The organism is Corallococcus sp. AB032C, assembly GCF_003668935.1.
GTDB lineage: Bacteria > Myxococcota > Myxococcia > Myxococcales > Myxococcaceae > Corallococcus > Corallococcus exiguus.
The window spans coordinates 112,325-154,878 of the sequence record NZ_RAWP01000009.1 but is presented as its reverse complement, the minus strand read 5'-3'; the positions used below and the strand labels follow the sequence as shown (position 1 = coordinate 154,878).

The window sequence follows — 42,554 nt, the reverse complement described above, 5'->3', positions numbered from 1 at the left end:
CTGCTCTGCGTCGATGGCCACCTTGCGTTTCATGGTGGCTGCCTCTTTGCGCGGATACCAGCGCCTTCGCACGCAGCCGCCGAGCGAGCGTATGCTGATCAACTCGCTAGATGAGGGGATCCTTCAGGGTCCGGTCCCCAGGCCGTCGAGAGCCAGGGGGTGAGGCTGCCGATGGTCTTCAGAGGGAAGGACTCCACGGCCGAGCCCCGGAGGACCCGCAGGTACTGGGCGGCGCTGCTCGTCGACGTGGGCTGGTGGGTAATGAAATGCAGCGCGCCGGTCGAGTCAAAGAGGGCGTCGCTCGTGAGGACCTGATTGGTGACGGTGAACGGCACGGTGGACCAGGTGTTGGCCGCCGTCCGGGTCGAGATCCGCACGTTTCCCGACGCGTTGGTACCGAAGACGATGACCGGCTGTTGCGCCTGCGCCGGGTTGAGCGCGATGGTCATGCGGCCCATGGGCGTGGAGTCGACGTCCTCACGGCTCCAGGCGCCATTGACTCGCGTGGCGTAGGCCATCCGCAGCGACGCGCTCGTGATGATGCCGGCTCCCTTGGAATAGGCGACGTGCGGCGTGCCGGTCGCCGGGTCGACGACGAGCACGCCCTTCAGGATGAACTCGCCACCGTTGTTGAAACCGGGTCCGTCAATCTGTTCCGTCTGCCAGGCCGTGCCGTCCCAGCGGCCGTACCACAGGCTGTTGTGGGTCTCGTTCGTGTAGACGACGTGGCCATTGCCCATGCTGTCGAACGCGATGTCGCAGTTGCCCCCCGTGACGTCCGGGCCCGGGTCGATGGCGCTGCTGGTGGCGAGCGGCGCGGCCACCACGCTGAAGTGGAATGCGGCCTCCGCCGTCTTTCCGGACTCCGTTTCGACGGAGACGGACAGGGACGCCGTCCCCGCCGCGGGCAGCGTCCAGGTGACCCGCTCCTGGGAGGGCTCAATCACTCCCGCGTCGGTGCTCCAGCGCACGGACTTGATGGCTTCGCCCGAGGCGACGACCCGGAAGCGCTCCGCCGTGCTTTCGACGTAGGGGCCCGCGCCTTCCTCTCGTTCAATCAATAGCGCCACGTCTCCAGCGCCTCGGGATTGGATGACCTCCACGGGGCGGGGCTCACGGCCGCAACCGGCGAGCAACGTCAGACCACCCAACACCAGAATCCTGGGGACCCACATCTTCCGCATCGACATTCGAGTTCCTCTCAGATGAACGTGGCGAGCCCTGTTCGCCACTCCCGGGGAGTCCGCTCAAACGGATGCGATTTTCTAAAGTTCTATCAGGACCATTTTTCCAAGAAGTCCGTGTCATTCCGGCGCGGGCATGCGCACCCCCATGAGCTTCCGGTCCACCAACACGGAATGCAGCGCATGGATGCGTCCGCTGGAGTCCAAGTCCACGCGAAGCACCATGTGCAGGGCCAGCATCGGATCCGCCCCTGGATGGAAAACCGCCACCACGGCGGGCAGGCCGTTGAACATCCGCGCCTCCCACGCCACGGGTGGCCCCCGCATCTCCATCAGCCGGCGCATGAAGAGGACGACTCGCTGGGGGCTCACGATGGGCACCAGGGCCGCGCGCACCTTCCCGCCACCATCCGACAGTGCGCGCACATCCGAGGCCAGCAGCGCCTCCGCGGCGGCCACGTCTCCCGTCACCAGCGCGCCCAGGAAGGCCTCCAGAGAGGCCCGCGTGCGAGCTTGCACGTCACGCGTGGGCACACAACGTGACTGGTCATACTCGGCCATCGCCGCTCGCGCGCGGTGGTGCACGACCTTCACGTTGACTTCGCTCATGCGCAGCGCCTCGGCCACTTCCAGCACCGAGTAATCAAAGACGTCGCACAGCAGCAGTACCGCCCGCTGCTTGGGCGACAGGACTTCCAGCGCCAGGAGGAAGGCGAAGGAGACGCTCTCCAACAGCTCGTACCGCCCCTCCGTCGAACCGCCGCCGGGAAGACTCGCCTCCACCGAGGGGAGGACCTCCTCATCGCCTGTCTCCACCGGCGAGGGCAGCCAGGGACCGACGTAGCCCTCGCGGCGGCGACGGCGCAGGTGGTCTCGCGCCAGGTTCACCGCCACGCGGGTCAACCAGGGACGCAGCATGTCCAGGCGCTCGGGGGGCGTCGCGAGCGCGCGCGCATAGACGTCCTGCACCAGGTCGTCCGCGTCCGCCGCCACGCCGGTCATCCGGTAGCAGAGCCCCCAGAGGAAGCGCTCGTGCTCACGCGCCGCCTGCCCCAGTGCACCTCGCGCCTGTGAATCCATCCCGTTCAAGTCCTCACGTTCCAACAATCCAAGAGCATCACCGGAGCGCCGCGATGCCTCGTACCCCAAGCCCCCGAATCTCCACGCCGAGCCCCTCCGGGCCTGGACCGGGCCAAACCTGTCCGACTGTCGGACACGTTTCCGCAGCCTGGGGCCAGCGCCCGGAGCCCCGCCGTGGTCCCCCAACCTGTCCGACTGTCGGACACGTTTCCGCAGCCTGGGGCCAAAGCCCGGGAGCCCGGCCAAGGTCGCCCAACTTGTCCGACTGTCGGACAAGTTTCTGCTCGGCGCCGCCGGGGAGGGGCTCCTGCCCTGTACGCCCATCCGCCTCAAGTTCCCGCCGCGCGGCGCTGGGACGTCGCGGTGCGTCGCACCAGGGCTTGCTCCACGGCCTCGGCGCTTGCCAGGGATGCGTCCGCGAGCATGCCCTCCGCGCCCACCCAGTCGCCCACGCGGAACAGGCCGCCCACGTGCGGCACCTCCACCGAGGGACGCCCGGTCAGCCCGCCGTTCACGGCCCGGGGCAGCCCGGCGCTGACGGTGAGCGAGGGCCGGTAGCGCCGCGCCACCACCTTCGCGCGCCATCCCGGCTGGAGCGCGTCCATCACGGCCTCCAGCGCCGCCTCGCTCGCCTCCGTGTCCGCGCCGCCCAGGTACTTCGCCACGTGCACCATCGCGCCCCCTTCCGGGGCCAGCTTCGCGGAGGCCGAATGCACCGACGCGTACCAGGGCCCATCCAGTCCCAGCGCGAACAACGCATCCGGCCTCGGCAGGGACGACAGTCCCAGTTCCAGCGTCGCAGCCTGGATGGGCACCGCCTCCCGCGCCTCCCGCGCGAGCACCGCGTCCCCCGGCATCAGCGCCGCCACGTCCGCGGGACTCCCCGCCATCACCACCGCATCCGCGCGGTGCACCTTGCCGTCCGCGAGCCGCACGCCTTCGACCCGCTGGCCCCCTTCCTGAAGGACAACGGCCTCGACTCGCGCGGACAGCTCCAGCCGGACGCCTGCCTCGCGCCCCAGCCGCTCCACCGCGTCCACCAGGGTGCTCCAGCCTCCGTCCACGTACAGCACGTTCGCGGCGGTCGCGCACTGGAGCTGCTTCAGCCCCGCCTCCGCGCTGAGCGCTTCGAAGTCCGCGCAGTACGAAGACACGCGGATCAGCGCCCCGACGAGCGCCCGGCTGTCCTTTCGCGTCAGGCGCGTCTCCAACCACTCGCGCATCGACATGGACCCCAGCGGCTGCGTGTCGATGCGGGCCAGCCCCGCCAGCAGCTTCGCCACCTCCAGCTTCGAGGCGAGCGACAACACGTCCGTCGTCATCAGCGTCACGGCGCCCCGAGGCAGCGTGTGCAGCCGGCCGCCGACCAGCGCATGGGAGCCCGTCTGATTCGGAATGCCTCCCGTGGGCTTCACACCCAGGCGCTCCAACACCCGAAACGCCGCGCCCGCCCGGTACAGGGCATGCGGCCCCAGGTTGAAGCGGAAGCCCTCCACCTCCGTCGTCCTCGCCCGCCCTCCCAGGTGCTTGGAGCGCTCGTACACCGTCACCTCACAGCCGCCTCGCGCGAGCAGCGCCGCCGCAGTGAGCCCGCCCAGTCCCCCGCCCACCACGGCCACCTTCGTCGCCTGCATGTCCGTCCTCCGTCCCGGCGCCCGGCGCATTCCGGGCATCCAACGACCACCACGAACGAGGACGAAAAAAGGTTACAGCGCTGGCCGCGGAGCCGCGCCGCGAGGTGACTTCCCCCTCAACTCTTCGCGGAGGCTGGGTGACGGCGCACCAGCACATACGCCGCCGGCAGTCCCACCAACACCGTCAACGTGGACAGGGACAGGCCCCCCAGCACGGTGATGGCCAGCGGCCGCTGCAGCTCGCCGCCCTCCCCCAGTCCGAGCGCGAGCGGGACGAGCCCCAGCAGCGTCGCCAGCGTCGTCATGAGGATGGGACGCAGGCGCACGGCGGTGGCGTGGCTCACGGCCTCGGCCGCGGCCATTCCTTCGGCGCGTCCCTCCTCCGCCCGGTCGAGCAGGAGGATGCCGTTCTTCACGACGAGCCCGACGAGCAGGATGCAGCCCATCAACGAGGAGACGTTGAGCGGCGTGCCGGTGAGCCGCAGACAGGCGACGCCCGCCGCGAGCGCCACGGGGACCGAGCCCAGGATGAGCAGCGGGAGCACGACCCCGCGGAAGTGGAAGGTCAGCACCAGGAAGACCCCCAGCGTGGCCAACACCAGCACGAGCACGAGGGCCTTGAAGGACTCGCGCTGACTCTCGCGCTGACCGCCCAGCCGCACCTCCACCCCCGCTGGCTTCTCCAGCGTGGCGAGCCGCGCCTCCACCTCCGCGGTGACGCTGCCCAGGTCCCGCCCCTCCAGCCGCCCCGTCACCGCCACCAGCGGACGCAGGTTGTCCGAAAGCAGCTCCGCGGGCTGGCACTCCTGGCGCACGCGCGCCACCTGCGTCAGCGGAACCATCTGCCCCGAGGCAGTCCGCAGGCGCAGGTGCTGGAGCACCTGGGGCTCCGTGCGGTCGGCGTCACGCAGCCGCACTCGCACATCCACCTGCCGGCCCTCGCGGGGGATCGTCCCAACGACATCGCCCAACAGCGCGGTCCGGACCTGCGCCGATACATCCCGCGTCGTGAAACCCAGACGGCCCGCCTGGACCAGGTCCACATCCAGGTGGGTCTCCGGAATGCACCCGGTGACGCCGTCGAACAGGTCCGCCAGGCCCGGGATGTCCCGCAACCGCTCGGCGACGCGGGGCGCGAAGTCCCGCAGCACCTGGACGTCCTGTCCCAGCAGCTTGACCTCGACGGGATCCGGCGCGCCTTCCAGGTCGGAGAGCACGTCCTGCAGCAGCTCCACGAACTCCAGCCGGACGCCGGGGAGCGCGGCTTCCGCCCGCGTGCGCGTCGCCTCGATGATGTCCTGGCCCTTGCGCGTCCGCCTCGGGGAGAGCGACACGGTCAGGTCGCCCCGCGAAGACTCGGTGGCCGCCAGCGGCCCCAGCTCCGCGCCCAGGCGCCGGCTGGTGCCCGTGACCTCGGGGATGTCCGCGACCACCGCCTCCAGCGCGCGCCCCAGCCGGTCCGCCTCCGCGACCGAGGTGCCCGTCGGCGTGAAGTAGTCCACGACGAACGCGCCCTCATCCAGCTCCGGCAGGAACCCCGTCTCCACGCCCCGGTCCAACACCGCCAACAGCACGGTCAGGAGCGCCACGCCGGCCACCAGCACTCCCGGCCGCGCACGCCACTGCGTGAGCATGAATGCCGGGATGACAGGCTCGGGCGCGTGATGCCCGCCGGGCGCGCCGAGCAGCCACCCGCACAGCAGCGGCGTCAGCGTGACGGCCAGCACGAGGGAGAACAACACGGCGGTGCACAGCGTGAACGCCAGGGCGGAGAAGAACTGGCCGGACACGCCGGGCAGCAGCGACAGCGGCGCGAAGACCACGACCGTGGTGAGCGTGGAGTTGGTGACGGGCCAGGCGATCTCCCGGAGCGCGTCCGCGGTCGCCGCCCACCGCTCCGTCCCCGCCGCCACCCGGCGGTACACCGCCTCCACCACGACCACGGCGTCGTCCACCACCAACCCGATGGCCACCGCCAGCCCGCCCAGCGACATCAGGTTGAGCGTCCCGCCCGCGAGCCAGAGCACGCCAAAGGTCATCGCCAGGGTGGCCGGGAGCACCACCGCCGCGGCCGTCATCGCCCGCCAGGAACGCAGGAAGAGGCCCACGACCGCGAGCGTGAGCAACCCGCCGAGGATGACCTCGTCCCGCACGTGGGCCACGGACCGGGCGATGAGCCCGGCCTGATCATAGGAGAGCTCGACGTCGATGCCCGGCGGCAGTCCCGCCCGCACCCGGTCGAGCTCCGCCTGGATGTCCCGCGCCAGGGTGACAGCGTCCGCCCCGGGTCGCCGGCCCACGTTGACGAGCACCGCGGGCCGGCCGTTCGCGTACGTCAGGGAGAGCCGGTCCGCGTGCCCCTCCTGGATCCGCGCGACGTCGCCCAGCCGCACGGGCGCCTCGGGCGTCCCGCCCACGACGAGCGCCGCCAGTTGGTCCGGCGAGTCCACCGGCCCCCGCACCACCACCAGCGCCTGCTGGTAGTGCACGTCCACCCGGCCCGCCGGTTCGAGCACGAGCGCGCTGCCCACCTGGGTGGCGAGCGTGGGCAGGTCCAGCTTCGCCTGCTCCAGCCGCTGTGCGTCCACGGTGATGGCGAGCTCGCGCACGTCGCCGCCGACCACGTCCACGCGCCCCACTCCCGCGAGTCCCGCCAGGCCGGGACGCAGCGTCCGCAGGGCGAACTCGCGCAGCAGGGCGGGGTCCGCCGTCCCGGTGACGGCGAGGGTCTGGATGGGAAAGGAAGACGGGGTGAGCCGCTCGGCGGAGAGCGTCGCGTCCGCGGGCAGTGCGTTCTGAACCTCCGCGAGCCGCGCATTGACGAGCCCCAGGGCCTGCTCCATGTCCGTGTTCGAGTCGAACCAGAGGGATATCTCCGCGGCCGCGCGGATGGTCCGGGAGCGCACCTGCCGCACGCCGATGACGGTGGACAGCGCCTCCTCCACCGGGCCGGTCACGGACAACCGCAGGGTCTGCGCGCTGGCGCCATTCAGCGTCGCGGCGACGATGATTCGCGGGAAGGTCACCTCCGGGTAGAGCCCACCGGGCAGGCGGGTCGCGCCGAGCACTCCCGCCAGCGTCAGCGCCGCCAGCAACACCACCACCCCGGGCGCGTTGCGCCGCAGCAGCATCAGCCACGTCACCGCAGGACCTCCACCCCGGCGTCATCCGGCAGGGAGTAGCCCCCTTCCACGACGACGGGCTCGCCCACCGCGAGCGGCCCCTGGACGATGGCCCCGCCCTCGTCCTCGGAGACGACGTGGACCGGCACCCGGTGGACCCGCCCGTCCCCGAGCCGCGCGACCGCGACGCCCCCATCCTCCTGGGGCAGGAGCGCCGATGCCGGCACGGCCAGCGCGCTGCCCAGCGACGCCACGACGATGTGGGCTCGCGCGGTCGCGCCCAGGCGCAGCTCCCCGCGCGGGTTGGCGAAGCGCAGGCGGATCAGCACGTTGCCGCTCTGCGAATCCACGGAAGGGGACACCGCGGCGACCTCGCCCTCGCGGGCATCGTCCAGCCCGTCGACGGTGAGGGTCGCGCGTTGACCGGGGTGGACCGCCGCGGCCTCCTGCTGGGTGACGAACGCACGCAGCTCCAGCGGATCCGTCGCCGAGACCTGGACCACGGGGGGACCAGCGCCCTCCACCAGCTCCCCCTGCCGCACCCCGATGGCCGTCACGACTCCGTCGAAGGGGGCCTGCAACGAGGTGCGCCCCATGCCCCGCCGCGCCAACTCCAGGACGCTCCGGGCCCGGGCCTCGGCGGCGCGGGCGGCGGCCTCCGCGCTCCGGTCCTGCTCCGCGTCCTGACGGGCCGCGACCCCGTGCTCGGCCAGGACGTCCGTGCGCGCACGCTTCTCCTTCGCGACCTCGAGCGCGGAGGTGGCTTCGCGCAGTGAGGCCTCCGCCTGCTGGAGTTCCGCGGTGGCGTTGACCGTGTCCACCTGGGCCAGGACTTCGCCCGCTCGCACCCGGTCCCCTTCCGACACGCGCAGCAGCGACAGTCGCCCGGGCACCAGCGGTGAGAGCCGGACCTCGCGCCCGGGCGGCGCCGACAGCAGGCCCGCGACGCGCAGCCCGCGCACGGCCTGTGCCGGAGCCACCATGGCGACACGGACGCGCGGCAGGGGCGGCGCGCCTTCCTCGGGCGGCGTCCGCTGGCACCCCACGCTTGAGGCGAAGAGACAGGCGAGCAGCGCGAATCTAGGGCTCATCGAGGGGCATCCCGGCGGCGAGTTCGAGGTCCGCGAAGGCGGACTGGGCGGCGAAGGCGGCTTCGATGGCCTGCGTCCGCATGTCCGTGGCCGTCTGGAGCGCGGCGTTGAGCGCCACCCGGGGACTGCGGCCCACGCGATAGGACTCCAGGGCCATGCCCTCCGTCTTCACCACGGCAGGGAGGATCTCCTCCGAGTAGCGCGCGAGCCCCGCCAGCGCGGCGGACAGGCGCGCATGGCTGGAGACGAGCTCCGTCCACCGGGAACGCCGCTCCTCGTTCTGGCGGGCGCGCGCGAGCTCCAGCGAGGCCTCGGCGCGGACCGTCTCTCCGCGTCCCAGGCCGGGGAGGGAGAGGTCCAGGTCGAGCGCGCCGCGAAGAAACACACTGCGGCCCGCGGGGCCATCCGCCTCCACGGAGACCCCCACCGTGGGCGTGGGCCACCGCTCCCGTCGTGACGCCCGCAGGGTGGCCTCGGCCGCCGCCACGTCGGCCTGCCGTGCCTCCGCGGTGGGGGATTGCGCGCTTCGGGCCAGCACAGCCTCCAGGGGAGGCAGGCCGGGCGGGGGGGTGTCCACCAGGTCCAACACCGCGGCTGGTGGCCGGCCCAGCAGCAGCGCCAGCGCCGCAGTGGAGGCGGCGAGCTCACCCTGGCGGGTCAGCCATTGGACTTCGGCGGAGCCTCGCGCGATGCGGGCCTGAAGCAGGTCCAGCTCCGGGGCCGCGCCGGTGTCGAAGAGCAGCACCGCGGCGGCCTCCGACTCGCGTGCGAGCGACAGTGCGCGCGCGGAGGTCTCCAGGAGCTGGTGGGCGCGCACCCATGAGAAGTAGGCACGCCGCGCATCCGCCCGGACCAGGGCCTCGCTCGCGCGGCGCTCGTCGGCGGCGCCACGGGCCGTCAACTCCGCGGCGAGCACCCGGGCCGCCCGGGCGCCCGGGGCCGGAAGCTTCTGGGCCAATCCCACGGTCCACCGGGGATCATTTCCCCCTCCCCCCAGTGTCAGGGTCAGCGGGGAGAAGGTCCGGGCGACCTCTTCGTCCCCGAGCGCCACGGCTTCCTGTGCCCGGGCCTGTGCGAGCGCCGGAGCCTGACTCCTGGCTTCGAGGAGCACCTGGCGCAGCGTGAGCGGCTCCCCCAGCGCGATGCCGCCACACAGCAGCAGCAGCAGCGTGACGACCCTGGAAGACCCTGCACTCCCGTGCCACATCGAAGGACAGTCCTCCCGACAGCACCGTCACCGCTATCACCCACCGGGGCCGCGCGGTGAGAGGAAGGCGGAGTGATGTCCAGAAGCCGGTGGCCGTGTCTACCCAGCGGCGTTTCCGCCCCGGCACGACGCATATAGCGATGTCCGGCCCTCGCCACCCGTGCGTGAGAGAAACCTCATCCTCGCCCCAGGCGGACTTCATGAGCCCGGCTGGGACGGCGCACGGTGACGTTCAGGCGCCGCGGTCGACCGGCAGCCCGGAGCGCGCGAAGGAGAACACCAGCGACGTCTCGATGCGGCTCACCTCCGGACGGCTGGTGAAGGACTGGAGGGTGAGCACGCGCAGGTGTTCGGTGTCCCGACACACGACGTGCACCAGGAAGTCCGTCGTGCCGCCCAGGCAATAGACGGCCACCGTCTCCGGCAGCGAGCGCAGGTGGTCGCCAATGCTGCCGAAGGCCTCGCCCACGTGGAGCCGGAGCTGCACGGCGATGAGCGCCTGGAGCCCCAGCCCCAGCGAGCGCGGATCCAGGTCCGCGCGATAGGAGCGGATGACCCCGTCCGTCTCCAGCCGCTTCACCCGCGCGAGGCACGACGACGGGGCCAGCCCCACCTTCGCGGCCAATTCCTTGTTGGACAGCCGTGCATTGTTCTGGAGCGCCTCCAGAATCTCGCGATCAATTCGGTCGAGTGCGGCCATCCGAGGCTCCTGGGCGAATTCCATTCGATGGATGCCCCTCAATCCTGGCTCGTATTCTGCCCGCATGCCACGACACAGAATCGCAGCATGCCTCGTCCTCCTGGCGGGCACGGCCTTCGCGGCCCCCGCTTCGTCGCCGGATGTCCTGCTCGCGCCCTGGTCCGGGCCCCATGGAGGCGTCCCGCCGTTCGACCGCGCGCGAGTGGAGGACTTCGCTCCAGCGCTCGAAGCCGCCATGGCGCAGGCGCGGAGCGAGGTCGCCGCCATCGCGGACTCGAAGGAGCCCCCCACCTTCGAGAACACCGTCGCCGCGTTCCAGGACTCAGGCCGGACGTTCAATCGCGTCTGAAGGTGCGCAAGCAGGCGTATGACTTCGACGACAGCGAGGTGAAGCCATACCTCCAGCTGGAGACCCTGCGCGAGGGCATGTTCTGGGTTGCGGGCCAGCTCTTCGGCTACACCTTCACGCCCGCGCCGGACGTGCCCGTCTTCCACCCGGACGTGCGCGTCTTCGCCGTAAAGGACCGGGAGAGCGGCCGGGAGCGGGGGCTCCTCTACTTCGACCCCTACGCGCGGGAGGGCAAATACAACGGAGGGCAGACGGAGACGTACCGCGTCCAGGAGCGCTTCCGTGGCGAGGTGCCGGCCCTGGTGGCCATCAGCATGCCCTTCGTGAAGCCGGGGGCGGGAAGCCCCGCGCTGCTCGGCTGGCGTGACGCCCAGACGCTGTTCCACGAGTTCGGCCACGCACTGCACACGCTGAGCGGCGACGTGACGTACCCGTCGCTCGGTGGAGGCCGCGTGGTGAGCGACTACGCGGAGTTCCCCTCCAAGCTGTTCGAGCACTGGCTCGCCACGCCGGAGGTGCTGAGCCGCTTCGCGGTGCACCACACGACGGGACAGCCCATGCCCCAGGCGCTCGTGGCCCGCATCCAGAAGGCGGCGACGTTCAACCAGGGCTTCTACACCGTGGACTTCCTCACCTCCGCGCTGGTGGAGATGAAGATGCACCTGGCGGGCGCGAAGCGAGTCGACCCCGACGCCTTCGAGCGCGACGTGCTCCGCCAGATGGGCGCGCCCGTGGAGGTCGGAATGCGCTTCCGCATGCCCCTTTTCGGACACGTCTTCGCCAGCAACGCCTACGCGGCGGGCTACTACCGCTATCTCTGGGCGGACATGCTGGCTTCGGACGCCTTCGAGGCCTTCCAGGAAGCCGGAGGTGCCTATGACGCGAAGGTGGCCGCACGGCTGCGCGAGCACGTGCTTTCAGTGGGCAACACCGTCGACCCGTTCGAGGGCTACCGGAAGTTTCGGGGAAAGGACGCGAGCCTCGACGCGCTGATGCGCGAGCGCGGCTTCGCGCCCATACACTGAGGGCCATGATTGATCACACCGGCATTGGCGTCGCGGACGTTGCCCGCTCGGCGGCCTTCTACGACGCGGCGTTGGGGGCGCTCGGCCTGCGCCGCGCCATCCAGCTTCCCCAGGACACGGGGGCGGATGGCATTGGCTATGGCCGGGACTACCCCATCTTCTGGGTCGACCGCTTCCATCCGCACGGCGTAAAGCAACACACGGCCTTCGCCGCCACGAGCCGCGCCCAGGTCGACGCCTTCCACGCGGCCGCGGTGGCGGCGGGCGGAGCCGACAACGGGCCGCCCGGACTTCGCGGCGTCGAGACGGGCTATCCCGCCGGTTACTACGCCGCCTTCGTGCTGGACCCGGATGGCAACAACATCGAAGCCGTCTTCCGGGAGCCCTCCCGGTAGCGCCGCACCCAGCGCCCGTGACGGCGGCCTCACTGCACGGCGCGCGCGAACTGCCCCGGGGTGAGGCCGACGATGCGCTTGAAGTGCCGGTTGAGCAGACTCTGGTCATAGAGCCCGACCTGGAGCGCGACCTCCGCGGGCGCCAGTCCCTGTGACAGCAACCGCTGAGCTCGCGAGACGCGCAGGTGGGTGAGGTATGCGTGCGGAGGCATGCCCAGCTCCTCGCGGAAGGCGCGGCACAGGTGGAACCGATTCCAGCCCACCTGACGGGCCAGCGACTCCAGGGTGATGCCCTCCGAAATGGCTTCGTGCAGGGCCTCCACCACGCGCCGGATGGGCCAGCGGTAGCGCCGATCCACTGCGCCTGAATGCTCCAGACATCCGACCAGCGAGGAGAGGGCTTCGGCCAGGGCCGTCTGGAGCGCGAGCGCGCTGGAGCGTCCCTCCAGGCCCGCATCCAGCACGGCGTGGAGGCCCACGAAGTCGGCCGCCGCGGGCCGCGATGTTTCGAGTTGGAGCTCGCGAAGCCGGGCGGAGGCCGGCGCGCCCAGCGCCTCTCGGGCCTCGGCGACGAGGGACTCGTCGAAGGCGATGACCTGGAACCGGGCCGGTCCATCGCGGCGCAGGTCGCGGTGCACCTCGCCCATCTGCTTGAGGTCGACCGTTCGGGGCGAGGTGGAATGGACCTTGCCCCGCCCCCACCACTCCGAGTGCCCCCGCTGCGTCAGCATCACGGAGAAACGTTCCTTCACGGAGCGAAGCAGCCGCCCGTCGGTCCGGTAGCGCACCAGTCGCAAGCCCGGCAGCTCCGGGAACAGGAAGGTCTGGATGGACAGGGGGCCATCCACGACGGAGTGAGGGAGCGCGGGCACGGTTGGATCCTAATGATGAGCCTCCCTCCTGGCTTGGACGTTGTTGACCTGCACGCCATGCCAACAACGTCCAAGTCCGGCGTGCCCCGGCATGGCTACGTCTTGCATCGCAGGCCCGGCCCTCCCCTCACCTGGCCGGGCAGGAAGGCGTCATGTCAGGCATCCAGGACAAGGTCATTGCCATCACCGGAGCCAGCAGCGGCATTGGCGAAGCAGCGGCGGTGCTGCTCGCTGGACGCGGGGCGAAGGTCGTCCTCGGCGCACGCCGGCTGGAGCGGCTGGAACCCGTGGTGGAGCGCATCACGAAGGCGGGAGGAGAAGCCCTCTCCGCACACACCGACGTGAGACGGCGCGAGGACCTCGCCGGGCTCGTCCGCATGGCCTGTGAGCGGTTTGGCAGGCTGGACGTGCTCATCAACAACGCGGGCAGTCTGGCGACCTCTCCGCTGGACGACCTGCGCGTCGACGACTGGGAGGAGCTGGTCGACACCAACATCAAGGGGGTGCTGTACGGCATCGCCGCGGCGCTGCCGGTCTTCCGCGAGCAGGGCTTCGGACACTTCATCAACACGGCGTCGACGTCTGCGCACCGGATCGTGCCCGGCCAGGCGGTCTACGCCGGGACGAAGTTCGCCGTGCGAGCCATCTCCGAAGGCCTGCGCCAGGAAGCGGGCCCCAAGCTGCGGGTGACGGTCATCTCGCCAGGGATGACCCGGACGAACTTCCTCGAGCACGTGAAGAATCCGGAGCTCCGGGCCCGGTTCGAGGAGGTCCGGGACAGGCTCGCGATTTCGCCGGATGCGATTGCCCGGGCCATGGCCTTCGCCATCGAGCAGCCCGCCGACGTGGACGTGGGCGAGGTGATTGTCCGTCCCACGGCGCAGGACTGAGCTCCAGCTCCTGCAATCGGGTGCGCATTCACCCGTAGGGCAAGCGCCCTCCTGCCCCGACACCGCGAGCCCTCCGCATGCGCCCGTCCCTCCTGAGACTGTCACTCCTCCTGGCCACTCTCTCCCAGGGAGTGGCCCTGGCCCAGGGCGCGGACCCCGCGAAGGCGTTGGTCGGCACCTGGGGCGGAGAGCGCACCTATGGACCCGAGGTCCGGGGCGAGCTCACCCTCTTCCGCGACCCGGGCGGCTGGCGTGCATCCATTGGAGGCTTCACCGCCACCGGCGTCCTGGACAAGCAGTCCCTGACGTTCACGCTCCCTGGGGGCCAGGGTGACTTCCGCGGGTCGCTTTCACCCGATGGGAAACGCATCACCGGGCATTGGATTCAACCGCGCATCCTCGTGGGCGGCGTCCGCTACGCCACGCCCATGGAGCTGCGCCTCCTCCAGAAGGACGTGTGGCGCGGCAGCGTCGCGCCCCTGGAGGATCGCTTCACGCTCTACTTCGTCATCCAGGAGATGCCGGACGGCGCCATCCACGCCTTCATCCGCAACCCGGAGAAGAACCTCGGACGACAGGGCACCTTCCGCGTCTCCCTGAAGGACGGCGCCGTCTCTCTCGTGGAGACCCGGCCCGGCGGGATGCGCTTCACCGGCACGTATGACACCGACGCCGGGAAGCTGTCGTTGAACGTCCTCTTCCTGGGCACGCTCGACCTCACTCGCCTCGAACGCGACCAGGCCGTGGGCCTCCAGCCCCGCACGCCCGCCGAACCCGTCTACACCTACCGCAAGCCCATCGCCGACGGCGACGGCTGGACGACGGCATCCCTCGCGGACGTCGGCATGGATGAAGCGCCCATCCGCGCGCTGATGCAGGGCATCCTCGACACGACACCGGGCCCCACGTCCACGCCGCTCATCGAAGGACTGCTCATCGCGCGCCACGGGAAGCTCGTCGTCGAGGAGTACTTCCACGGCCAGGACTCTGAGCGGCCGCACGACCTGCGCTCCGCCTCGAAGACCTTCGCGCCCCTGCTGGTGGGCGCCGCCATCGACCAGGGCGCGAAGCTGCGGCCGGAGTCACCTGTGTACCCGCTGCTCCCCGGCGGCACCGCGCTGGCCGCGCAGGACCCGCGCAAGGCGCGCATCACGGTGGAACACCTGATGACCATGACGTCGGGGCTCGCGTGCGACGACAACGACGACAGCTCCCCTGGCAACGAGAACACCGTCCAGGACCAACCCTCCGGTTGGTACGCGTACACGCTGAACCTGCCCATGGCCCGCGAGCCCGGCGAAGACACCTCCGTGTATTGCTCCGCGGGCATCCACCTGCTGGGCGCCGTCCTGCACGAGGCCACGGGCACCTGGCTGCCGGAACTCTTCGAGCGCACCGTCGCAACCCCGCTCCAGATGCGACGCCACCACATCAACCTCTCACCCGACGGCGACGCATACCTGGGCGGCGGGCTCTACCTGCGCCCCCGAGACGCGCTGAAACTCGGACAGCTGTATCTGTCCGGCGGCGTCTGGAACGGACGGCGGGTCATCAGCCGGCGCTGGGTGGAGCGCTCCACGGCCCGCCACGCGGAGATGAGCCCCGGCAGGACCTACGGCTACGCGTGGTGGCGGCACAAGCTCAAGGTCGGCGACCGCGTCTACGCGGAGTACGAAGCGGGTGGCAACGGCGGGCAGTACGTCATGGTCATCCCCGAGCTGGACCTGGCCGTGGCCTTCACCGGCGCCAACTACGGCCAGTTCGCGCTGTGGAAGCGGGTCCGCGAGGAATTGCTGCCCCGATACATCCTCGCGGCCACGAGCCGGAAAAACTAGCGGTGCTGGGCGAGGAGCCAATCCCAGAACGCGTAGTTGTCATACTGCTGCGTCCAGCAGTCGTGCACGCCGCCGGGCAGCACGGTGAGACGCGCGATGTCGCTCCCGGTGGCCACCACGCCAGTCTGCAACGTCCACACGGGGCTGCTGGCGCCAGGGAACAGGTACGTCTCCTTCTGGGTCGGTGAGGTCACCTGGACCGACTGAAACATGCCGTAGTTCTTCGTCACGCTCATCAGCCAGGAGGTTTCCGCCGACAGCGAGCTGCCGTCCGCGAACGAGTGCACCGCCCACACCGGCACGTTCTTCAGCTGGGTGAGGGTGGGCCCCGGCGCGCCGATGTTGGTGGCCATGGGCGCCAGCGCGGCCAGACGGCTCCCGTACGTATACGCGTACTGCCAGGCACCGTAGCCACCGAAGCTGATACCCGTCAGGTAGATGCGCGTCGTGTCCACGCGGTAGTTCGCCACGATGAAGCTGATGAACGCGTCGATCGCCGCCGGCTGCCAGTTCGTCGGCGCTCGCGGCGTGAAGACCATCACCTGGTTCTGTCCGAAGTACGCCTTGCCCTGGGCCGTGGTGTGGATCTTCTTCAGCGCCCCATGGCGCGTCACGATGCCCAGCAGGTCCGCCTCCGTCGGAGACGTGCCGAACTCACCGTTCCCGTTCAGGTGGATGATGACCGGATAGGACGTGGTGGACGTCAGGTAGCCCGGCGGCAGGTATTCACCGTAGCCATAACCCGCACCCGTGCTCGCGGGCAGCCGGGCCACGACCTGGTCCTCCGTGGTGATGGTCAGCCCCGCTTCATGCGTTCCCCATGTGTCCGCCTCCCCCGGCTCGAAACTCCCTCCGCAGGCGACAGCTCCCAACGCGACAACCAGCGCAATCCATTGCATTCGCACGATGTCCTCCGGGTCTGGGTTTGACGCACGGACAGTCTGCGATTGAAGACGAAAACTGGAAAGCCTAAATTACGAGAATAGTCATATTTCACTGCGAATGCGCACCGCCGCCGCAGGATTCCGATTGAATGGCAATACACATGGACTCCGCGGAGATACACCTCGCCACGTCCGCCCACGGTTCGCGCCACGCGTGAAGCGCGGTCAGCGCCGGGCTTCTTCGAGCACCCAGGCCTTGAACGCCGCCACGTCCCGCCGGCCCGTCAGGGGACGCGGATGCACGAGCCAGTAGCTGAAGTCGTTGGGGAGGACCGCCTTGAAGGGTTGGACCAGCCGGCCCGCCTCCAGGTCATCCGCCGCGAGCATCAATCGCCCCAGCGCCACGCCATCTCCGAGCCGGGCCGCCTGGAGCGCCAATCCGGCGTCGTTGAACACCGGGCCCCGGTCCGCGTCCACGCCTGACACCCCTGCGGCATCCAACCAGCGCCTCCAGCCATCCTTGGGCGAGTCGTGGAGCAACCGGACCTTGCCCAGGTCCCCAGGCGCGCGGAGGCGCTTCGCCAGCGCCGGGGTGCACACGGGCGCGAGCCTTTCGGACGCGAGCTGCTCCGCCTTGAGCCCCGTCCACCGGCCCAGCCCGGAGCGGATGCCCACGTCGAAGCGGTCGTCGAGGAAGTCCCAGAGCGCCTCGGAGCTGTTCACGTGCAGCTCGATGTCCGGATGCTGCTTCCGGAAGCGCTCCAGGCGCGGCAACAACCAACACGCCGCGACGGAGGGCAGCACCGTGAGCCGCAGCGGTCCCTGCTCGCGCGCGTACAGCCGCGTGGTCGCCTCGGACATGCGCTCGAACACGGGCGTCAGCTCGCGCAGGTACTCGGCGCCCCTCACCGTCAGCGTCAGCGCATGGCCCCGGCGCTCGAACAGGGAGACACCGAGCCAGTCCTCCAGCTGCCGCACCTGATGGCTGATGGCGGCCTGGGTGACGCGCAGCTCCGTGGCGGCGCGGGTGAAGCTCAGGTGCCGCGCTCCCGCCTCGAAGGCACGGAGGGCACCCAGCGGTGGAATGCGACGCATGCTCGATGAGCCCCTTTTATCGAGCGCGCGAGGATAGCTCGCTGGGTCGGAGCTCCGAAGTGGAGTCTGTCTGTCCCCCGCGGTGACAAGGCGCGATGGACGCGCCGCGCCCGCGAGGTGCCCCGTCATGATTTCCGCCGAGGTGTGGGTGTTGTTCCTGGGCTACGCGGTGCCCATGGTGGTGAGCCCCGGGCCGGGCAACACGGTGCTCGCCACCGCCGGAGGCCGCTTCGGCGTCCGGGGCACGCTGCCCTTCTGGATGGGCTTCGAGGCGGCCAACGTCGCGCTGTGCCTCCTCTACGGCATCGGCCTGGGGCGGGCGCTGCAAGGGCTGCCCGCGCTGCACCAGGTCCTGCGCTGGGGCAGCGTCGTGTACCTGCTCTACCTCGCGTGGGGCTTCTTCCGCGCCTCGGCCACCTCCAGGGAGGCGAGCGACGTAAGAACGCGCCTGGGGTTCGGGGAGGGGCTGCTCGCGGTCGCGCTCAACCCGAAGATCCACTCGATGATTCTGGTGATGTTCTCCCAGCTCCTCGACCCCGCCCGGGGGATGTTCTCCCAGACGGCGCAGCTCACCGCTGCCTTCCTCGTCGTCTGCCTGGCGTGCCACTTCCCGTGGATCTACGGCGGAAAGCTCATCTTGGGACGCTTCCACTCCGAACGTGCCCTGCGCATCCAGGGCTGGACCTTCGGCGCCTGCATGATCGCCGTCGCGGCCTGGGTGGCCTTCGCCTGACACCAGCGCTCCGGCCGGGGCCCGGCGCGTCCGCTCCCTGTGCCGCGGGGAACGGTGTCTCACAGCTCGCGTGTTTCACGACCTGGAGGAACCGTGGCACGCATGGAGTGCACGCACGCAGGCCAGAACACGGATGTGCTCTTCCGCTTCCTGGTCCAGAGCGCGAAGGACCGCGCCATCTTCGGCATCGACCTGCAAGGGCACATCATCAGCTGGAACCCGGGCGCCGAGCACATCAAGGGCTGGCGCACCGAGGAGGTCCTGGGCCAGCACTTCCGCATGCTCTTCCCCGAGGACTACCGCCAGCAGGGGCGTCCAGAAACGGAGCTGAAGGAGGCCTTCGAAACGGGGCACTACCAGGGCGAGGAGCCCCGGCAGCGCAAGGACGGGAGCCTCTTCATCGCGGACATAGACCTGTGGCTCTTGCGCGATGACGTGGGCCAGCCCTGCGGGTTCGTGAAGGTCACGCAGGACGTCACCGAGCGCAAGCTGGCGGAGGAGGCCCTGCGGCAGAGCGAGGCGCGGCTGAGCGCCATCCTCGCCTCGCTGGACGAGGGCGTCACCCTGCACGACGAGCACGGGACCATCCGCTTCGCCAACGCCACCGCGGAACAGAAGCTGGGCCTGTCCGCCAACCACCTGCGGGGCCGCACCGCCTTCGATCCGCGCTGGGCTGCCATCCGGGAGGACGGCAGCCCGTACCCCGGCGAAGAGCATCCCCACATGCGCGCGCTCCGCACGGGAGAGAACGCGACCGGCGACGTGGTTGGCATCCACCAGACGGGAGGCAGCCGCATCTGGCTGTCGGTCAATGCCCGGCCCCTCCGCACGCCCGATGGCCGCGTCGTGGGTGCGGTCAGCTCCTTCTTCGACATCACCGCGCGCAAGCAGGCGGAGGAGGAACGCGCGGCGCTGCTTGCCCGGGAGCGGGCGTCACGTGCCGAAGCGGAGGCGGAGCGCCGCAAGCTCTACGCCATCTTCGATCAGGCCCCGGTGGGCATCGCCATCTTCCGGGGCCCCCACCACGTCATCCAGTTCGCCAACCCCGTCCAGTGCCGCTTCTGGGAGCGAAGGTGCAGGGAGCTGCTCGGCAGGCCCCTGATAGAAGTGCTGCCCGAGGAGCTGGGGCCGTCCATCATCGAGAAGTCCTGCGACCCCGTCTTCCAGACGGGGGAGTCCCGGGTCTTCACGGAGGAGCGCTTCGAGTTCACCCGCCCGGAGACGGGCGAGCGGGTGGAGCGCTACTTCAACTTCACGCACGTGCCCATGCGGGACATGGCCGGCGCCGTCGAGGGTTTCATGGCGGTGGCCTGGGACGCCACGGACGCGGTGAGGTCGCACCAGCGCGCGGCCGTCCTGGCCCAGCAACTCCAGGACCGCGTCGACTTCGAGCAGCAGCTCATCGGCATCGTCAGCCATGACCTGCGCACCCCGCTCAACGCCATCCACCTGACGGTGAGCGCCATGGCCCGCCGCGACGAGCTCGACGCGCGCACCGCCCAGTCCGTGCTGCGCATCCAGTCCGCCGTACACCGCGCGGTGCGGCTCGTGAGCGACCTGCTCGACTTCACCCAGGCCCGGCTGGGCACGGGCATCCCCATCGCGCCCCGAGCGTCCAACCTGCACCAGGTGGCCCGGCAGGTGCTGGATCAGGTGGATGCGGCGCACCCAGGCCGCACCCTGCGCGTGCAGGAGCGGGGCGACGCGACCGGAGAGTGGGACTCCGAGCGGATTGCCCAGGTGGTGCAGAACCTGGTCACCAACGCCATCAAGTACAGCCCCGAAGCCAGCCCGGTGCAGGTGACGACCCGGGGGGAGGACGGATGGGTGTGCCTGTCCGTCCACAACCAGGGCACGCCCATTCCCCAGGAGAAGCTGCCCGGCATCTTCGAACCCCTCCAGCGCGCGACGTCGGAGGTGGGCTCCACCGGCCGCAGCGTGGGCCTGGGGCTCTACATCGTGAAGCAGTTGGTGGACGCCCACGGCGGCACCGTCGACGTCGCCTCCACCCCCAGGGAAGGCACCACGTTCACCGTGCGCCTGCCCCGGCACGGGGATTCACGCGGGCAGTGACTTCAGGAACGCCAGCAGCGCGGCGTTCACCTCCGCGGGGCGCTCCTGCTGAATCCAGTGGCCCGCGCCTGGAATGACGAGCACGTCCTGGAGCCGCGGCACCAGGGCCTTCATGGCGTCCATCGGAGCGAAGGCGCGGCCCGGGTCCTTCTCCCCGGTGATGAACAGGGCGGGCTGCTGGATGAGGGCCGTCGCCAGCTCGGGCAACTCCGCCCAGTCGCGGTCCATGTTGCGGTAGCGATTGAGCCCGCCGCGAAAGCCGCTGTGCGTCAGCTCCTTCGCGAAGTGCGCGAGGTCCGCCTCCGTGAGCCACGCGGGCAGCGACTCCGGCGCCTGGAGGCCGGTGAGGAAGCCGTCGCCCTGGCGGCGCGACTTCACGGCCTCGGCCTTCGTGTCGAAGCCGGGGGTGCCTCCCAGGGTGATGCGGAGCGTCCTCGGGATGTCCGCTTCGAGCTCCGCCTCGGCGATGCCCGGCTCCTGGAAGTAGAGGATGTAGAACCACTTGTCCCCGAACACGTGCCGGAAGAGCTGGGTCGGCGGCATGGGCGTGCGGCCCAGGTGCGGCACGCTCATGCCCACGACGGCGCGGAAGCGGTCCGGGTGCAGCGCGGCGCAGCTCCACGCCATCGCCGAGCCCCAGTCGTGGCCCACCACCACCGCGGTCTTCTCCCCCAACGCATCCAGCAGGCCCACGAAGTCCGCCAGCAGGTTCTTCATGCTGTACGCCTCGATGGGTTCGGGCCGGTCGCTCTGGCCGTAGCCGCGAACGTCAGGCGCGACCGCGTGGTAGCCGGCGTCCGCGAGCGCCAGGAGCTGGTGGCGCCACGAGTACCCGGACTCCGGCCAGCCATGGAGGAGCAGGACCAGCGGGCCCTGACCGGCCTCGGCGAGGTGCAGATGAATGCCATTCGTCCGGACGGTGCGGTGGGTGATGTCGGCCATGGGAGCGTTCTGCACGACGCGCGGCCCCCTGTCATTCGAAGGGTGACGGCGGGTTCGGATGATGACGGAGGCCATCGGGCCGGTGACGGGAGTCACCAGGCACGGGCCCCACACGGGCTCCAGCGCCCCTTCGCGTTGCCCGTGAAATCCGTGGGTTGCCCGCGGCCGCCCCATCCCTGGGGACTGGCACACCGGCTGCTATGGGGTCCTGCATCGCTTCACCCGAACCCAATCCCTTTCGAGGTCCCCCGCCATGGCCATCTCGCCCCTCCGCAGCACCTCTGCTTCCGTGTCCCGCCTGCCGGTGCAGGACGCCGCCTCCCCCCGCCTCGCGGGTCGTCCGGGTGGCGTGGACGGGTTCTCCTCCAGCCAGAAGCCGGGCTCGCCGGGGCTCGCGGCGTTCCAGAAGGACGGCTTCGACATCGGCTCTGGCAAGGGCGCGGAGCTGGGCAAGCTGCTGCAGGACACGCTGTCCGCGCTGACGTCCATCGTGCAGTTGGTGGCGCAGGCCGTGCCGGGCGGCGCGCAGGCGCTCCAGGGTGTCTCCGGAGCCCAGGGTGCGCAGGGCGCCTCGGGCGGCAAGTGCGGCACGGGTTCGCAGTCCTTCTCCGACAGCAGCTTCACCCCGCAGGACACGTCGCGGCCTCCCGTGGCGCTCAACGGCAACACCGGCGTCGTGGGCCCGTCGGCTTCGCAGTCGCAGGCGTCCAACGGCAACACCGGCGTGGTGGGCCCCACGACTTCGTCCTCGGGTGGCTCGAAGCTGGGCGGCAACCTGCCCGCGGGGCTGGAGAAGTTCCGCGGCGCCATCGAGTCCGCCGCCGCCAAGACGGGCATGCCGGCGGAGATGCTGGCCGCGCAAATCTGGCAGGAGTCGCGCGGCGACCTGGCGGCCGTCACCACCAACGGCGGCAACGGCCTGACGGACACCGGCCTGATGCAGGTCAACCCCAACACCTACGGGGAGCTGCAGGCGAAGCACCCGGAGCTCCAGGGCAAGGACCTCTCCGACCCGGAGACCAACATCCTGGCGGGTGCCTTCTACATGAAGGACATGAAGGCGCAGTTCGGCAGCGATGAGCTGGCCCTGCGCGCCTACAACTCCGGGCCCAACGGCGTGGACAAGAGCAACCCGGACGCCATCCCCGCCGGCACCGGCGACGCCACCTACGTGCAGAAGGTGAAGTCCTTCATGAACACGCTGGCCACCGGTCAGGGCTCGCTGCCCGCGTAGAAGCCTGACGGGATGGGGGCGTCCTGGGCCTCATCCCGCCTCCGTCCCCGGTGTTCCAGGCAGCTGCAAGGTGAAGCGCGCGCCCCCCAACGGCCCATCCTCCACCTGGAGGGTGCCGCCGTGCTGGGTGACGATGGCGTGCACGATGGAGAGCCCCAGCCCGCTGCCGCTCGCCTTCGTCGTGAAGAAGGGCTCGAAGAGCCTCCCCCGCGTCTCCACCGGCACGCCGGGCCCGCTGTCGTCCACGAAGAGCGCCACCTCCCCTCCCCGCGCGCTCGAGCTGAAGCGCACCCGGCCTCCCCGCGGCGTCGCCTCCAGCGCGTTGAGCGCCAGGTTCAGCAGCACCTGCCGCAGCCGCTCCTCCTCCCCCCACGCCTCCAACGCGCCCGGCGGCTCCACCTCCAGCGTCACGCCGCGCTGCTCGGCCTGCCAGGCCAGGAGGCTGCTCACCCGCTCGAACAGCGGCGCCACCGCCACGGCGCACGACTTGAACTCGCGTGGACGGGCGAACTGGAGGAAGTCCTCGAGGATGTGGTCCAGGCGGCGGATTTCATCCCGCACCAGCAGCAGCGGCTCCAGGAGCGGCCCCTGGACGGACTCCTCCAGCCTGCGCACCCGCCGCTCCAGGACGGTGAGCTGCAGGGCGGCGGCGTTGAGGGGGTTGCGGATTTCATGCGTCAGGCCCGCGGTCAGCGTGCCCACCGCGGCCAGCTTCTCCGTCATCTGCGCGCGCCGGGCCAGCGCCTGCTTCTCGCGGTGCAGCCGCACCTGGCGCAGCGCCTGCTCCAGGGTCACCAGCAGCTCCGGCGTGGCGCAGGGCTTGAGCAGGTACGCGCACGCGCCCGCGTGCACCGCGGCCACCGCCGCCTCCAGCATGCCCAGGCCGGTGAGCAGCACCACCTCTCCGTCCGGCACCAGCGCCTTGAGCCGGGGGGCAAGCCACGTGCCCTCTCCGTCCGGCAGCCGGACGTCCACCAGCGCCACGTCGAAGCCCGCCGGCGCCCGCTCCAGCGCCCCCGCGCAGCTCGTCGCGCTGGAGACGACGTAGCCCTGGTCCTCCAGCAGCTCCCGCATGTTGTCCAGGAACGCCGCGTTGTCATCCACCACCAGCACCCGGGGACGCTCCCCCGCGCTCCCCGGCCCCGTCACGCGCGGCCTCCGTGCACCTGCTCCAGCTCCGCGAGCAGCGCCCCGGTGTCGAAGGGCTTGCGGACCAGCCGGCCCTCGAAGTCCGCGGGCAGCGCCTCCGGATAGGCCGTGACGACGAAGGGAGTGGTGCCAGGGAAGCGCTCCTGTACGCGGCGCAGCGCCTCGCCGTCAGGGCCGCCCGGCACGCGCAGGTCCACGAGCGCCGCGAAGGGGCGGACGGACTCCAGCCCCGCCACGTCCGGAACCGAGCGCGCGACCACGGCCGTGAAGCCGCGCTCGCGCAGCACCTCCGTGAGGTTGTCCGCGAGGCGGGCGTCGTCCTCCACCAGCACGACGAGTCCGTCGCGGCGGGCCCGCGTGAGCAGCTCCACCAGCGCGGGCACCGGCACCGGCTTGGGCAGCACCGCGAGCACGCCCTCCGCACGAGCTCGCGCGAGCTCGGCCTCCCCGGGGTGCGCGGTGACGACGATGGCCGTAAGCCCCGGGTCCCGCTGGCGCAGGTGGTGCACCAGCGCGGCGCCGCTCATTCCGGCCATGCGCATGTCGGTGATGAGCACGTCGTAGCGCTCCTCGCGCGCGGCCTGGAGCGCGGCCTCGCCCCGGTCCACCACGGTGGCCGAGTGGCCTGCGTCCTCGAGGATCTCCGCCAGGTTCTCCGCGAAGGCCCGGTTGTCATCCACCAACAGGAAGCGGCCCATCAGGAAGGCTCCAGCGACAGGGGAAGCTCCACCACGAAGCGGGCCCCGCCCGGCCCGGCTCCGGCTTCGGCGGGAGCGTACGCGATGCCGCCTCCATGCCTTTCCAGGATGCGCCGCACGAGCGCCAGGCCCAGCCCCAGCCCGCGCGCCTTCGTGGTCATCAATGGCTCGAAGACGCGCGCGCGGATGGACGGGTCCAGGCCCGGGCCGCTGTCCTCCAGTACCAAACGGATCCGCCGTACCCCGGCCTCCGGGACGTCCGCCGTCAGCCACACCTCGCCTTCGCGCTCGCCCAGGGCCTGCACCGCGTTCTGCAGCAGGTTCACGAAGACCTGCCGCAGCTGCACCGCGTCCCCTTCCAGCGAGGGCAGGGACTCCAGGCCCTCGGCGCGCACGCGCACGTGTTCGGGCGGCGCGACGGCCTCGCGCGCGGAGACCCAGACCTCCGCGAGCCGCAGCGGCGCGCGGACCAGCGGGCGGGAACGGATCATGTCCAGCAGGCTGGTGACGATGTGGTTGGCGACCTCCACCTGTTCCCCGATGCGGTCCAGGTGCTTGGCCACGCGCGCGTCCTCCTTCGCGGCGGGGCGGCCCTTGAGGATGAAGAGCGACGTCTCGATGACGCCCAGCGGGTTGCGCAGCTCGTGGCCAATGGAGCCCACCAGCTGCCCGAAGGTCGCCAGCCGCTCGGCCCGGGCCCCCTGGGCCAGCAGGTCCTCGCGGTACGTGTGCAGCATGATGGCGAGCTCCAGGTCGAGGATCTTCCCCAGCGCCCGGTCCAGTCGGGCGACCCGGCCGGGGTCGCCGCGCAGCGACTCCTCCATCACTGCCGTCAGCTCCTGGCGCAGCAGGTTCATGGCGCCGAACATGTAGTGCTGCGGCAGGTGGATGCGCACGTGCACCCGTCCGATGCGGCAGCGGCGCTCGAAGTAGGCCGCGTCCCACGGCCCCAGGAGCAGCGACCCCATCCAGTCCTGGAGGGTCACCTTGAGGTGGCCCACCTGGCTCTCGCCGCCCTCCAGCGCCTTGCGCGCCCCCGGGTGTTCGAGGATGCGCCGGTAGAAGACGTCCGCGATGCGCTCGAAGTGCGCGCAGGCGATGGGGTGCAGCTCCCGCAGGGCCTCCCCGTCGCTGGCGGAGAAGCCCACGTAGCGCTGGAGCTCCTCCAGGACGTCGTCCGTCACGCCTTCAGGTCTGGCTTCCATGGCGAATCCCTTCCTTGCGCGCGGGGCCTCAAGAGGCGGCCGGCTCCTCGTCCGGGCCGGTGCCACCGCCGCCGTACTCCTTGAGCTTGTATTGGATCTTCCGCACGCTGATGCCCAGCACCTCCGCGGCGCGCGTGGTGGAGCCCTGCACCATCTCCAGCGTGCGGAGGATGGCCTCGCGTTCGATGGCGGCGAGCGTCGCGCCGGGGATGAGCCGGTCGCCGCTCCCCGCGCTGGGGCGGGGGCCGCGCAGCACGGGCGGCAGGTCGTCCGCCGTGAGCTCCTCTCCTCGCGCGAGCACCACGGCGCGCTCCACCACGTTCTCCAGCTCGCGGATGTTGCCCGGCCAGTCGTGGCTCATCAGCGCCTCCAGGGTGCCGGGCGCCAGCCCCTTCACGGCCCTGCCATGGGCCGCGTTGCAGCGCTCGATGAAGTGGCTCACCAGCGCGGGGATGTCCGCCTTGCGCCGGCGCAGGGGCGGCAGCGTCACCGCCACCACGTTGAGGCGGTAGTAGAGGTCCTCGCGGAAGCGGCCCGCCTTCACCTCCGCCTCCAGGTCGCGGTGGGTGGCCGCCACGATGCGCACGTCCACCTTCAACGTCTGCGTGCCGCCCACGCGCTCGAACTCGCGGCCCTGCAACACGCGCAGCAGCTTCACCTGCACGGCCGGGGAGATTTCGCCAATCTCGTCCAGGAACAGGGTGCCCCCGTCCGCCAGCTCGAAGCGGCCCTCCTTGCGCGCCAGGGCGCCGGTGAAGGAGCCCCGCTCGTGGCCGAACAGCTCGCTCTCCAGCAGGCCCTCGCTGAGCGCCGCGCAGTGCACCTTCACGAAGGGGCGCGCCTTGCGCGGGCTGAGCTCGTGCAGCGCCTGGGCCACCAGCTCCTTGCCCGTGCCGCTCTCCCCCAGGATGAGCACCGTGGCCCGCGTGGGGGCCGCCTGGTGGATGAGGGAATACACGCCCTGGAGCTCGGGCGCGTCCCCGATGATGTTGCCCACGCGGAAGCGCTCCGCCACCCGCTCCCGCAGCTGCCGCGTCTCCTGCTTCAGCCGGCGCGTCTCCAGCGCCTTGCCCAGCACGACGAGCACGGCGTTCAGGTCCAGCGGCTTGGTGAGGTAGCTCTCCGCGCCCAGGCGCATGGCCTCCACCGCCGCCTCCACCGTGGCGAACGCCGTCATCATCACGAAGGCCGCGTCGCTGCCGTCCTCCTTCGCGCGGCGCAGCAGGGTGACGCCGTCCATGCGCGGCATCCGCACGTCGGTGAGCACCAGCGAGGGTGAGAAGTCCGGGAGCGCGGCGAGCGCCTCCGCGCCGTCCGCGGCCTCACGCACCTCGTACCCCTCCTCCGCGAGGAGGGTGGCCAGGGCGCGCCGCGCGTTCACCTCGTCATCCACGACCAGGATGCGTTCCGGGGCCATGCCCTTGCTTACCAGACATGAACCCAGGGCCTTCATGCGTTCACGTCCCGGGCACGCGCATCCGCGCACGCCAGGCAGCAGCGCGCCTCCGGGACGGCGAGCAGCCGCTGCCGGCCGATGGCGCCCCCACACCGCTCGCAACACCCGAAGCGGCCCTGCTCGATGCGCTCGAGCGCCGCCTCCACCTCCTCCAGTTCGTGCGGCGGGAGACGGGAGCCCCGCACGGGCGTCCGGGCCGCCGCATCCGCGCACCACACACGCAGCACGTTCCGGCGGGACAGGAGCATCCGCCGCGCCAGGGTCGTCATAGGGTCACCGTGCATGGAGTCCTCGTCCGTGCGGGCTTCAGGAGGCCGGGGGAAGAGACAGGGAAGCGGAGCGCTTGCGCCGCGCCGCGAGCACGCCCGGCGCCGCGAGCACCGCGACGGCCACCGTCACCAGCGCGGCGCCCGCCAGCTCCCGGACGCTCACGCCGGGGAGCCCCAGCCACGCCGCGAGCACGGCCGTCGCGCCCACGCCCGCGAACACACTGGAGGCGCGGTTGATGGGCACGGTGAAGGTGTTCTCCCGCGCATCCAGCAGCACCAGCCCACCGAAGATGCCGCTGCCCTGGGACAGGAGCCCCACGGCCAGCTCCACGGCCAGCGTGGGCCGCGTGAACATCCCGGTGAAGCCCTCGCGCAGCTGCGCCGCCGCGCCCCCCACGCCCGCCAGGGCCCACAGCGCGAGCAGGACGACGAGCGCGGGCGCGGCCACCATCTGCTCCTCCACGAAGTAGCGCTCGCGCGCGCCGGGGACGTGGTTCTTCGCCAGCCGGCTCATGAAGCGCAGCCGCACGAAGTAGCCGACGACGTACACCGCCCAGTCCAGCCCCGCCACCAGGGAGAGGCGCGGCTCCGCGCCCGGCCCCGTCGCGACGAGCAGCGCCGCCAGGCTCACCCCCAACGCGACACGGGAGGGCCACGCGACGCTCCGGCCGCTCACCGCGTCCACCAGCGGCGCGAGCACCAGCACGCCGCCGCGCATCAGCAGCATCATGAAGACGATGGAGGTGCCGTCGAAGGTGTACGCCAGCGTGGTGGTGGCGATGATGCCCGTGGTGCACAGGCCCGACAGGAAGGTCCAGCGCCCCGGCCAGGGCAGGCTCACCGGCCCGAAGCGACGGCGCCCCGCGTGCTGGAAGGCGCCGCTCCACGCCAGGTACGCGAACATCCCCACGAGCGTGGCCAGCGCCGTGGAGGGCAGCAGCACGAAGCCCGGCAGCCCCGCGGTCATCCCCGGCAGCGCGCCCAGGCTCAGCGCCTTCGTCAGCGCGCTGTAGGGCAGGTAGCAGGCGAAGTACCCCAGCGCGAACCACCCGATGGCGACCGGGGCCTTGGGAGGCGGGCTCATCGTCCGCTCACCACGCACCAGGGGCAGCACCGGGCCTCGGGTAGGACATGGAGCCGCTCGGGCTCGATGACGGCGCCGCAGCCCTCGCACCGGGGCAGGCCGTCCGCCGGAAGGTCCTCCAGCGCACGCTCCAGCGCCTCCAGGGCCCGCGCCTCACGAGCGTCGAGCGCGTCGAGCAGCCGCGTCTCCTCCAGGGCCATCGCGCGGTCCACCCACTCGGGGGCCCCGGCGCCGGTGACTTCACGCAGCAGGTCCCGGTGCTTGCGCCTCAGCTCCAGCAAGGCCCGCCACCGCTGGCGCAACCTCTGGCCTGCCTCGTCACGCGTGGCATTCATCGAGCGTCCTCCATTTCCCGTATCGCGTCCCGGGCCCCCCACACCGCGCGGCCCACCCCCGTTGCTCTACAGGATGCATGCCACTCTTGTCCCGGGCCGTGCGTGGCGCGCCCCGCAGGAGTTGCACGAAAGCCCCCGTGCACCGCGCAACGCTTGCGCCCACCCAGCCCCCGGGGCCGGTGTCCCCGCCGCGCATGGGGGATGCAGAGTCCGGAGAGGAGCCCGCGGCCGCCTTCGCGCGCCGGAAGGGACACGCCCATGCGCATCGCCTTCTTCGACACCCACCGCTTCGACCGCACCGCCTTCGAGGAGGCCAACGCCGCGTTCGGCCATGAGCTCACCTGGTTCGAGCCCCGCCTGACGCCCCAGACGGTGGGTCTGGCGGCGGGCTTCCCCGGAGTGTGCTCCTTCGTGAATGACCGGCTGGACGCCCCATGCCTCCAGGCGCTGGCGAAAGGGGGCACGCGGCTGGTGGCGCTGCGCTCGGCGGGCTTCAACCACGTGGACCTGGCGGAGGCCGCCCGGCTGGGGATGACCGTCGTCCGGGTGCCCGAGTACTCACCGCGGTCCGTGGCCGAGCACACCGCGGCGCTCGTGCTCGCGCTCAACCGCAAGGTGCACCGCGCCTACGCGCGGGTGCGCGAGTGGAACTTCTCGCTGGACGGGCTGGTGGGGTTCGACCTGCACGGCAAGACGGTGGCCCTGGTGGGGCTGGGGCGCATCGGCCGCGCCACCGCCCGCATCTTCCACGGCTTTGGCTGCCGGCTGCTCGCGGTGGATCCCCAGCTGAAGGAAGAGGACGCGCGGCAGTTGCACCTGGAGCCCGTGGCGCTCCCGGAGGCCCTGGCCCGGGCGGACATCCTCTCGCTGCACCTGCCCCTCACGCCCGGCACGCGCCACCTCATCGACGCGGCGGCGCTCGCGCGGATGAAGCCCGGAGCGATGCTCATCAACACCGGCCGGGGGGCGCTCATCGACAGCCAGGCCCTGCTGGCGGCGCTCAAGTCGGGCCACCTGGGGGCCGCCGGGCTGGACGTGTACGAGGAGGAGGAAGGCGTCTTCTTCCAGGACCTCTCCGGACAGGTGCTCCAGGACGACGTGCTCGCGCGGCTGCTCACCTTCCCCAACGTGCTCATCACCGCGCACCAGGCCTTCCTCACCCGTGAAGCGCTGGGCGCCATCGCCCACACCACGCTCGAAAGCATCCGCCGCTTCGAGCGGGGCGAGCCCCTGGAGGCGACGGAGGTCCGGGCCGAGCAGGTGCGCCCCCGCTGAAAGTCCGGAAGGCCGCCCGCGTCAACCGCCGCGGGGGGCGCGCGCACGGGCCCGCGCCATCCCGCGCAAGAGGAGCTTGCGCAGCTCCAGCACGCTCACCGGGATGAACCCCAGCCCCAGGGCGAGCGCGAGGTGCGCGGCGTCCAGCGGCACCAGCGAGAAGGTGGCCACGCTCGGGGTCCAGCCAACCAGGGAGGCTCATCTCGGGTCGCCCCTGCGCCAGGGATGCCCGCGACGGTTTGCGAAGCCCATGCCGCGAGGGGGGACGCGGGCCGGGTCCCCCGGAGGCGCGCAGCTTTTGCGCCCGCGCGCCTCCAGGCTCCGCAACCCTTGCGCGGGCCGGGCCGGGGACGCCGGAGGGGCGGGACGGCACGCATCCTGAAGAGGCCTGGAAGCAACAGCGGGGCGCGCTCCCAGCGCGAACCCGCCCACCGGAAAGCCCCGGTGCGGCGCCTTCCCCCCGCCTGGAGTCCAGCCATGGCCATCATCTGCGCAACCGACCTCTCCGAGGGTTCCCGTCAGGCCGCGGAGGTGGCCGCGCGAATCGCCGCACGACGGGGTCTGCCGCTCTGGCTCGTCCACCAGGTCCACCCGGATCAACTCCGGGTCGCCGCCGAGCCCGTGCGCGAAGGCCTGCGGGCGCTGCTGCGCGAGGAGCTCCGGCGGCTGGAGCCGCTGGGCGCGCGGGTGGAGTCCTCCCTGCTGGAGAGCGGCTCCTCGCGGGCCCTGGCCGTCTTCTGCGACGCGCACGAGGCGCGGCTGCTGGTGGTGGGGACGCCCCGCGAAGAGCCCGCCGCCCTGGGTTCGGGCGTCAGCCTGGAGCGCATCGCGAGCAACTGCGCCGTGCCGCTCCTGCGGGTCCGTGACGCCGCCCCCTTCGAGGCCTGGCTCACGGGTGCGCGGCCCCTGCGCGTGATGTTCGGGGTGGATCGCTCACGGGGCAGCGAGGCCGCCCGGCGCTGGCTGGCGGAGCTGGGCGCGGATGGCCCCATCGAGCTGCTGGCGGGGCATGTCTATTACGCCTTCGAGCAATGCCGGCGCCTGGGACTGCCCACCCCCATGAACCTGGATGAGGTGGCGCCCCGCATCGAGGCCGTGCTCCACCGCGAGGTGGCGGCGCTGGCGGACACGGGCCTGGGCGTCGCGCCGCGCGTGCACCTGCGCATGGCCGTGGGACGCGCCGCGGACCACCTGGTGGACCTGGCCCGCGAGCAGGAAGTGGACCTGCTCGTGGTGGGCACGCACCCGCACAACGCCCTGGGCAACCTGGCCTCGGTGGCGCACCACGCCCTGCGGCTCGCGCCCATGTCGGCGGGCGTGGCGCCGGTGAGCCCCACTGCCTCCCGGGGCGAGGCGCCGCTGCCCCAGGTGCGGCGGCTGCTGGTGGCCACGGACCTGTCGCCGCTCGCGGACGAGGCCATCCCCTTCGCCTTCGCGCTGGCGCCCGCGGGCGCGGAGGTGCACCTGGTGACGGTGATTCCCGAGCGCGCCGGCGCGGAGCTCCACCGCGACCTGAAGCAGCGCCTGCTGGAGCGCGTGCCGAGGGGACTGGAGGTCCGGGAGGTCACCACGCGGCTGGAGGTCCTCCACGGCGAGGACGTGGCGCTCGCGCTCGTGCAGGCCGCGGAGCGGATGGACGCGGAGCTCCTCTGCCTGGGCTCGCGCGGCCACGGAGGCGTGAGGGAAGCCGTGCTCGGGTCGGTGGCGCGAAAGGTGCTCTCCCTGAGCCGCCGGCCCGTGCTCGTGCTGCGTCCCCCACTGCGCTGAAGCGCGTACGGGTTTCCGTCAGCGCGCGGCGGGAGCCCCGCCGCCCTGGCTGTAGCTGTCGCAGAGCGCCATGTACTCGTCGCTGTCCATGGCGAGCGCGGAGACCCGCAGCTTCTTCACGCGGGGCTTCGCCAGCGTGGTCTTGATCTGCACCATCTTCATGACGGGCAGGCCCATGTAGGACTGGTCGAGGTAGACGTTCTCCTCCATGTCCCCCCAGGCGATGAGCACGCCATCCGGGAAGCGGATGCCGTCCCGGCCGATGAGCAACACGGGGCTGTCCAGCTTCCCCAGCCCCCGGACGCAGTTGAAGAGCATCCAGGCCGAGGCCAGGGTGATCAACGCGACGGCGATCCAGATGTTGCTCACCGGGAGCGCCCGCACGGTGAGCACGCCGAAGAGGCCCGTGGCGACAATCCAGATGACCACGCCCGCGATGAGCTTGCCCCGCGAGTAGTAGATGGCGCGCGGCTTTTCCGCCTGCTTCTTGGACTGGGGGGAGCGGTAGATTTCCATGTCGGGATGCCCGTGGGTGCGTCAGCCGGCCAGCCGGCCTGACAGATAGGCCAGCAGGACTGGCGCGTTGATGACCTTCGCTTCGTCGAACTTCCGGGCCTTGCCCTGGGCGACGATGACCAGCTCGCGGGACGCGTAGCCCTGGTCCACCTCGTCCTGGAGGCGGATGCTCTCGATGTCGTCCCAGCGCCAGAGCTTCCCCCGGTGGATGAGCCCCATGTCCCCCAGGACGAGCGGCCCGAAGCGGACCGGCTTCCCCGCGGAGACCTGGTGGTTCACGCGCTCCAGGAGGCGCGACACGACCTGCTCCAGCACCGACTCGTGCAGGACGTCCGGGTCGCTCCACAGGTCCAGCCGAAGCCGCAGCGTTCCACCCGCGTGGCGCAGGATGACCCGGTCGTCCGCGTGCTGTTCGATGATCTCCCGCACGTCCCGCCAGCGGATCCGCGTGCCGTCGGCGCGCAGGCCCTCGTCGTCCACCGTCAGGGTGTGCGGTGCCAGCAGCCAGGCGAAGAGGTCGCGGGCCCGCCAGCCCAGGACCCAGATGCAGCAGGGGATGCCCAGGAGGAGCAGGTAGAAGCCGAACCCGCTCCGGAGCACGTCCTGGACCATCTGGTGCGGAAGCAGGGGCACGCCCAGGGGATCCAGGAGCGCCGCCGCCTCCACGTAGAGCAAAGCCAGGCCCGCCAGGAACCAATACACTGAGTGAGTTGGAAGGATCTTATGGTGCGAGTGCTTCAGTGCTGCCTCCAGACGGGCCTGGGCGACACGTCTATAAACAATCAACCCTGTCTCCGCGACGTGTTTCGCCCCTCGGGCGTACGTTCTCGCGGCCTGGGAAAAACACCCTCGCGGGCTGAGACAGAACTGTCTGACTTTGCCCGGAATCTCCTCTATCCGAATGCAACACGGTCCCGGCGGTTCGCGACGGGTACAGTGGCCCGGGCGCAATCGCAGACACCGGCGGTCCCCACCCGTGCCCTTCGTCCACCGCCAAGGCCTCGGACCGCGCCCGGATTCACAAGCGGCGCGGCGGGGCTGGAGTCCAAGATGGAGGTGCGGAAGCTCAAGAACATCCTGGGCGGCCTGGAGGCGGCGCAGAAGCGCATCGACGACAGCATCGCGGGCATGAGCGGCACGGCCCACCGCGGCCACTGTCGCCGAGCGCGCGGCGCTCCAGCGCGACATCGCCAACGTGGAGTTCCAGATTGAGTTCCACGCCAAGCGGCTGGACTCGCTGGCGCCGGGCACGGGCTCCGTGGCCATGCACGGCACGCCGGGCACCACGACGCCGGACTGGGCGGGCGTGGGCAATGAGAGCTTCGCGGTGCTCGTGCCGGAGCACGCCAGCGAGGACAAGGCGGTCCTCATGGCGACTTGAGGCAACCGGAGCGCGGATGGCCTACGGTGGGGGGCCATGAGCTTCGCCGACAAGATGCGCGTCTGGATGCCCCTGCACGAGAACGGCGTCAGCCGCGCCGTGCACTTCGTGGGGGCCTATCTCTTCACGTTCGCCCTGCTGGTGCCGTTGTGCTGGGTGCGCATCCCCGGCACGCCCGTCACCGCCGCGCACCTGCTGGTGGCCGCGGTAACCGTGTACGCCATGACGCTGGAGTGGACCGCCGGCCTGCTGATGGCCCTCCCGCTGGTGCCCACGCTGCTCGCCGCGGAAGCAGTGGCGGGGCTTCCCACGGGAACGGCCGCGGGCATCGCGGTGGGCGTGATGGTGTTCCGCTTCGCGATGGTGGTGGGCGCGCACGTCGTCTTCGAGAAGAAGACCCACGGCCTGTCCCTGGGCGGCCCGCAGCTCTTCTTCATCGAGCCCGTGTACCTGCTCACCCTGGTGCTCTTCTCGCTGGGCCTCAAGCAGGACCTGCGCGCGCGCGTGGCGGCCGCCAGCGCCTGACGTCATGGAAGGCCCCGGCATCCTCGTCCGGCATCCCGCCCTGCGGTGGGGACTGCTCGCGCTGCTGTCGCTCCTCGTGCTCTCCGCAGTTCCCCTGTCCGGGGTGACGTCACGGGGGACGCTGAAGGAGGGCTACACGGACCACGTGCGCCATCCGTACGTGGTCTGGGTGGGACTGCACAGCGGACTCCAGGCGCTCTACACCGCGCCGCTGGGCGAGCTTCGCGAGGGCGTCCCGTACCGACAGGCCATCGACCAGTGGCTGGAGGTGCCGTACGTCTATCCACCCGGCGCGCTGGTGCTCTTCCTGCCCCTGGCGCTCGTGGGCGAGTGGGTGCCCATGTCACCCCAGGCCTTCGGGCAGGTGTGCCTGCTGTACCTGCTGGCCTTCGCGCATGTGGCGCTCTACGCGGCGCTGCGGCTCCTGGATGGGCTCCCGTCGGGTGGCCGTTGGGCGATGGGGGGCCTCTGCTGGTTGGTGCTGATGCGGCTGGCGCTTTATGGCCAGTACGACGGCGCGTGGCTCGTGTGCGGGGTGCTGGCGCTGGCGGCGCTCGCGAAGGACCGGCCGGTGGTCGCGTTGCGCTGGCTGGCGCTCGCGGCGCTGTTGCACTACCGGGCGCTCATCCTCGTCGCCGTGGGCGTGGTGGCGCTGTGGCGCGTGGTGCATGGACGTCCGGTGCGCCAGTGGCCGTGGGGCACGCTGCTCGGGGTGGCGGCGGCGGGGGCCCTCTGCGTGCGCACGTTCCTGTGGATGGCGCCGCTGGCCGCCCAGACGGATGCGGCGACGCCATCCATCCTCGGAGAGCCCGGCACCTTGGCCCTGGTGATGGGCTTGAGCGCGGCGGTGCTGGCGCTCTCCTGGCGCGGGTCGGACGGGCTGGTGACCGCGTCGGTGGGGTTGGGCGTGCTGCTCGCGGTCATCGACACGCGCCATTGGTGGCATGCGTCCGCGCTGCTGCTGGTGCCATTGTGCGTGGGTGTGCTGCGCGCTCCTCGCTGGCCCACGGCGGTGCGGCTGGGGCTCGTCGTCTGGGCGGGGGTGCTGGAGATGGCCGTGTGGTACGGCAATCCCCTCTGGTTGTTCCGCGACCTCAATCGCTTCCTGCGGCTGGTGTGAGCAGGAACCGCGCCTCGTCCCAGACGAGCCCATAGCGGCGCAGGAGTTCGTCGATGCCTGCTCCCGCCGGGGATGAATGGACGATGGAGTCGAACCGGTTCAGTTGGAGCGTCCGGTCGGAGGCCGCGGAGACGAGGAGCGCGCCGTCCGGGGAGAAGGCCAGGGCCGCCACGAAGCCCTGCTGGCCCGTGAGCGTCCCCAGCTGTTCGCCGGAGTGCAGCCCCCAGACCTTCACCCCTGCCTCCACGCCCGACGAAGCCAGGAAGCGGCCATCCGGTGACACGGCCAGGGCGAGCACGCCCACCGTCTTCGCGCCCATCGTCTTCAACAGCCGGCCCTCCGTCACGTCCCAGACGCGGAGGGGCTGCCGCATTCCCGCCGTCACCAGGTGGGGTTCGGACGGAGTGAAGACCACGGCGCGCACGGGCTCGCCCATGTCGAGCCGCAAGAGGGGCTGACGCCGCTCCACGTCCCAGGTCCGCACCGTCTTGTCCGCACTGCCCGACGCGAGCCTGCGCCCCGTGCTGTCGAAGTCCAGCGCCCAGACCTTGCCGGTGTGTCCCTGGAGAAGCCCCACGGGCCTGCTGTCGGACACGGACCAGAGTTGGATGTCCGGATCGCCCGCCACCGCGAGGAGCGCCCCATCCGGACTGAAGGCCACCGCGCGCACGGAGCCGTTCGCCGCTGGCAGCTCCAGCAACACCCGCCCCGAACGCGCGTCCAGCACGAGCACCCTCCCCTTCAGCATTCCCACCGCGATGCGCTCGCGGTCCGGGCTCACCGCCAGGGACACCGCGGACTCCTCTCCTCCCACTTCCGGATGGAGGTCCCTTCCCTCCGCGATGCGCCACCGCCGCCAGCCATCCTCACCGCCTGTCATCAACTCGCGGTCCTGGGAGAACGCGAGCGCTTCCACCCAGACGCCGGGTCCACGAAACAGCACCTGCGCGGGGACCTCCGGCCGGCGCCACACGTCGAGGACGCCGTCCATCCCGCCCGAAGCGAACGTGCGCCCGTCCGGTGACAAGGCCACGCTCATCACGGCGGCGTGATGCGCATCCATCCGCTCCAGCAGCGCGCCCCCATGGCCGTCGAGGAGTTGCACGCGCCCATCCCATCCGCCCTGGACCAGGAGCTGGAATCCGCCGTCGATGGCGGCGACGGAGACATCGCCTGAGTTGCGAAACACGTCGGTGAGCTGCCCCGAGCGGGCGCCCCAGAAGCGCACGGCCCGGTCGCCCGCCGCCGTCATGATGCGCTGTCCGTCCGAGGAGAACGCGCCCGCCTCCACCTTCTCTCCGTGCCCCACGAGGCGGAGGGCCTCCTTGCGCGACTCCAGGTCCCAGACCCGCGCGCTCCGGTCCGCGCTCGTGGACAGCAGCCGCTTGCCGTCCGGCGAGAAGGCGACGGCGATGACGTTGTCGTCGTGCTCGAAGCGCAGCTGTTCCGCGCCCGTCTCGAAGTCCCAGACGCGGACCGCCTTGTCCAGACCACCGGATGCCAGCCACCTGCCATCGGGCGAGAACGCCAGCCCGAGCACGACGTCGGTGTGGCCGGGAATCACCGCGTGCGGCCGGCCCTGGCGCCAATCCCAGACCCGGAGCTCGCCGGGCCTTCCCGCGGAAGCCAGCCAGCGGCCGTCCGGCGAGAAGGCGACGGCGTGGACCTCGGCCGTGTGGCCCTTGAGCTCCGCCAGCAGCTCGCCGCGCTCCACGTCCCAGAGACGAACGACGGAGTCGTAATGCCCGGACGCCAGCACGCGGCCGTCCGGCGTGAACGCCAGGGCGAGCACCGAACCCTGGATGCGCTTCGACCAGCGCAGCGTGGAGGCGCGGTCCACCGCCTGTCCTTGTCCCCACTGCGCGGAGAGCGAATCCCGCGAGGCCCGAGCGAGCGCGAACGACGCCGCCGCCACGCTCCACTGCCGGGACTCGGTGGCTGCTTCGCCCCGGGCCTCGTGGATGCGGGCGCGCAGGTCCCGCGCGTTCGCATCGTCCAGCGCGCCACCACCGGAGGAGCGGTGAGCCGAACAGGAAGCAAGCAACAGCGCGAGGCACCACCACCGCATGGGGCTCCCTCCGAACACGGGGCACGGCTTGCCTGGGCGCGGAGCGTCCGCACCTTTGGGCCAGGACCGTAACCCGAATGGGAGGAAGTCATGCCCGACAAGGCGACTGTTGAACGAGCGAAGAAGGACCTGCGCGAAGGCAAGAGCGCCGCACGAAAGCGCACGACCACCGCCCGCAAGGCGGCGGCCACCCGCAAGGCGACCAGCCGGTCCCGGAGGTAACCGCGATGCCCGGCACGACGAAGAAGCCACATGGCCCCGCCCCTTCCCGCAAGCACACAGCGAAGCGGCGCTATTGGTCCCGCGAGGTGACGGAGCACAGCGACGCGATGACTCTGGAGGAACAGGTCTTCAAGCGCTCACCGAAGGAGATCGCCCGCTCGGTGAAACACTCCGCCGAGCAGAGCCACCGGCGCAAGGCGTCGCCGTTCCAGTCGGCCATGTCGATGCTTTCGTTCTACGGGAACCGCGCGGGCCGGAACCTCCCTGCATCCCGCAGGCGGGCGCTCCAGGAGGCCAAGGAGGAGCTGCGCAAGTTGTATCACCGCCCCTCCAAGGCCCCCTGAGCCCGTGGCGACTACAGGCCCGTCGGATAGGTCTCCGGCGCTTCACCGCGCTCCCATCCGGCGGTGCGCTCCAGCGGTTCGAGCGCACGCGTCTCATCGATGTGCAGCATCGCGTCGAACTGCTCCGGCAGCCGCGTATGGAAGTAGTGGCTCCTGCGCTCCGTTTCAGGCCGGTAGATGACGCCGATGGCCCGTTGCAGGCGCCGCTCGCGGAGTGCTCCGGCGGCCTCTCCCAGTTCGCGAAGGTCCAGCAGGAAGCCTGGCAGGCCGACCTGATGGAAGAGGGACTCGCAGCTGCCCGCAAGCCCGTGGCGGACCTGCTTGCGCTCGGCGGTCCCACTCCAGTTGGTGGCCGCGGTGACGGTGCCCCGGTACGTGCTGAAGCCGATGAGCCTCGTCACTCGCGGGTGCCGCTGGCGCGTCAGCTGGCCCAGGTTCACCTCGCCCGCCTCCCCCATCTCCGTCGCGCGCGCATCACCGACGTGCGAGTTGTGGGCCCAGACCACGACGCGCGCGGCCCCCAGCCGCCGCTTCAGGAAGCCCATCAGCGCATCCAGCGTGTCCGCCATGTGCGTGTCGCGCAGGTTCCAGGACGAGATGCGCCCATGGAACATGGACCGGTAGTACTCCTCCGCGTTCTGGACGACCCGGGCGTTCTGCTCCGCCTCGAACTGCGCGTCCTCCGCGATGAACCCGTCCCGGCGCAGCAGGGCCTCGCGCTCCCGTTGCAGCTCGCGGAGCTGGTCGACGACCTGCCGCTCGCAATCCGGAGACAAGCCCAGCGACGTCGCGTGGCCGTAGTCCTTCGGGTCTTCGCCGAAGTGTTCGAAGCACGCGTAGCGGTTCCGGGCGCGCGTCGCGGCCTCCGGATCCGCCCGGTCCAGGTACTTCAGCACCGCGCCCATGGAGGCGTGGAGGCTGTAGAGGTCCAGCCCGTAGAACCCGACCTTCTCCCGCGCGGAGTGGCGGTCGTTGTGCGTCCGCAGCCAGCCCGCGAAGTCCAGCACGTCCGCGTTGCGCCACATCCATGCGGGGAAGCGTTGGAAGTCGGAGAGTGACTCCACCGCGTCCGCGTCGTGGCCCATGGCCCGCACGTAGCGGTTGATCCGGTACGCATCCGGCCAGTCCGCCTCCACCGCGACGGCGTTGAAGCCCTTCTCCTCGATGAGCCTCCGCGTCAGGAGCGCGCGCAGCCGGTAGAACTCGTGCGTGCCGTGGGTGGCTTCGCCAATCAGCACGCACGTCGCGTTCCCCACCAGGTCCATCAGGGACCCGAAGTCCTCCCGCGTCCCCTGGAGCGGCCTCACGGACTCCGCGAGCGCTCGCACCAGCAGTCCGTCGTCTCGGTGCGCCATGGTGTCTCCTCCCCTTGTCTTCAAGGGTTGGGTCGCCCACGCACCGAGGGAAGACGGCGGGCGGTCAGGCAGCCCTCCGGTCTACCGGGGCTCTCATCCTCAGAGAATCAAGCAACTCCGGCCTGGGCACGCCGATAACCTTTCCAAAGGAATCTTTATGACCCAGATCAAATCCCCCACGGGCTTCGTCTCGTCGCTGCAGACCGCCCTGAAGACCGCCAGCACGGATGGCAAGGCAGTGGGCGCCCCGGTCCTCAAGAAGGCGCTCCAGGGCACTGACGCGAGCCAGCTGAGCCCCCAGCAGAAGCACCAGGTTCGCGACGCCTTCGAGAAGGTCAAGTTGACCCCGAAGGCCCGTGAGCTCGCGGATCAGTTCGTGGGCGACGGCGTTGGCATCAAGCCGCCGAAGGACAGCGGCGTGTTGAAGGTCATGATGGACGACCCCACCCGCGGCTCGAAGCTGCCGGACTTCAAGCCGCCGGATGGCGGCCGGGTGAAGGTCATGATGGACGACCCGACCCGTGGCTCGAAGCTTCCGGACTTCACTCCGCCGGACGGCGGCCGGGTGAAGGTCCGGATGGATGACCCGACCGGTGGCTTGAACCTGCCGGACTTCAAGCCGCCGGAGGACATCGGCGTGTTGAAGGTCATGATGGACGACCCCACGCGTGGCTCGAAGCTCCCGGACCTCAAGCCGCTGGATGGCGGCATCCTGAAGGTCAAGATGGACAGCCCGGTCTGACGACGGGCAGGCGAAGTCACGGACCCCATGACGTCTCGCAAGAAGGTCGTGGTCATCGGCTCGCGCTCGGATGACGCCACCCGCTTCGTCGCGGAAGCGGTGGAGCGGCGTCGTGCGCGAGCCATCATCCTGGAAACAGACCGGGTCCCGGACTCCGCCGCGTTGAGCTGGCAGGACGGAGAGGTGCACTGGGACGGTGAATGTCTCAGTGACCTGCGCTCGTTCTACCTCAAGCTCGTGCGCCTCTCGCTCCCGGTCCCCGAGGCCGAGGCCCTGTCCGAGCGCAACTTCCCGCGCTGGCAGGAGCAGTACCTGGCGGAGCGGGAGCGCCAGTCGTTCCTCCACTCCGTGCTGCGTTCGCTCCACCGGCGCGGCGGAGCGTTCGTCAACCCGCTGGAGGCGGTGGAGCTGCATTACCTGAAGCTGCAACAGCTGGCCCTGCTGCGCCGCCACCACATTCCCGTCCCCAGCACCCTGGCCACCGCCTCACCGGACGCGGTGCGCGAGTTCGTCACGCGCCACCGGGCCGTCATCTACAAGCCCCTGAGCGGCGGTGCGCTGGTCCGCAAGGTGGAGAAGGCGGACCTCACCGAGGCACGGCTCCAACTGCTCGCCAACTGTCCGGTGCTGTTCCAGGAGCAGATCCAGGGCGACGAGTTCCGCGCCTACGTGCTCGACGGCGAGCCCGTGTCCGCCTTCCATATCCCCACCGACGGCGTGGTGGACGCGCGGCAGAACCTGCACCGGGTGAAGCCCGCCCGCCTGCCGAAGGAGGCCTGGGCGGTGTGTCTCAAGGGCGCCAAAGCGCTGGGCATGGTCTTCACGGCGGTGGACCTGCGGCGCACGCCTGACGGCGCCTTCGTGGCGCTTGAATTCAACCCCACTCCCGCCATCTCCTTCTTCGATGATCCGCGCGACGGCAAAGTCATCACCCGGCTCGCCAGCTACCTCGTCTCCAAGGCCTGAGCGCCCGAGCGGGTTCTTCATCACGGACTACGCCGAAAGCATCTTCGGCCCCGTCCCGTCCCCGAAGCCGGAGGTGTTCCCGGCGTCCGCGACCGCGTGGACGCGCCTGGCCTCCGTATCCGAGGCCCTGCAGGCCACGCTCCGCCAGGAGTTCATCGAAGGCGGACGGGTGCCGCACCTCTGCCTCCGGGACGCCCTCCTCCCCGAGCGCGCCGAGGCCCTGCACCAGGCCCTGTGCGACGCGCGCTTCGTGCGCCACCACCACGGGCCCTATCCGCTGCACATCGCGCCATTGAAGCAGCAGGCGCCCTCCGCCCTGACGGACTTCTGCGCGTGGCTTCAGAGCGCGGACGGCGCGGCCTTCCACGCCGCGCTGGTGGGCTGGCCCGAGCCGCTGGAGACGCGGCAGGTGCAGGTGTCGCGCATGGAAGTGGGCGAGTTCTTCCCGGAGCACCGGGACACGGACGAGGAAGGGCTCGCCGTCGTCTACAACTTCACGCGCCCGTGGGAGGACCGCTTCGGCGGCGTCCTCACCTTCCGGCATCCCGAAGTGGACGCGGACATGATGCGCGTCCCGCCGCTCTTCAACTCGGTGTTCATCTTCCGCGCGAAGGGTGCCCCCCACCGCGTGACCGAATGGACCTCCGAGGCCCGGGGCCACCAGCGCTATTCCGTCACCGCCTTCATCCTCGCGAAGCGCTGAAGCGCCCGCCTGACCCCACGCATCTGGGCTCGCGGCCGGCGTCGAGGGTCTAGACTCAAGGCCATGCACCCACGCTCCGCCGCGCTTTCCCCGACACGGCTCGCCGACGTGACGTCCGCCCTGCGCGGCCATGTCGAACGCGGAAATCTCCCCGGCGTCGTCGCGCTCGTCGCTCGCGAGGACACCGTGCACGTCGACGTGCTGGGCACGCAGGGCCTCGCGCCTTCGGGTCCGCCCATGAGCCGGGACAGCCTCTTCCGGCTCGCGTCCATGGCCAAGCCCCTCACGGCGGTGGCCACGCTGATGCTCGTGGAGGACGGGAAGCTCCCGCTCGACGGCGCCGTTGACCCGTGGCTGCCGGAGCTGGCGGACCGCCGCGTCTTGCGTGCTCCCAGCGGCCCGCTCGACGACACCGTTCCCGCGAAGCGCGCCATCACCGTGCGGGACCTGCTCACGCTGCGTTGGGGCCTGGGCGCGGTGATGGCGCGGCCCGGTACGCATCCCATCCAGCGGGCCATGAGCGAGGCCCGGGTGGCGCCCGGCTTCCACGTGCTCACGGATCCGCCCGACGAATTCATGCGGCGGCTGGGCACGCTGCCGCTCATGCATCAACCCGGAGAGCGGTGGGCCTATCACACCGGCTACGAGGTCCTGGGCGTGCTGGTCGCGCGAGCCTCGGGCATGCGCTTCGACGACTTCCTGCGCGAGCGGCTCTTCGTGCCGCTGGGCATGAGGGACACTGCGTTCACCGTGCCCGCGGAGAAGCTCGACCGGCTCACGACGGCCTACGCGCACGACGAGGCCACGGGGAGGCTGGAAGCGTGGGACACCCCGGCGGACAGCTACTGGTCGCGTCCTCCCGCCTTTCCCTCGGGAGGAGGCCAGGGAGGGCTGGTGTCCACGGCCGATGACCTGCTCGCCTTCTGCCGGATGCTGCTGAGCGGAGGCCAGGCCGGGAACACCCGCCTGCTGTCCTCCGCGAGCGTCCAGGAGATGCTGACGGATCAGATTCCGGAGGAGCAGAAGGCC

The 42,554-nt window shown here is 71.0% G+C and carries 42 protein-coding genes and 1 pseudogene (1 of these 43 cut by a window edge); 20 read left to right on the top strand and 23 right to left on the bottom strand.

Translation table 11 applies throughout. The features are described from left to right. Positions 1-98 precede the first annotated feature (98 nt). The 7 genes from D7X99_RS06160 to D7X99_RS06130 all read right to left on the bottom strand — a co-directional run bounded on the left by D7X99_RS06160 (position 99) and on the right by D7X99_RS06130 (position 10,018). A complete protein-coding gene (locus D7X99_RS06160) occupies positions 99-1,190 on the bottom strand; it encodes a hypothetical protein (protein WP_147476036.1) in 1,092 nt (363 codons plus the stop codon). A 114-nt stretch (positions 1,191-1,304) separates the two neighbouring features. Beyond that, on the bottom strand, positions 1,305-2,264 hold the full coding sequence (locus tag D7X99_RS06155) for a sigma-70 family RNA polymerase sigma factor (protein ID WP_121776910.1): 960 nt from the start codon (positions 2,262-2,264) through the stop codon (positions 1,305-1,307). A gap of 329 nt (positions 2,265-2,593) precedes the next feature. Beyond that, on the bottom strand, positions 2,594-3,898 hold the full coding sequence (locus D7X99_RS06150; RefSeq protein ID WP_121776909.1) for an NAD(P)/FAD-dependent oxidoreductase: 1,305 nt from the start codon (positions 3,896-3,898) through the stop codon (positions 2,594-2,596). A gap of 116 nt (positions 3,899-4,014) precedes the next feature. Continuing rightward, a complete protein-coding gene (locus D7X99_RS06145) occupies positions 4,015-7,041 on the bottom strand; it encodes an efflux RND transporter permease subunit (RefSeq protein ID WP_121776908.1) in 3,027 nt (1,008 codons plus the stop codon). Further along, on the bottom strand, positions 7,038-8,111 hold the full coding sequence (locus tag D7X99_RS06140; protein WP_121776907.1) for an efflux RND transporter periplasmic adaptor subunit: 1,074 nt from the start codon (positions 8,109-8,111) through the stop codon (positions 7,038-7,040). The genes D7X99_RS06145 and D7X99_RS06140 overlap by 4 nt, the downstream gene beginning before the upstream one ends. Next, complete coding sequence (locus tag D7X99_RS06135; RefSeq protein WP_121776906.1) at positions 8,101-9,318, bottom strand: TolC family protein; 1,218 nt, start codon at positions 9,316-9,318, stop codon at positions 8,101-8,103. The genes D7X99_RS06140 and D7X99_RS06135 overlap by 11 nt, the downstream gene beginning before the upstream one ends. A gap of 232 nt (positions 9,319-9,550) precedes the next feature. Continuing rightward, entirely contained in the window at positions 9,551-10,018 is a 468-nt protein-coding gene (locus D7X99_RS06130; RefSeq protein WP_121776927.1) for an Lrp/AsnC family transcriptional regulator, read from the bottom strand. A 64-nt stretch (positions 10,019-10,082) separates the two neighbouring features. Between D7X99_RS06130 and D7X99_RS43470 the strand changes: the two genes are divergently transcribed. The 3 genes and pseudogenes from D7X99_RS43470 to D7X99_RS06120 all read left to right on the top strand — a co-directional run bounded on the left by D7X99_RS43470 (position 10,083) and on the right by D7X99_RS06120 (position 11,787). After that, positions 10,083-10,367 carry a hypothetical protein gene (locus tag D7X99_RS43470; protein WP_233613133.1) on the top strand — a complete coding sequence of 95 codons (285 nt, stop codon included), beginning with the start codon at positions 10,083-10,085 and terminating at the stop codon, positions 10,365-10,367. Continuing rightward, positions 10,367-11,392: pseudogene (locus D7X99_RS06125) on the top strand (M3 family metallopeptidase); the annotation flags it as partial. The gene D7X99_RS43470 and the pseudogene D7X99_RS06125, both read left to right, overlap by 1 nt. 5 nt (positions 11,393-11,397) lie before the next feature. After that, positions 11,398-11,787, top strand: coding sequence for a VOC family protein (locus D7X99_RS06120; protein WP_121776905.1), 390 nt, complete (start codon positions 11,398-11,400; stop codon positions 11,785-11,787). A 29-nt stretch (positions 11,788-11,816) separates the two neighbouring features. Here the strand turns inward: D7X99_RS06120 and D7X99_RS06115 are convergent, their stop codons facing one another. Beyond that, positions 11,817-12,659 carry an AraC family transcriptional regulator gene (locus tag D7X99_RS06115; RefSeq protein ID WP_121776904.1) on the bottom strand — a complete coding sequence of 281 codons (843 nt, stop codon included), beginning with the start codon at positions 12,657-12,659 and terminating at the stop codon, positions 11,817-11,819. Between the two features lie 152 nt (positions 12,660-12,811). Between D7X99_RS06115 and D7X99_RS06110 the strand changes: the two genes are divergently transcribed. Both D7X99_RS06110 and D7X99_RS06105 read left to right on the top strand, forming a co-directional pair. Next, on the top strand, positions 12,812-13,549 hold the full coding sequence (locus D7X99_RS06110; RefSeq protein WP_121776903.1) for an SDR family oxidoreductase: 738 nt from the start codon (positions 12,812-12,814) through the stop codon (positions 13,547-13,549). Between the two features lie 77 nt (positions 13,550-13,626). Continuing rightward, complete coding sequence (locus D7X99_RS06105; RefSeq protein WP_121776902.1) at positions 13,627-15,384, top strand: serine hydrolase; 1,758 nt, start codon at positions 13,627-13,629, stop codon at positions 15,382-15,384. Here D7X99_RS06105 and D7X99_RS06100 read toward each other — a convergent pair. Together D7X99_RS06100 and gcvA are read right to left on the bottom strand one after the other, a co-directional pair. Next, the gene (locus D7X99_RS06100) at positions 15,381-16,283 is read right to left on the bottom strand and encodes a PHB depolymerase family esterase (protein ID WP_216671960.1); all 903 of its coding nucleotides are present in this window, start codon (positions 16,281-16,283) and stop codon (positions 15,381-15,383) included. The genes D7X99_RS06105 and D7X99_RS06100 overlap by 4 nt on opposite strands. A gap of 210 nt (positions 16,284-16,493) precedes the next feature. Beyond that, the gene (gcvA, locus tag D7X99_RS06095) at positions 16,494-17,363 is read right to left on the bottom strand and encodes a transcriptional regulator GcvA (RefSeq protein WP_121776900.1); all 870 of its coding nucleotides are present in this window, start codon (positions 17,361-17,363) and stop codon (positions 16,494-16,496) included. Positions 17,364-17,490: 127 nt separating this feature from the next. On the opposite strand from gcvA, the gene D7X99_RS06090 reads away from it, so the two are divergent. Together D7X99_RS06090 and D7X99_RS06085 are read left to right on the top strand one after the other, a co-directional pair. Further along, positions 17,491-18,096: a LysE family translocator gene (locus D7X99_RS06090; protein WP_121776899.1), complete on the top strand. Its 606-nt coding sequence runs from the start codon at positions 17,491-17,493 to the stop codon at positions 18,094-18,096. A 102-nt stretch (positions 18,097-18,198) separates the two neighbouring features. Then, a complete protein-coding gene (locus D7X99_RS06085; protein WP_121776898.1) occupies positions 18,199-20,169 on the top strand; it encodes a PAS domain-containing sensor histidine kinase in 1,971 nt (656 codons plus the stop codon). Here D7X99_RS06085 and D7X99_RS06080 read toward each other — a convergent pair. Then, on the bottom strand, positions 20,155-21,111 hold the full coding sequence (locus D7X99_RS06080) for an alpha/beta fold hydrolase (RefSeq protein WP_121776926.1): 957 nt from the start codon (positions 21,109-21,111) through the stop codon (positions 20,155-20,157). The genes D7X99_RS06085 and D7X99_RS06080 overlap by 15 nt on opposite strands. 253 nt (positions 21,112-21,364) lie before the next feature. On the opposite strand from D7X99_RS06080, the gene D7X99_RS06075 reads away from it, so the two are divergent. Then, complete coding sequence (locus tag D7X99_RS06075; RefSeq protein ID WP_121776897.1) at positions 21,365-22,345, top strand: lytic transglycosylase domain-containing protein; 981 nt, start codon at positions 21,365-21,367, stop codon at positions 22,343-22,345. 30 nt (positions 22,346-22,375) lie between these two features. On the opposite strand, the gene D7X99_RS06070 is transcribed toward D7X99_RS06075, so the two are convergent. Genes D7X99_RS06070 through D7X99_RS06040 form a run of 7 tightly spaced genes read right to left on the bottom strand, consistent with a single transcriptional unit; the run spans position 22,376 to position 28,541 of the window. Beyond that, positions 22,376-23,494, bottom strand: coding sequence for a sensor histidine kinase (locus D7X99_RS06070; RefSeq protein WP_233613123.1), 1,119 nt, complete (start codon positions 23,492-23,494; stop codon positions 22,376-22,378). Then, a complete protein-coding gene (locus D7X99_RS06065; protein ID WP_121776896.1) occupies positions 23,491-24,192 on the bottom strand; it encodes a response regulator in 702 nt (233 codons plus the stop codon). The genes D7X99_RS06070 and D7X99_RS06065 overlap by 4 nt, the downstream gene beginning before the upstream one ends. Then, positions 24,192-25,397, bottom strand: coding sequence for a protoglobin domain-containing protein (locus tag D7X99_RS06060; RefSeq protein WP_216671959.1), 1,206 nt, complete (start codon positions 25,395-25,397; stop codon positions 24,192-24,194). The genes D7X99_RS06065 and D7X99_RS06060 overlap by 1 nt, the downstream gene beginning before the upstream one ends. A gap of 28 nt (positions 25,398-25,425) precedes the next feature. After that, on the bottom strand, positions 25,426-26,814 hold the full coding sequence (locus D7X99_RS06055) for a sigma-54 dependent transcriptional regulator (protein WP_121776895.1): 1,389 nt from the start codon (positions 26,812-26,814) through the stop codon (positions 25,426-25,428). Between the two features lie 32 nt (positions 26,815-26,846). Further along, on the bottom strand, positions 26,847-27,137 hold the full coding sequence (locus D7X99_RS06050; protein WP_121776894.1) for a TraR/DksA C4-type zinc finger protein: 291 nt from the start codon (positions 27,135-27,137) through the stop codon (positions 26,847-26,849). A 22-nt stretch (positions 27,138-27,159) separates the two neighbouring features. Then, positions 27,160-28,206 (bottom strand): hypothetical protein, encoded by a 1,047-nt coding sequence (locus tag D7X99_RS06045; protein WP_121776893.1) that lies wholly within the window; start codon positions 28,204-28,206, stop codon positions 27,160-27,162. Then, positions 28,203-28,541, bottom strand: a complete 339-nt coding sequence (locus D7X99_RS06040) for a hypothetical protein (RefSeq protein WP_121776892.1) — start codon at positions 28,539-28,541, stop codon at positions 28,203-28,205. Before D7X99_RS06040 ends, D7X99_RS06045 begins: the two co-directional genes overlap by 4 nt. 258 nt (positions 28,542-28,799) lie before the next feature. On the opposite strand from D7X99_RS06040, the gene D7X99_RS06035 reads away from it, so the two are divergent. After that, positions 28,800-29,816 carry a 2-hydroxyacid dehydrogenase gene (locus D7X99_RS06035; protein WP_121776891.1) on the top strand — a complete coding sequence of 339 codons (1,017 nt, stop codon included), beginning with the start codon at positions 28,800-28,802 and terminating at the stop codon, positions 29,814-29,816. Positions 29,817-29,837: 21 nt separating this feature from the next. Here the strand turns inward: D7X99_RS06035 and D7X99_RS42690 are convergent, their stop codons facing one another. Then, positions 29,838-29,987, bottom strand: a complete 150-nt coding sequence (locus tag D7X99_RS42690; RefSeq protein ID WP_158626934.1) for a hypothetical protein — start codon at positions 29,985-29,987, stop codon at positions 29,838-29,840. A 306-nt stretch (positions 29,988-30,293) separates the two neighbouring features. Here D7X99_RS42690 and D7X99_RS06030 point away from each other — a divergent pair, with 306 nt between their 5' ends. After that, complete coding sequence (locus D7X99_RS06030; RefSeq protein ID WP_126936429.1) at positions 30,294-31,583, top strand: universal stress protein; 1,290 nt, start codon at positions 30,294-30,296, stop codon at positions 31,581-31,583. A gap of 18 nt (positions 31,584-31,601) precedes the next feature. Here D7X99_RS06030 and D7X99_RS06025 read toward each other — a convergent pair whose 3' ends face one another. Further along, on the bottom strand, positions 31,602-32,099 hold the full coding sequence (locus tag D7X99_RS06025) for a hypothetical protein (RefSeq protein ID WP_120581444.1): 498 nt from the start codon (positions 32,097-32,099) through the stop codon (positions 31,602-31,604). A gap of 21 nt (positions 32,100-32,120) precedes the next feature. Beyond that, positions 32,121-32,801, bottom strand: coding sequence for a hypothetical protein (locus D7X99_RS06020; protein ID WP_233613115.1), 681 nt, complete (start codon positions 32,799-32,801; stop codon positions 32,121-32,123). Between the two features lie 348 nt (positions 32,802-33,149). Between D7X99_RS06020 and D7X99_RS42685 the strand changes: the two genes are divergently transcribed. The 4 genes from D7X99_RS42685 to D7X99_RS06005 are packed head-to-tail and all read left to right on the top strand — an operon-like array spanning position 33,150 to position 35,125. Continuing rightward, complete coding sequence (locus tag D7X99_RS42685; protein WP_158626933.1) at positions 33,150-33,311, top strand: hypothetical protein; 162 nt, start codon at positions 33,150-33,152, stop codon at positions 33,309-33,311. Continuing rightward, on the top strand, positions 33,295-33,480 hold the full coding sequence (locus tag D7X99_RS06015) for a hypothetical protein (RefSeq protein WP_121776889.1): 186 nt from the start codon (positions 33,295-33,297) through the stop codon (positions 33,478-33,480). Before D7X99_RS42685 ends, D7X99_RS06015 begins: the two co-directional genes overlap by 17 nt. 36 nt (positions 33,481-33,516) lie before the next feature. Beyond that, on the top strand, positions 33,517-34,005 hold the full coding sequence (locus D7X99_RS06010) for a DUF962 domain-containing protein (protein WP_121776888.1): 489 nt from the start codon (positions 33,517-33,519) through the stop codon (positions 34,003-34,005). A gap of 4 nt (positions 34,006-34,009) precedes the next feature. Further along, complete coding sequence (locus D7X99_RS06005; RefSeq protein ID WP_121776887.1) at positions 34,010-35,125, top strand: hypothetical protein; 1,116 nt, start codon at positions 34,010-34,012, stop codon at positions 35,123-35,125. Here the strand turns inward: D7X99_RS06005 and D7X99_RS06000 are convergent. Further along, complete coding sequence (locus tag D7X99_RS06000) at positions 35,100-37,193, bottom strand: WD40 repeat domain-containing protein (RefSeq protein ID WP_121776886.1); 2,094 nt, start codon at positions 37,191-37,193, stop codon at positions 35,100-35,102. The two genes, D7X99_RS06005 and D7X99_RS06000, sit on opposite strands and share 26 nt — an antisense overlap. Before the next feature lie 90 nt (positions 37,194-37,283). On the opposite strand from D7X99_RS06000, the gene D7X99_RS44225 reads away from it, so the two are divergent. Both D7X99_RS44225 and D7X99_RS05990 read left to right on the top strand, forming a co-directional pair. Beyond that, the gene (locus tag D7X99_RS44225; protein ID WP_255429226.1) at positions 37,284-37,415 is read left to right on the top strand and encodes a hypothetical protein; all 132 of its coding nucleotides are present in this window, start codon (positions 37,284-37,286) and stop codon (positions 37,413-37,415) included. A gap of 5 nt (positions 37,416-37,420) precedes the next feature. Beyond that, positions 37,421-37,759: a DUF3175 domain-containing protein gene (locus D7X99_RS05990; protein ID WP_121776885.1), complete on the top strand. Its 339-nt coding sequence runs from the start codon at positions 37,421-37,423 to the stop codon at positions 37,757-37,759. Between the two features lie 11 nt (positions 37,760-37,770). On the opposite strand, the gene D7X99_RS05985 is transcribed toward D7X99_RS05990, so the two are convergent. After that, positions 37,771-39,114 (bottom strand): erythromycin esterase family protein, encoded by a 1,344-nt coding sequence (locus tag D7X99_RS05985; protein WP_121776884.1) that lies wholly within the window; start codon positions 39,112-39,114, stop codon positions 37,771-37,773. 157 nt (positions 39,115-39,271) lie between these two features. Between D7X99_RS05985 and D7X99_RS05980 the strand changes: the two genes are divergently transcribed. The 4 genes from D7X99_RS05980 to D7X99_RS05965 form a co-directional block, all read left to right on the top strand. Further along, positions 39,272-39,856, top strand: coding sequence for a hypothetical protein (locus D7X99_RS05980; protein ID WP_121776883.1), 585 nt, complete (start codon positions 39,272-39,274; stop codon positions 39,854-39,856). Between the two features lie 27 nt (positions 39,857-39,883). Continuing rightward, positions 39,884-40,822, top strand: coding sequence for a RimK family alpha-L-glutamate ligase (locus D7X99_RS05975; protein ID WP_121776882.1), 939 nt, complete (start codon positions 39,884-39,886; stop codon positions 40,820-40,822). Between the two features lie 73 nt (positions 40,823-40,895). Then, a complete protein-coding gene (locus tag D7X99_RS05970) occupies positions 40,896-41,525 on the top strand; it encodes a 2OG-Fe(II) oxygenase (protein ID WP_233613113.1) in 630 nt (209 codons plus the stop codon). A gap of 63 nt (positions 41,526-41,588) precedes the next feature. After that, a protein-coding gene (locus tag D7X99_RS05965) for a serine hydrolase (protein ID WP_121776880.1) crosses the window boundary here: on the top strand, positions 41,589-42,554 show its 5' portion. The gene runs 255 nt beyond the window's last position; the window shows 966 of its 1,221 coding nt (coding positions 1-966); the start codon lies at positions 41,589-41,591; its stop codon lies off the right edge, out of view.

Coding starts and splice junctions, on each gene's coding strand:
- gcvA (WP_121776900.1), bottom strand. CDS start 17,363: ATGCGTCGCATTCCACCGCTGGGTGCCCTCCGTGCCTTCGAGGCGGGA.
- D7X99_RS06065 (WP_121776896.1), bottom strand. CDS start 24,192: ATGGGCCGCTTCCTGTTGGTGGATGACAACCGGGCCTTCGCGGAGAAC.
- D7X99_RS06090 (WP_121776899.1), top strand. CDS start 17,491: ATGATTTCCGCCGAGGTGTGGGTGTTGTTCCTGGGCTACGCGGTGCCC.
- D7X99_RS06060 (WP_216671959.1), bottom strand. CDS start 25,397: ATGGAAGCCAGACCTGAAGGCGTGACGGACGACGTCCTGGAGGAGCTC.
- D7X99_RS06135 (WP_121776906.1), bottom strand. CDS start 9,318: ATGTGGCACGGGAGTGCAGGGTCTTCCAGGGTCGTCACGCTGCTGCTG.
- D7X99_RS06110 (WP_121776903.1), top strand. CDS start 12,812: ATGTCAGGCATCCAGGACAAGGTCATTGCCATCACCGGAGCCAGCAGC.
- D7X99_RS06050 (WP_121776894.1), bottom strand. CDS start 27,137: ATGCACGGTGACCCTATGACGACCCTGGCGCGGCGGATGCTCCTGTCC.
- D7X99_RS06160 (WP_147476036.1), bottom strand. CDS start 1,190: ATGTCGATGCGGAAGATGTGGGTCCCCAGGATTCTGGTGTTGGGTGGT.
- D7X99_RS05990 (WP_121776885.1), top strand. CDS start 37,421: ATGCCCGGCACGACGAAGAAGCCACATGGCCCCGCCCCTTCCCGCAAG.
- D7X99_RS06025 (WP_120581444.1), bottom strand. CDS start 32,099: ATGGAAATCTACCGCTCCCCCCAGTCCAAGAAGCAGGCGGAAAAGCCG.
- D7X99_RS06005 (WP_121776887.1), top strand. CDS start 34,010: ATGGAAGGCCCCGGCATCCTCGTCCGGCATCCCGCCCTGCGGTGGGGA.
- D7X99_RS06150 (WP_121776909.1), bottom strand. CDS start 3,898: ATGCAGGCGACGAAGGTGGCCGTGGTGGGCGGGGGACTGGGCGGGCTC.
- D7X99_RS06155 (WP_121776910.1), bottom strand. CDS start 2,264: ATGGATTCACAGGCGCGAGGTGCACTGGGGCAGGCGGCGCGTGAGCAC.
- D7X99_RS06075 (WP_121776897.1), top strand. CDS start 21,365: ATGGCCATCTCGCCCCTCCGCAGCACCTCTGCTTCCGTGTCCCGCCTG.
- D7X99_RS06120 (WP_121776905.1), top strand. CDS start 11,398: ATGATTGATCACACCGGCATTGGCGTCGCGGACGTTGCCCGCTCGGCG.
- D7X99_RS06105 (WP_121776902.1), top strand. CDS start 13,627: ATGCGCCCGTCCCTCCTGAGACTGTCACTCCTCCTGGCCACTCTCTCC.
- D7X99_RS06000 (WP_121776886.1), bottom strand. CDS start 37,193: ATGCGGTGGTGGTGCCTCGCGCTGTTGCTTGCTTCCTGTTCGGCTCAC.
- D7X99_RS05975 (WP_121776882.1), top strand. CDS start 39,884: ATGACGTCTCGCAAGAAGGTCGTGGTCATCGGCTCGCGCTCGGATGAC.
- D7X99_RS05980 (WP_121776883.1), top strand. CDS start 39,272: ATGACCCAGATCAAATCCCCCACGGGCTTCGTCTCGTCGCTGCAGACC.
- D7X99_RS43470 (WP_233613133.1), top strand. CDS start 10,083: ATGCCACGACACAGAATCGCAGCATGCCTCGTCCTCCTGGCGGGCACG.
- D7X99_RS06140 (WP_121776907.1), bottom strand. CDS start 8,111: ATGAGCCCTAGATTCGCGCTGCTCGCCTGTCTCTTCGCCTCAAGCGTG.
- D7X99_RS44225 (WP_255429226.1), top strand. CDS start 37,284: ATGCCCGACAAGGCGACTGTTGAACGAGCGAAGAAGGACCTGCGCGAA.
- D7X99_RS06010 (WP_121776888.1), top strand. CDS start 33,517: ATGAGCTTCGCCGACAAGATGCGCGTCTGGATGCCCCTGCACGAGAAC.
- D7X99_RS06130 (WP_121776927.1), bottom strand. CDS start 10,018: ATGGCCGCACTCGACCGAATTGATCGCGAGATTCTGGAGGCGCTCCAG.
- D7X99_RS06045 (WP_121776893.1), bottom strand. CDS start 28,206: ATGAGCCCGCCTCCCAAGGCCCCGGTCGCCATCGGGTGGTTCGCGCTG.
- D7X99_RS06055 (WP_121776895.1), bottom strand. CDS start 26,814: ATGGCCCCGGAACGCATCCTGGTCGTGGATGACGAGGTGAACGCGCGG.
- D7X99_RS06035 (WP_121776891.1), top strand. CDS start 28,800: ATGCGCATCGCCTTCTTCGACACCCACCGCTTCGACCGCACCGCCTTC.
- D7X99_RS06030 (WP_126936429.1), top strand. CDS start 30,294: ATGGCCATCATCTGCGCAACCGACCTCTCCGAGGGTTCCCGTCAGGCC.
- D7X99_RS05985 (WP_121776884.1), bottom strand. CDS start 39,114: ATGGCGCACCGAGACGACGGACTGCTGGTGCGAGCGCTCGCGGAGTCC.
- D7X99_RS06085 (WP_121776898.1), top strand. CDS start 18,199: ATGGAGTGCACGCACGCAGGCCAGAACACGGATGTGCTCTTCCGCTTC.
- D7X99_RS06040 (WP_121776892.1), bottom strand. CDS start 28,541: ATGAATGCCACGCGTGACGAGGCAGGCCAGAGGTTGCGCCAGCGGTGG.
- D7X99_RS06100 (WP_216671960.1), bottom strand. CDS start 16,283: ATGCAATGGATTGCGCTGGTTGTCGCGTTGGGAGCTGTCGCCTGCGGA.
- D7X99_RS42685 (WP_158626933.1), top strand. CDS start 33,150: ATGGAGGTGCGGAAGCTCAAGAACATCCTGGGCGGCCTGGAGGCGGCG.
- D7X99_RS06080 (WP_121776926.1), bottom strand. CDS start 21,111: ATGGCCGACATCACCCACCGCACCGTCCGGACGAATGGCATTCATCTG.